The sequence below is a fragment of the Magnetospira thiophila genome (assembly GCF_054657015.1).
Genome location: NZ_BAAHXF010000001.1, coordinates 1583394 through 1640228 on the forward strand (window position 1 = coordinate 1583394; position 56835 = coordinate 1640228).

Annotated in this window: 52 protein-coding genes (2 of these 52 running past the window's edge); 30 read left to right on the plus strand and 22 right to left on the minus strand. The window is 62.6% G+C overall.

Features of this window, described 5'->3' with window-relative positions; all coding sequences use genetic code 11:
* From ACYQ1P_RS07665 to ACYQ1P_RS07675, 3 genes are all read left to right on the plus strand, one after another.
* On the plus strand, positions 1–1005 hold the final stretch of the coding sequence (locus ACYQ1P_RS07665; protein ID WP_460019752.1) for a DNA translocase FtsK. It extends 1491 nt beyond the left edge of the window; 1005 of the gene's 2496 nt are visible here — the last part of the coding sequence; the start codon falls outside the window, past its left edge; it ends in the stop codon at positions 1003–1005.
* Positions 1006–1065: 60 nt separating this feature from the next.
* Positions 1066–1695 (plus strand): LolA family protein, encoded by a 630-nt coding sequence (locus ACYQ1P_RS07670; RefSeq protein ID WP_460019753.1) that lies wholly within the window; start codon positions 1066–1068, stop codon positions 1693–1695.
* A 245-nt stretch (positions 1696–1940) separates the two neighbouring features.
* Positions 1941–2756 (plus strand): exodeoxyribonuclease III, encoded by an 816-nt coding sequence (locus ACYQ1P_RS07675; RefSeq protein ID WP_460019754.1) that lies wholly within the window; start codon positions 1941–1943, stop codon positions 2754–2756.
* On the opposite strand, the gene ACYQ1P_RS07680 is transcribed toward ACYQ1P_RS07675, so the two are convergent.
* On the minus strand, positions 2751–3584 hold the full coding sequence (locus ACYQ1P_RS07680; protein WP_460019755.1) for a sterol desaturase family protein: 834 nt from the start codon (positions 3582–3584) through the stop codon (positions 2751–2753). The genes ACYQ1P_RS07675 and ACYQ1P_RS07680 overlap by 6 nt on opposite strands.
* Before the next feature lie 142 nt (positions 3585–3726).
* On the opposite strand from ACYQ1P_RS07680, the gene zapE reads away from it, so the two are divergent.
* From zapE to lpdA, 7 genes are all read left to right on the plus strand, one after another.
* Complete coding sequence (gene zapE, locus ACYQ1P_RS07685; RefSeq protein WP_460019756.1) at positions 3727–4824, plus strand: cell division protein ZapE; 1098 nt, start codon at positions 3727–3729, stop codon at positions 4822–4824.
* 217 nt (positions 4825–5041) lie between these two features.
* Entirely contained in the window at positions 5042–5992 is a 951-nt protein-coding gene (gene mdh / locus ACYQ1P_RS07690; protein WP_460019757.1) for a malate dehydrogenase, read from the plus strand.
* A 13-nt stretch (positions 5993–6005) separates the two neighbouring features.
* A complete protein-coding gene (sucC, locus tag ACYQ1P_RS07695) occupies positions 6006–7202 on the plus strand; it encodes an ADP-forming succinate--CoA ligase subunit beta (protein WP_460019758.1) in 1197 nt (398 codons plus the stop codon).
* 1 nt (position 7203) lies between these two features.
* Positions 7204–8079: a succinate--CoA ligase subunit alpha gene (gene sucD / locus ACYQ1P_RS07700; protein ID WP_460019759.1), complete on the plus strand. Its 876-nt coding sequence runs from the start codon at positions 7204–7206 to the stop codon at positions 8077–8079.
* A 75-nt stretch (positions 8080–8154) separates the two neighbouring features.
* The gene (locus tag ACYQ1P_RS07705) at positions 8155–11070 is read left to right on the plus strand and encodes a 2-oxoglutarate dehydrogenase E1 component (protein ID WP_460019760.1); all 2916 of its coding nucleotides are present in this window, start codon (positions 8155–8157) and stop codon (positions 11068–11070) included.
* A gap of 41 nt (positions 11071–11111) precedes the next feature.
* Complete coding sequence (gene odhB, locus ACYQ1P_RS07710; RefSeq protein WP_460019761.1) at positions 11112–12392, plus strand: 2-oxoglutarate dehydrogenase complex dihydrolipoyllysine-residue succinyltransferase; 1281 nt, start codon at positions 11112–11114, stop codon at positions 12390–12392.
* A gap of 12 nt (positions 12393–12404) precedes the next feature.
* The gene (gene lpdA, locus ACYQ1P_RS07715) at positions 12405–13805 is read left to right on the plus strand and encodes a dihydrolipoyl dehydrogenase (RefSeq protein WP_460019762.1); all 1401 of its coding nucleotides are present in this window, start codon (positions 12405–12407) and stop codon (positions 13803–13805) included.
* Here the strand turns inward: lpdA and ACYQ1P_RS07720 are convergent.
* Complete coding sequence (locus ACYQ1P_RS07720) at positions 13796–14383, minus strand: Crp/Fnr family transcriptional regulator (protein ID WP_460019763.1); 588 nt, start codon at positions 14381–14383, stop codon at positions 13796–13798. The genes lpdA and ACYQ1P_RS07720 overlap by 10 nt on opposite strands.
* A 98-nt stretch (positions 14384–14481) precedes the next feature.
* Here ACYQ1P_RS07720 and ACYQ1P_RS07725 point away from each other — a divergent pair, with 98 nt between their 5' ends.
* The 3 genes from ACYQ1P_RS07725 to ACYQ1P_RS07735 are packed head-to-tail and all read left to right on the plus strand — an operon-like array spanning position 14482 to position 15992.
* Entirely contained in the window at positions 14482–14931 is a 450-nt protein-coding gene (locus ACYQ1P_RS07725; protein WP_460019764.1) for a hypothetical protein, read from the plus strand.
* Between the two features lie 60 nt (positions 14932–14991).
* Positions 14992–15789, plus strand: a complete 798-nt coding sequence (locus ACYQ1P_RS07730; RefSeq protein WP_460019765.1) for an undecaprenyl-diphosphate phosphatase — start codon at positions 14992–14994, stop codon at positions 15787–15789.
* A 29-nt stretch (positions 15790–15818) separates the two neighbouring features.
* Entirely contained in the window at positions 15819–15992 is a 174-nt protein-coding gene (locus tag ACYQ1P_RS07735) for a hypothetical protein (protein ID WP_460019766.1), read from the plus strand.
* Here the strand turns inward: ACYQ1P_RS07735 and ACYQ1P_RS07740 are convergent.
* From ACYQ1P_RS07740 to ACYQ1P_RS07750, 3 genes are all read right to left on the minus strand, one after another.
* The gene (locus ACYQ1P_RS07740; protein WP_460019767.1) at positions 15983–16924 is read right to left on the minus strand and encodes a YbgA family protein; all 942 of its coding nucleotides are present in this window, start codon (positions 16922–16924) and stop codon (positions 15983–15985) included. The genes ACYQ1P_RS07735 and ACYQ1P_RS07740 overlap by 10 nt on opposite strands.
* Complete coding sequence (locus tag ACYQ1P_RS07745; RefSeq protein WP_460019768.1) at positions 16917–18395, minus strand: tRNA sulfurtransferase; 1479 nt, start codon at positions 18393–18395, stop codon at positions 16917–16919. The genes ACYQ1P_RS07740 and ACYQ1P_RS07745 overlap by 8 nt, the downstream gene beginning before the upstream one ends.
* Before the next feature lie 61 nt (positions 18396–18456).
* The gene (locus tag ACYQ1P_RS07750; protein ID WP_460019769.1) at positions 18457–18978 is read right to left on the minus strand and encodes a hypothetical protein; all 522 of its coding nucleotides are present in this window, start codon (positions 18976–18978) and stop codon (positions 18457–18459) included.
* Between the two features lie 186 nt (positions 18979–19164).
* Here ACYQ1P_RS07750 and ACYQ1P_RS07755 point away from each other — a divergent pair, with 186 nt between their 5' ends.
* From ACYQ1P_RS07755 to ACYQ1P_RS07770, 4 genes are all read left to right on the plus strand, one after another.
* On the plus strand, positions 19165–19884 hold the full coding sequence (locus ACYQ1P_RS07755) for a DUF1223 domain-containing protein (protein ID WP_460019770.1): 720 nt from the start codon (positions 19165–19167) through the stop codon (positions 19882–19884).
* A gap of 77 nt (positions 19885–19961) precedes the next feature.
* Positions 19962–20561 carry a BON domain-containing protein gene (locus ACYQ1P_RS07760; protein WP_460019771.1) on the plus strand — a complete coding sequence of 200 codons (600 nt, stop codon included), beginning with the start codon at positions 19962–19964 and terminating at the stop codon, positions 20559–20561.
* 10 nt (positions 20562–20571) lie between these two features.
* On the plus strand, positions 20572–21495 hold the full coding sequence (gene fmt / locus ACYQ1P_RS07765) for a methionyl-tRNA formyltransferase (protein WP_460019772.1): 924 nt from the start codon (positions 20572–20574) through the stop codon (positions 21493–21495).
* Positions 21496–21503: 8 nt separating this feature from the next.
* The gene (locus tag ACYQ1P_RS07770; protein ID WP_460019773.1) at positions 21504–21884 is read left to right on the plus strand and encodes a c-type cytochrome; all 381 of its coding nucleotides are present in this window, start codon (positions 21504–21506) and stop codon (positions 21882–21884) included.
* Here ACYQ1P_RS07770 and ACYQ1P_RS07775 read toward each other — a convergent pair.
* Positions 21881–23005: a hypothetical protein gene (locus ACYQ1P_RS07775; RefSeq protein ID WP_460019774.1), complete on the minus strand. Its 1125-nt coding sequence runs from the start codon at positions 23003–23005 to the stop codon at positions 21881–21883. The genes ACYQ1P_RS07770 and ACYQ1P_RS07775 overlap by 4 nt on opposite strands.
* Before the next feature lie 149 nt (positions 23006–23154).
* Between ACYQ1P_RS07775 and truA the strand changes: the two genes are divergently transcribed.
* Positions 23155–23892, plus strand: coding sequence for a tRNA pseudouridine(38-40) synthase TruA (gene truA, locus ACYQ1P_RS07780; protein WP_460019775.1), 738 nt, complete (start codon positions 23155–23157; stop codon positions 23890–23892).
* Here the strand turns inward: truA and ACYQ1P_RS07785 are convergent.
* The 6 genes from ACYQ1P_RS07785 to ACYQ1P_RS07810 form a co-directional block, all read right to left on the minus strand.
* Complete coding sequence (locus ACYQ1P_RS07785) at positions 23886–24479, minus strand: hypothetical protein (RefSeq protein WP_460019776.1); 594 nt, start codon at positions 24477–24479, stop codon at positions 23886–23888. The two genes, truA and ACYQ1P_RS07785, sit on opposite strands and share 7 nt — an antisense overlap.
* The gene (dapE, locus tag ACYQ1P_RS07790; RefSeq protein WP_460019777.1) at positions 24476–25630 is read right to left on the minus strand and encodes a succinyl-diaminopimelate desuccinylase; all 1155 of its coding nucleotides are present in this window, start codon (positions 25628–25630) and stop codon (positions 24476–24478) included. The genes ACYQ1P_RS07785 and dapE overlap by 4 nt, the downstream gene beginning before the upstream one ends.
* Before the next feature lie 5 nt (positions 25631–25635).
* Positions 25636–26481, minus strand: a complete 846-nt coding sequence (gene dapD, locus ACYQ1P_RS07795) for a 2,3,4,5-tetrahydropyridine-2,6-dicarboxylate N-succinyltransferase (RefSeq protein WP_460019778.1) — start codon at positions 26479–26481, stop codon at positions 25636–25638.
* 99 nt (positions 26482–26580) lie between these two features.
* A complete protein-coding gene (locus tag ACYQ1P_RS07800; RefSeq protein ID WP_460019779.1) occupies positions 26581–26886 on the minus strand; it encodes a hypothetical protein in 306 nt (101 codons plus the stop codon).
* Positions 26886–28262, minus strand: coding sequence for a cysteine--tRNA ligase (gene cysS / locus ACYQ1P_RS07805; RefSeq protein WP_460019780.1), 1377 nt, complete (start codon positions 28260–28262; stop codon positions 26886–26888). The genes ACYQ1P_RS07800 and cysS overlap by 1 nt, the downstream gene beginning before the upstream one ends.
* Positions 28263–28267: 5 nt before the next feature.
* Positions 28268–29938: an NAD+ synthase gene (locus tag ACYQ1P_RS07810; RefSeq protein WP_460019781.1), complete on the minus strand. Its 1671-nt coding sequence runs from the start codon at positions 29936–29938 to the stop codon at positions 28268–28270.
* 109 nt (positions 29939–30047) lie between these two features.
* On the opposite strand from ACYQ1P_RS07810, the gene ACYQ1P_RS07815 reads away from it, so the two are divergent.
* Complete coding sequence (locus ACYQ1P_RS07815; RefSeq protein WP_460019782.1) at positions 30048–31109, plus strand: hypothetical protein; 1062 nt, start codon at positions 30048–30050, stop codon at positions 31107–31109.
* On the opposite strand, the gene ACYQ1P_RS07820 is transcribed toward ACYQ1P_RS07815, so the two are convergent.
* From ACYQ1P_RS07820 to atzF, 8 genes are all read right to left on the minus strand, one after another.
* Positions 31102–32496, minus strand: a complete 1395-nt coding sequence (locus ACYQ1P_RS07820) for a class II 3-deoxy-7-phosphoheptulonate synthase (protein WP_460019783.1) — start codon at positions 32494–32496, stop codon at positions 31102–31104. The two genes, ACYQ1P_RS07815 and ACYQ1P_RS07820, sit on opposite strands and share 8 nt — an antisense overlap.
* A gap of 56 nt (positions 32497–32552) precedes the next feature.
* Complete coding sequence (locus ACYQ1P_RS07825; protein WP_460019784.1) at positions 32553–33224, minus strand: TVP38/TMEM64 family protein; 672 nt, start codon at positions 33222–33224, stop codon at positions 32553–32555.
* A gap of 20 nt (positions 33225–33244) precedes the next feature.
* Positions 33245–34006, minus strand: a complete 762-nt coding sequence (locus ACYQ1P_RS07830) for a glycosyltransferase family 2 protein (RefSeq protein WP_460019785.1) — start codon at positions 34004–34006, stop codon at positions 33245–33247.
* A 75-nt stretch (positions 34007–34081) separates the two neighbouring features.
* Positions 34082–35815: a dipeptide ABC transporter ATP-binding protein gene (locus tag ACYQ1P_RS07835; protein WP_460019786.1), complete on the minus strand. Its 1734-nt coding sequence runs from the start codon at positions 35813–35815 to the stop codon at positions 34082–34084.
* 10 nt (positions 35816–35825) lie between these two features.
* Positions 35826–36671 carry an ABC transporter permease gene (locus ACYQ1P_RS07840; RefSeq protein WP_460019787.1) on the minus strand — a complete coding sequence of 282 codons (846 nt, stop codon included), beginning with the start codon at positions 36669–36671 and terminating at the stop codon, positions 35826–35828.
* 1 nt (position 36672) lies between these two features.
* Positions 36673–37695, minus strand: a complete 1023-nt coding sequence (locus ACYQ1P_RS07845) for an ABC transporter permease (RefSeq protein WP_460019788.1) — start codon at positions 37693–37695, stop codon at positions 36673–36675.
* 11 nt (positions 37696–37706) lie between these two features.
* Entirely contained in the window at positions 37707–39323 is a 1617-nt protein-coding gene (locus ACYQ1P_RS07850) for an ABC transporter substrate-binding protein (protein WP_460019789.1), read from the minus strand.
* Between the two features lie 35 nt (positions 39324–39358).
* Entirely contained in the window at positions 39359–41158 is a 1800-nt protein-coding gene (atzF, locus tag ACYQ1P_RS07855) for an allophanate hydrolase (protein ID WP_460019790.1), read from the minus strand.
* A 138-nt stretch (positions 41159–41296) separates the two neighbouring features.
* On the opposite strand from atzF, the gene ACYQ1P_RS07860 reads away from it, so the two are divergent.
* A complete protein-coding gene (locus ACYQ1P_RS07860; protein ID WP_460019791.1) occupies positions 41297–42205 on the plus strand; it encodes a LysR family transcriptional regulator in 909 nt (302 codons plus the stop codon).
* 11 nt (positions 42206–42216) lie between these two features.
* Here ACYQ1P_RS07860 and ACYQ1P_RS07865 read toward each other — a convergent pair whose 3' ends face one another.
* Positions 42217–42462: a DUF2312 domain-containing protein gene (locus ACYQ1P_RS07865; protein ID WP_460019792.1), complete on the minus strand. Its 246-nt coding sequence runs from the start codon at positions 42460–42462 to the stop codon at positions 42217–42219.
* 171 nt (positions 42463–42633) lie between these two features.
* On the opposite strand from ACYQ1P_RS07865, the gene ACYQ1P_RS07870 reads away from it, so the two are divergent.
* A complete protein-coding gene (locus ACYQ1P_RS07870) occupies positions 42634–43698 on the plus strand; it encodes a response regulator (RefSeq protein WP_460019793.1) in 1065 nt (354 codons plus the stop codon).
* 30 nt (positions 43699–43728) lie between these two features.
* Here the strand turns inward: ACYQ1P_RS07870 and ACYQ1P_RS07875 are convergent, their stop codons facing one another.
* Positions 43729–45741, minus strand: a complete 2013-nt coding sequence (locus ACYQ1P_RS07875; RefSeq protein WP_460019794.1) for a methylmalonyl-CoA mutase family protein — start codon at positions 45739–45741, stop codon at positions 43729–43731.
* 202 nt (positions 45742–45943) lie between these two features.
* Between ACYQ1P_RS07875 and ccrA the strand changes: the two genes are divergently transcribed.
* From ccrA to ACYQ1P_RS07920, 9 genes are all read left to right on the plus strand, one after another.
* Positions 45944–47227 carry a crotonyl-CoA carboxylase/reductase gene (gene ccrA, locus ACYQ1P_RS07880; RefSeq protein ID WP_460019795.1) on the plus strand — a complete coding sequence of 428 codons (1284 nt, stop codon included), beginning with the start codon at positions 45944–45946 and terminating at the stop codon, positions 47225–47227.
* Between the two features lie 32 nt (positions 47228–47259).
* Positions 47260–48921, plus strand: a complete 1662-nt coding sequence (locus tag ACYQ1P_RS07885; RefSeq protein ID WP_460019796.1) for an acyl-CoA dehydrogenase family protein — start codon at positions 47260–47262, stop codon at positions 48919–48921.
* A gap of 18 nt (positions 48922–48939) precedes the next feature.
* The gene (locus ACYQ1P_RS07890; protein ID WP_460019797.1) at positions 48940–49506 is read left to right on the plus strand and encodes a cob(I)yrinic acid a,c-diamide adenosyltransferase; all 567 of its coding nucleotides are present in this window, start codon (positions 48940–48942) and stop codon (positions 49504–49506) included.
* Positions 49507–49559: 53 nt separating this feature from the next.
* Positions 49560–50516 (plus strand): bifunctional riboflavin kinase/FAD synthetase, encoded by a 957-nt coding sequence (locus ACYQ1P_RS07895; protein WP_460019798.1) that lies wholly within the window; start codon positions 49560–49562, stop codon positions 50514–50516.
* An 11-nt stretch (positions 50517–50527) separates the two neighbouring features.
* The gene (gene ileS, locus ACYQ1P_RS07900; protein WP_460019799.1) at positions 50528–53350 is read left to right on the plus strand and encodes an isoleucine--tRNA ligase; all 2823 of its coding nucleotides are present in this window, start codon (positions 50528–50530) and stop codon (positions 53348–53350) included.
* A gap of 2 nt (positions 53351–53352) precedes the next feature.
* Positions 53353–53862: a signal peptidase II gene (lspA, locus tag ACYQ1P_RS07905; RefSeq protein ID WP_460019800.1), complete on the plus strand. Its 510-nt coding sequence runs from the start codon at positions 53353–53355 to the stop codon at positions 53860–53862.
* A gap of 6 nt (positions 53863–53868) precedes the next feature.
* Entirely contained in the window at positions 53869–54432 is a 564-nt protein-coding gene (locus ACYQ1P_RS07910) for a DUF3035 domain-containing protein (protein WP_460019801.1), read from the plus strand.
* A 65-nt stretch (positions 54433–54497) separates the two neighbouring features.
* Positions 54498–55841, plus strand: a complete 1344-nt coding sequence (locus tag ACYQ1P_RS07915; RefSeq protein WP_460019802.1) for a M16 family metallopeptidase — start codon at positions 54498–54500, stop codon at positions 55839–55841.
* Positions 55828–56835 carry the 5' portion of a M16 family metallopeptidase gene (locus tag ACYQ1P_RS07920; RefSeq protein WP_460019803.1) on the plus strand. The gene runs 309 nt beyond the window's last position, so the window shows 1008 of its 1317 coding nt (coding positions 1–1008); its start codon is at positions 55828–55830; the stop codon falls past the right edge of the window. Before ACYQ1P_RS07915 ends, ACYQ1P_RS07920 begins: the two co-directional genes overlap by 14 nt.

Consider the following 56835-nt stretch of genomic DNA (forward strand, 5'->3'; position numbering starts at 1 on the left):
CTGCTTTATCAATATCCGCCCGAACGCTGCCGCTTCATCATGATCGACCCCAAGATGCTCGAACTGTCGGTCTATGACGACATTCCGCATCTGCTGGCCCCGGTGGTCACCGAACCGGGCAAGGCGGTGGTGGCGCTCAAATGGACGGTGCGCGAGATGGAAGACCGCTACCGGGCGATGGCCAATCTGGGCGTGCGCAACATCGGCGGCTATAACCAGCGTATCATTGAGGCGCGCAAGAAGGGCGAGACCCTGACCCGCCGGGTGCAGACCGGGTTCGACGTGGACAGCGGCAAGCCGGTGTTTGAGGATGTGGAACTGGACATGACGCCGCTGCCGTTCATCGTTGTGGTGGTGGACGAAATGGCCGACCTGATGCTGGTCGCGGGCAAGGATATCGAAGGGGCCATTCAGCGCCTGGCCCAGATGGCCCGCGCCGCCGGCATTCATCTGATCATGGCGACCCAGCGCCCATCGGTGGATGTCATCACCGGCACCATCAAAGCCAACTTCCCGACCCGGGTCAGCTTCCAGGTGACTTCGAAAATCGACAGCCGCACCATTCTCGGTGAAATGGGCGCAGAGCAACTGCTCGGCATGGGCGACATGCTCTATATGGCCGGGGGCGGACGCATCACCCGGGTGCATGGTCCCTTCGTCACCGACGAGGAAGTGGAAGACGTGGTGGCGCACCTGAAAAAGCAGGGTGAGCCGACCTATGTGGAAGCGGTCACCGAGGAAACCGACGACGACGGCGGGGCAGACATGGGCGCTGCCGGGGCCGGGCGCGAGAAATCCGACGATCCGCTGTACGACGAAGCCCTCGCCCTGGTGGCCCGCGAACGCAAGGCCTCGACCAGTTTCGTGCAGCGTCATCTGCAAATCGGCTACAACCGTGCCGCCCGCCTGATCGAGCGCATGGAAGTGGAGGGGGTGGTCAGCAAGGCCAACCGCACCGGCAAGCGCGAGGTTCTGGTGGGCGACCATAGCGGCCTCGACTCCTAGTCGGCCGCCCGCTACAAAGAGCTTCCCAATTTTGCCATGATTGTCCTGGATGGTTAACCCATGCGCGTCCTGTTGATTCTGCTCCTGGTCTGTTTCGCCGTCCCCGTCGGGGCGGTGGAGGCGCGGGTTTTCACCGCCGAAGAGCAGGTCATGCTGAAAAAGGTCGAGGGCTACCTCAATTCCGTCAAGACCCTGCAATCGCGCTTCATTCAGGCCACCTCCCAGGGGGGCTACACGGAAGGCACCCTGTACCTGTCGCGCCCCGGCAAGTTGCGTTTTGAGTACGATCCTCCGGCTCCGTTCTTGTTGGTCGCCAACGGCACTTGGCTCATCTACGAAGACAAGGAACTGGATCAGATCAGTTATCTGCCCCTGGGCTCAACCCCGGCCGCGTTGCTGGTCAGCGAGAATCTGGTGATTAACGGCGATGAGGTGCAGGCGATTGATCTGGTCCGCGACAAGGGCCTGGTCGCGGTCACCCTGGTGCAGACCGACAATCCGGAAAACGGTCAGTTGACGCTGATCTTCAATGAAAAGCCGATGGTTCTGCGGCAATGGGAGATCATCGACGCCCAGGGCACACAGACCGTGCTCACCCTCAATAAGACCCGCACCGGACTTACCCTGGACAAGGAATTGTTCGTTTACCATGACCCCCGCCACCAGGGCACGGGGATCAAGCTGGACTGAACGAGCCATGCAACTGCCGCATGACTGATATTTTATCGTCCCCTTGAACTTTTTACATCGCAATGCCACATAGGATTCATAACGGGACCGCATTGCAATGATGTGACCCGGGGAATGATGGTATCCCCTGCCGTCTTCCCGGCTCCCCCCAAAGGAGCATGGAGGCGTCCGATTACCCCCCTGATCGGACGCCTCTTCCTTTGTCCCCTTGCCAAGGCCGTGCCGTCCGGGCAGGCTGGCACCCCATGGAACTGAAAATCACCACCTGGAATGTTAACTCCATCCGCAAGCGGCTTGATCATTTGGGCTGGCTGGTAGACGCGGAAAACCCTGACGTTCTCTGCCTCCAGGAAACCAAGGTCGTTGACCGGGATTTTCCCGAGCTGGTTTTGCGCGCCCTGGGTTATGAGCATGTGCTGTGCCATGGTCAGAAGTCCTATAACGGGGTGGCCATCGCCAGCCGTTTTCCGCTGCACGATCCCGAGACTTATTTCTGGGGCGGACGGGAAGAGGCCCGGCACCTTTCGGCGGTGCTGCATTGCGCAACGAATATGACGCCCATCGAGATCCATAATCTGTATATTCCGGCTGGCGGCGACAAGCCCGATCCGCTGCTCAATTCGAAATTCGCGTATAAATTGGACTATCTCAGCGCCCTGGCCCACTGGTGGCTGGCCCGCACCGCTGCCGACCAATCTCCCATGGTGCTGGTTGGCGATCTCAATGTGGCGCCGCTGGAGTCCGATGTGTGGGACCATCAGCGCCTGCGTCGGGTGGTCACCCATACGGAGATTGAGATTGCCCATCTGGAGCAATTGCGCCGGGCCGGTCGATGGGTCGACGCGGTACGCCATTTCCATCCCGATGATGAAAAGATTTTTTCCTGGTGGAGCTATCGCGCTGCCGGCTGGGACGAGGCTGACAAGGGCCGCAGGCTCGATCACATCTGGGTCACTCCGCCGCTGGTCCCGGCGCTGACCGGGGCCAGCCTGCTGCGCGAGGCTCGCGACTGGCGAGAACCATCGGACCATGTGCCGGTTTCGGTGACCTTGAGCTTATGACTCTCGGTTGATCGCGTCGTCGCCCTCTCCGGCCCGGAACGGCTGGAGCAGCATTTGGTCCAACCTTTGATCCACCGGCTCCCGGAACTGGTCGAGGCCGATGGTCATCGCCGTGTGCCCCGCCTGAGGCTGGGCCTGATAGGTACCGAAAATGCGATCCCACCAGGGCAGATTGAAGCCGAAATTGCTGTTGGTCTCGACGGGCAGCACCGAATGATGGACCCGGTGCATGTCCGGGGTCACGATGAGCAGGCGCAACAGTCGATCCAGCCCCAGAGGCAGGCGCATGTTGCCATGATTGAACATGGCCGTGGCATTGAGCGCCACCTCGAAAATCAGCACCGCCGCCACGGGCGCGCCGAGCAGGGCGATCATCGCCAGCTTGATGCCCAGCGACAGCAGGATCTCGATGGGATGAAAGCGCGCCCCGGTGGTCACGTCGTAATCGGTGTCCGCATGGTGCATGCGGTGCAGCCGCCACAGCAGCGGCACCGCATGGAACATCACATGCTGAAAATAGATCGCCATGTCGAGCAGGACGACACAAAGCACTATGGCTAGGCCCTCGGGCACGCCCAGTTGCGGCATCAACCCCCAGCCCTTATCCGCTGCCAGGGCGGCAAAGCCAAGCGGTGCCAAGGGCAGGATCAGACGCCCCAGAACGCTGTCCAAAACAACAATCCCGAGGTTCGAGGGCCAGCGTGCCCAACGGCTCAAGAGTCGCGCCCGGCGGGGGAACAAGGCCTCGGCTGTGGCGACAAACACGAACACGCCGAAGAAGGCGCCCAGGCGAATGGCAATCTCGTAGTCGGTCAAGAAAGTGTTCATCCGGGGAGTATACGCCCCCTTTCATATTAGAAAAGGCCGATAGGTAACGTCTTTACAGAAGGAATTGCGGCTCGTTATGCTGCATTGCGAGATCATAAGAAAGACCTCAGGAATGGCGGAAAAGCCGAGAGAAACCCCTTTGATGGTGTACCGTAATCTGGTGCATCAGGGGGACCTGCACGCCGATCCGGGCCAGGCTTTGGCGGTGGAAAAGTTTCAGTCCTTGTATCACGCCCTTCTGCGCTACCGCCCGGATACCGGCCAGCAGGGCTGGAAGGCGCGGTTCGGTCTCGGTCGACGGCGCGACGCGGTGCCGCAGGGACTCTATCTCTATGGCGGTGTCGGTCGCGGCAAATCCATGCTGATGGACATATTTCATTGCCTCGCCCCGACCGAGGCCAAGCGGCGGGTGCATTTTCACGCCTTCATGCAGGAGGTCCAGGGGCGTCTGAACAGGCTGCGCCAGAAAGGCAGCCACCGGGGCGATCCCATTTCAGCGGTGGCGGCGGAAATCTCGTTCGGCGCCTGGCTGCTCTGTTTCGACGAGTTTCAGGTCACCGACATTGCCGATGCAATGATCCTCGGACGGCTGTTCGAGGCGCTGTTCGAGGGCGGTGTCGTTGTGGTGGCAACTTCCAACCGTGCCCCCCGGGACCTCTACAAGGACGGCCTGCAACGGGATCGCTTTCTGCCCTTCATCGAGTTGATAGAACAACGCATGGACGTGCTGCAACTGCAAGGCCCGACCGATTTCAGATTGCTGGATATGACCCGCGTGCGCGCCTACCTGACCCCGATCACCGACCAGACGGAGCAGGAACTGGAACAAATATTCCAGAAACTCACCGATGGGGAGGCGGTGCGCCCGGACAGCATTTTGGTGCATGGCCGACTGGTCGATATCGGCGTCGCTACCCCCGGCGTGGCCCGCTGCACCTTCGAAGAACTCTGCTGTCGCCCCCTGGGACCGGGGGATTATCTGGCCCTGGCGACCAAGTACCACACCTTGGTGCTATCGGACATTCCGCGCCTCGGCCCGGACCGGCATAACGAGGCCAAGCGGTTCGTCGCCCTGATCGATTCCCTGTACGAGCACCGAACCAACCTGTTCTGCACCGCCGAGACCCCGCCCGAGTTGATTTATACGGAGGGTCTGGGCAGTTTCGAATTCGCCCGCACCGCCTCGCGACTGGCCGAGATGCAGGCGGCCCATTACCTGGCCACGCCGCACTTGACCTAGGGGCAGGTTGCACTGCACAATGACAGTGTCGGAGCGGACCAACACATTAGAAACACCTAATTTTGTTGTTATATTTCAGGGTTCCGGGCGGTTATTCTCCTTGCCCGTCGCTGTGAATCGCGCTACTACCTTTCTGGGTGGTTTTGTGCGCCGCGACAGGGTGGGTGCGGACAAAATTCAGTACTATCTGGCTTTGCTACTAGGGAAAGGGATGTCCATGGCACGCAACAAAATCGCATTGATCGGCGCCGGAAATATCGGCGGAACGTTGGCTCATTTGATCGGGCTGAAGGAGCTCGGGGATGTGATGATCTTCGACATTGCCGAGGGCCTGCCCCAGGGTAAGGGCCTGGACATCGCCCAATCGACCGCCATTGAGGGCCTGAACTGCGCCTATGCGGGCACCAACAGTTATGCGGACCTCGCGGGTTCCGATGTGGTCATCGTCACCGCCGGGGTGCCGCGCAAGCCGGGGATGAGCCGCGACGATCTGATCGGTACCAATGCCAAGGTCATGAAGTCGGTCGGCGAGGGCATCAAGGCCCATTGCCCGGGTGCCTTTGTGGTCTGCATCACCAATCCGCTGGATGCCATGGTCTGGGCCCTGCGCGAGGTCTCCGGGCTGCCCCACAACATGGTGGTCGGTATGGCCGGGGTGTTGGATTCGGCGCGGTTCAGCTATTTCCTGTCGCAAGAATTCGGGGTCTCGGTGGAAGACGTCAATGCCTTCGTGCTCGGCGGTCATGGGGATACCATGGTGCCGCTGCTGCGCTACTCCGCAGTGGCCGGAATTCCGGTGCCCGACCTGATCAAGATGGGCTGGTCGACGCAGGAAAAAATGGACCAGATCGTGCAGCGGACCCGTGACGGCGGGGCCGAGATCGTCGGCCTGTTGAAGTCCGGTTCGGCCTTTTACGCCCCGGCGGCGGCCGGCATTCAGATGGCCGAGGCCTATCTGCGGGACCAGAAGCGCGTGCTGCCCTGCGCCGCCTATGTGAACGGCCAATATGGTGTCGATGGTGTCTATGTGGGCGTGCCGGTGGTCATTGGTGCCGGGGGCGTCGAACGGGTGGTCGAAATCGACCTGAACGCCGAGGAAAAAGCCGGTTTCATGAAATCCGTGGATGCGGTCAAGGGGCTCATCGAAATCACCAAGACCATGATGTAATCAGGGGGATAGCATGAATATCCACGAATATCAGGCCAAGCAGCTACTCAAGCGCTATGGCGTGCCGGTGGCCGAAGGCGGGGTGGCCTATACCCCCGCCGAAGCGGAAACCGTGGCCAAGTCCCTGGGCGGTCCGGTCTGGGTGGTCAAATCCCAGATCCATGCCGGGGGACGCGGCAAGGGGACCTTCAAGGAGGACCCCGCAGGCCGTGGCGGCGTGCGCGTCGTCAAGGCGCTCGACGAGGTGGCCGACAACGTCAAGGCGATGCTCGGCAAGACCCTGGTCACCCATCAGACCGGCCCGGCGGGCAAGCAGGTCAAGCGCATCTACATCGAGGCCGGTTGCGACATCAAGCGCGAGCTGTATCTCTCCTTGCTGATTGATCGCGGCACGTCGCGGGTGACCATCATGGCCTCCACCGAAGGCGGCATGAACATTGAGGAAGTGGCGGCCGAAACGCCGGAAAAGATCATCACCGAGACCATCGACCCGGCCCTCGGGCTGCAATCCTATCAGGGGCGCAAGGTTGGTTTTGCGCTCAAGCTGGACGGCAAGCAGGTCAATGCCTTCACCAAAATGCTCTCGGCCCTCTACAAGGCTTTCACCGAGCTCGACTGCTCGATGCTGGAAATCAACCCGCTGGTGGTCGCCGGTGACGGGGCCGTGATGCCGCTCGATTGCAAGATGAACTTTGATTCCAATGCCCTGTTCCGCCACAAGGATGTGGAGGAAATGCGCGACGAGGACGAAGAGGACCCGGCGGAGCTGGAAGCGGCCCGCCACGGCCTCAACTATATCAAGCTCGACGGCACCATCGGCTGCATGGTCAACGGGGCCGGTCTGGCCATGGCGACCATGGACATCATCAAGCTCTACGGCGGCTCCCCGGCCAACTTCCTGGACGTGGGCGGCGGGGCAACCAAGGAACGGGTGACCGAGGCGTTCAAGATCATCCTCCGCGATCCCAAGGTCGAGGGGATTTTGGTCAACATCTTTGGCGGCATCATGCGCTGCGACGTCATCGCCGAGGGGGTCGTCGCGGCGGCCCGTGAGGTCAGCCTGAATGTGCCCCTGGTGGTGCGTCTTGAAGGCACCAACGTCGAACTGGGCAAGAAAATTCTCGCCGAGTCCGGTCTGCCCATCGTGTCCGCCGCCAATCTGGCGGATGCCGCCGAAAAGGTCGTCAAGGCCGTGAAGGAGGCCTCGTAACATGGCTGTTTTGGTTGACAAGAATACCAAGGTCATCTGCCAGGGATTCACCGGCAGTCAGGGGACCTTCCACTCCGAACAGGCCATCGCCTATGGCACCCAGATGGTGGGCGGCGTCACCCCGGGCAAGGGGGGCACCACCCACCTGGACCTGCCGGTTTTCGACACGGTGGCCGACGCGGTACACAAGACCGGGGCCAACGCCTCGGTGATTTACGTGCCGCCGCCGTTCGCTGCCGATGCCATTTTGGAAGCGGTGGACGCGGGCGTCGCTCTGGCGGTCTGCATCACCGAGGGTATTCCGGTGCTCGACATGGTGCGCGTCAAACGCGGCATGGAAGGCAAGAAGACCCGTCTCATCGGCCCCAACTGTCCGGGCATCATCACCCCCGACGAATGCAAGATCGGCATCATGCCGGGCCATATCCATCAGCGCGGCAAGATCGGCATCGTGTCGCGCTCGGGGACCCTGACCTACGAGGCGGTGGCGCAAACCACGGCTGCCGGTCTCGGCCAAAGCACCTGCATCGGTATCGGTGGCGATCCGGTCAACGGCACCAACTTCATCGACTGTCTGGATCTGTTCCTGGCCGACCCGGAAACCCTGGGCATCGTCATGATCGGCGAAATCGGCGGTTCGGCAGAGGAAGACGCCGCCGACTTCATCAAACAGTCGAAAACCAAAAAACCGGTGGTCGGCTTCATCGCCGGGGTCACCGCCCCGCCGGGCAAACGCATGGGTCATGCGGGGGCCATTATCTCCGGCGGCAAGGGGACTGCTACCGCCAAGATCGAGGCCATGCGCTCGGCCGGCATTCAGGTTGCCGATTCACCGGCCGCCCTGGGAAGCACCATGTTGAAGGCCATGGGGAAGTAATACCCGGTATAAATAGCTTGGGAGGCGGCGGCCCGTGGGACATAAAAAAAGCCCCAGAGCCGCCGTTCAGAAAAAATGACACCGACCCTCGATACGCTGCTCAGCGGATCAAACGCGATCTACATTGCCGAACTCTACGGCAAGTATCTCTCCAATCCCGGCAGCGTCGATGCCACATGGGCCGGTTTTTTCGCCGAGTTGCAGGAGGATGGCCGGGCGGTTCTCGATGAATTGCGCGGCGCCACCTGGGCCCCCTCGGACGCCTATGTGATCGGCGGAGCCCAGCCCTGCCCCGAGCGGGGTATCGGGGTCGCGACTGGTCCTTCCGCCGCCGATCTCAAGCGGGCGACCCAGGATTCCATCCGTGCCCTGATGATGATCCGCACCTACCGGGTGCGCGGTCACCTGATCGCCAACTTCGATCCGCTGGGGCTGGAAGGCAAAAGCTATCATCCGGAGCTCGACTACAAATCCTATGGATTTGACGAGGAGGATCTGGACCGGCCGCTGTTCATTGATTTCCAGTTGGGCCGCGAGACCGCCACCCTCAAGGAAATCCTGGCGGTTCTCAAGGCGACCTATTGCGATACCATCGGCGTCGAGTTCATGCATATTCAGGACCCGGACGAAAAGGCCTGGATTCGCCAACGCATCGAGGACCTTCCGGCGCGCCACAATTTCACCCACCTAGGCAAGCGCACCATCTTTCAGCGGCTGGTCGAGGCGGAAGGCTTCGAACGCTTTCTCGACAAGAAATGGAAGGGCACCAAGCGGTTCGGTCTGGACGGCGGCGAATCCCTGATCGCCGGTCTGGAACAGATCCTCAAACGGGGGTCGCAACTGGGCATTCGGGAAGTGGTGTTCGGCATGCCCCACCGGGGTCGGCTGAACGTGCTGGCCTCCATCATGTGCAAACCCTATCGGGCGATTTTCGCCGAATTTCAGGGGGCCTCGTCGAGCCCCAGCGATGTGCAAGGCTCCGGCGACGTGAAATATCACCTGGGCGTCTCTGCCGACCGGGTGTTCGACGGCACCCGCATCCATATGTCGCTGACCGCCAATCCCTCGCATCTGGAGGCGGTGAATCCGGTGGTGGTCGGCAAGGTGCGCTCGAAACAAAACCGCCGTAACGATAAGAAGCGCGATCAGGTGATGGGCATCCTGATGCATGGCGATGCCGCCTTCGCCGGTCAGGGACTGGTGGCCGAGACCCTGGAGATGAGCCAGTTGGAAGGCTACACCACCGGCGGCACCATCCATTTCATCGTCAACAATCAGATCGGTTTCACCACCGTGCCGTCCAAGAGCCGCTCCTCGCCCTATTGCTCGGACGTGGCCAAGATGATCCAGGCGCCGATCTTCCATGTGAACGGCGACGACCCGGAGGCGGTGGTCCATGTGTCCCGGCTGGCCATGGAATTCCGTCAGGAATTCAAGCGCGACGTGGTCATTGACATGTTCTGCTACCGTCGGCACGGGCACAACGAGGGCGACGAGCCCATGTTCACCCAGCCGATCATGTACCGCACCATCGCCAAGCATCCGCGCACCCTCGAAATCTATCGCGATCAATTGATCCGCGAGGGGGTGATGACCCTGCAAGACGCCGAAACCATGCAGAACGAATTCGAGGCGCGGCTGGAATCCGACTTCGAGACCGCCACCGCCTACCGCCCCAACAAGGCCGACTGGCTGGAAGGGGTTTGGGAAGGCTTGATCCGTCTCAGCGAGGACGAGGAACTGCGCGAGGACGATACCTCGGTGCCGATGGAACTGTTGAAGACCGTCGGCCATGCCATATCCCGTAAGCCCGACAATTTCAATCTGCATCCGAAAATCGCCCGCCAGTTGGACGCCAAGGCCGAAGCCATCGACAGCGGCAGCGGCATCGACTGGGCGACCGCCGAGGCGCTGGCCTTCGGCACCCTGATGACCGAGGGGACCTCGGTGCGGCTGTCCGGCCAGGATTGCGGGCGCGGCACCTTCTCGCATCGCCATTCGGTGCTCATTGATCAGGTCAGCGAGGAAAAATACCGCCCGTTGAGCAACATCTGCGACGGCCAGGGGGTGTTCGAGGTGCTCGACAGCCCGCTGTCGGAAGTCGGGGTTCTGGGCTACGAATACGGCTATTCCCTTGACGATCCTTATACCCTGGTGCTGTGGGAGGCGCAGTTCGGCGATTTCGCCAACGGGGCGCAGATGATCATTGATCAGTTCATTTCGTCCGGCGAATCCAAATGGCTGCGCTTCTGCGGTCTGGTCCTGTTGCTGCCCCATGGTCTCGAAGGCCAGGGGCCGGAGCATTCCTCGGCCCGCCTGGAGCGCTATTTGCAGCTCTGTGCCGAAGACAACATGCAGGTCTGCAACATCACCACGCCGTCCAACTATTTCCATGCCTTGCGCCGCCAGGTGCGCCGCAACTACCGCAAGCCTTTGGTCATCATGTCGCCCAAGTCGCTGCTGCGCCACAAGCTGGTGGTCTCCGATCTCAAGGACATGGCCAGCGGCACCAAGTTCCGCCGGGTGCTGCCCGAGGTCGACAAGCTGGTCAAGAACGACATGATCCGACGGGTCGTGCTGTGCAGCGGCAAGGTCTATTACGACCTGCTGCAAACCCGGCGCGAGGAGGGCCTCGACGACGTGGCGATCATCCGCGTCGAACAGCTCTATCCCTGGCCTCGCAAGGGCATCATGACGCAACTGGCGCGCTATCCGAAGGCCGAGATCGTCTGGTGTCAGGAAGAACCGGCCAACATGGGGCCTTGGACCTTTGTCCTGCCCCGCCTCACCAACCTGATCGAGGGCCTGGGAGTCCAGCAGAAGCTCCCGGTCTATGCGGGACGCAAGTCGGCCGCTTCCCCGGCCACCGGATTTGCCAAGGTGCATGCGGCGGAGCAGGCCGAAGTGGTCCGGCTGGCCCTGAGCGAGCCGCTGGACAGCATCCCCCGGCCTTTCATCCCGGCGGCCCACTCCCTGGCCGCCAAATACTGACCGCTTCCGCCCGGAACGAATAAAGAGAGATCGAGGACAAGATGGCGACGGAAATCAAGGTTCCCACATTGGGCGAATCCATCACCGAAGCGACGGTGGGTAAATGGTTCAAGAAGGTCGGCGACGCAGTGGCCGCCGACGAGCCGCTGGTCGAACTGGAAACCGACAAGGTGACGGTGGAAGTCAACGCGCCGGTGGCCGGAACCCTCAGTGAGATTGCCGCGACGGAAGGTTCGGAAGTCGCCCTGGGCGCTGTTCTCGGACGGTTGACTTCGGGAGGCGAGCCCGCGCCCGCGCCATCGCCATCGCCCGTCGAGGCCCCGTCGCCCGCGCCGACGATTCCCGCAGCCAGCGCTCCAGCACCGAAAAGCGAGGTTCCCCTGTCCCCGGCGGTGCGTCGGTTGGTCGAGGAGAATGACCTAGACCCGACCAAAATCACCGGCACCGGCAAGAACGGGCGGATCACCAAGGAGGACGCCCTGGCCGCCGCCGCCTCGGGCACCGCCCATCGCGACGACATGATCGCCCTGGCCCCGACGCCAACGCCGACCGTCACACCGCCGCCGCCGCCGCTTCAGGAAAGCGATCCGCTTCCGGCCGCCGCCGCGCAGTTGGACGACCCGCGGGAACATCGGGTGCGCATGACCCGCTTGCGCAAGATGGTCGCCTCGCGGCTCAAGGCGGCGCAGAACACCGCCGCCATGCTGACCACCTGGAACGAAATCGACATGACCGAGGCGATTGCCCTGCGCAACCGCTACAAGGACATTTTCGAGAAAAAGCACGATATCAAGCTGGGCTTCATGTCGGTCTTCGTGAAGGCGGTCTGCGTGGCGCTCAAGGAATGGCCCGCCGTCAATGGCGAAATTCGCGGCGATGATATCGTCTACAAGAACTATTACGATATCGCCGTTGCCGTCGGCTCGCCGCAAGGGCTGGTGGTGCCGGTGATCCGCGATGCAGACAGCCTGGGCTTCGACGCCATTGAAAAGGCAATCAAGGATTTCGGCCTGCGGGCCCGGGCCGGGACCTTGAAGATGGAGGAAATGCAAGGCGGCAGCTTCACCATTTCCAATGGCGGCATCTTCGGTTCCCTGCTCTCGGCACCGATTCTCAATCCGCCGCAGTCGGGCATCTTGGGTATGCACAAGATCCAGATGCGGCCCATGGTGATGGCCGATGGCAGCATCGAGGCCCGTCCGATGATGTATATTGCCCTGTCCTATGACCATAGGATTATCGACGGCCGCGAGGCGGTGTCGTTCCTGGTCCGGGTCAAGGAATGCGTCGAAGACCCCAACCGTATCATGCTGATCGCCTAGGGAGACCAGATTATGAGCGAGACATCCTACGACCTGGTGGTGATCGGCGGCGGTCCCGGCGGCTATGTGGCGGCCATTCGCGCGGCGCAACTGGGGCTCAAGGTGGCCTGTGTGGAAAAGCGCGGCGCCCTCGGCGGCACCTGCCTCAACGTGGGCTGCATTCCGTCCAAGGCCATGCTGCAATCGTCGCATCATTTCGAGATGGCGCAGGAGCATCTGGCCGCCCATGGGGTGCAGGTGTCTCCCAAGCTCGATCTGGACACCATGATGGCGCGCAAAGACAAGGTGGTTCTTGATCTCACCAAGGGCATCGAGTTTTTGTTCAAGAAAAACAAGGTGGATTATTTCATCGGCTCCGGCATGGTGGCCAGCAACGATACGGTGGACATCACCGGCGATACCGAAGCGACCCTGAAGACCGAGAATATCCTGATCGCCACCGGCTCCGAAGTATCGCCGCTACCGGGCATCGAGATCGACGAAAACCGCATCGTCTCCTCCACCGGCGCTTTGGCCCTGACCAAGGTGCCCAAGTCTCTGGCCGTCATCGGCGGCGGGGTGATCGGGCTGGAACTGGGATCGGTCTGGCGGCGTCTCGGGGCGCAGGTCACGGTGATCGAATTCCTCGACGACATCCTGCCCGGCATGGATGGGGAGATCCGCAAGACCATGCGCCGCATCCTCAAGAAACAGGGGATCGACTTCAAATTATCGACCAAGGTGACCGGTGCCAAGGCCAGCAAGACCCAGGTCAGCCTGACCATGGAACCCTGCGCGGGCGGCGATTCCGAGACCCTGAAAGCCGAAGTGGTGCTGGTGGCGGTGGGGCGACGGCCCTACACCGAAGGCCTGGGGCTGCAAAGCGTCGGCGTGGAACGGGATGGGCGCGGCTTCATCAAGGTCGACCATGATCTGCAAACCAATGTGGCGGGGGTGTTCGCCATCGGCGATGTGATCGGCGGGGCGATGCTGGCTCACAAGGCCGAGGAGGAGGGCGTCAAGGTCGCCGAATTGATCGCCGGTCGAGCCGGGCACGTGGACTACGACACCATTCCCGGCGTCGTCTATACCCACCCGGAAGTGGCCTCGGTGGGCCGGACCGAGGAACAGCTCAAGGACGCGGGCACCGACTACAAGGTCGGCAAGTTTCCGTTTACCGCCAATTCCCGGGCGCGCTGCAATGCCGACTCGGAGGGCTTCGTCAAAATCCTCGCCGATGCCAAGACCGACCGGGTGCTGGGCTGTCATATCGTCGGCCCGCAGGCTGGCGACCTGATTCAGGAAGCGGTGCTGTGCATGGCCTTCGGCGGTGCCTCGGAGGATCTGGCGCGCACCTGTCACGCCCATCCGGGGCTTTACGAAGCGGTCAAGGAAGCCGCTTTGGCGCTCGGTGACGGAGCCATTCACGCCTGAAGAAGGCGGACCCGGCGACCGTCACGCGCGATACGTCCCTGCTTTTGCAGCTTGGCCAGGACCCGATAGAGCGCCTCGTGCGACAGGCCGATATCGCCCGCCCACAGTTTCCAGGTCCCAGGGATCTGGATTGAGTCACCGGACTCCTCAAGCAGCCGCAGCGCCATCAACACCCGCTCCTCAGCCGAACGGATACCGCGAATTTCGCAGCGAGTCCGAGCCTGCTGGAGTTGTCGTGCCAACCTTTGCGCAAAGGCGATGGCGAAGTCCGGGTCCTGGTGCAGGCGGGCCATGAAGCGGTCCCGCGAGACCATCCGGACGACACTCGGGGCGGTGGCCCGGCAGTCGCAATGATAGGCATCGGAAAACAACGAGGCTTCGGCGAATGTTTCCCCCGGTCTCAGGGTCTGCAACACCCTGGTGGAACCATCCTGACCGCCCCGCAACAACTGCATTTCCCCGCTGTCCAGAAAAAACAGCCCCCAGGGCGCGTCCCCGCGGTGGAACAGCGATTCCCCGGCCGCCAGCCGACGGCACGTGCCCCGGTTCCACATCTCATGTAGCATGTCTTTTGTCATTTCATCTCCCTTACCACCATATGATTCAAATCATACACGGTGCAGAGGGTTCTTGCTAGGATGGCGGCGAAATGGATCACCCTCTGGGAGCGCCTTCGATGAAACACCCCTTGTTTGCCGCCCTCGCCCTGGGCGGGTTGTTGTTGGCCTCGCCGACCCTGGCCGGTGAAGACACGCGGGAACTGGTCAAGCTGCCGGAGATGATGCAACAACACATGCTGGGCAATATGCGGGACCATTTGTTGGCCTTCGACGAGGTGTTGGGTCTGCTTGCTGCGGGCCGGGTCGGTGAGGCCGGGGAGGTCGCCGAGCAACGTATCGGCATGTCGTCCCTGGAGATGCACGGGGCCGCGCACATGGCCCCCTACATGCCCGAAGGCATGCGCGCTGCCGGAACGGAAATGCATCACCGGGCCAGCCAGTTCGCCCTGGCGGCTCAGGAAGCCGACGTGGAACATACCTACGAGGCGCAGCAGAAGGTGTTCTCCGCCTTGCAGGGGATCACCAACAACTGCAACGCCTGTCACGGGGCCTATCGGTTGCGTTGAAGGGTGTGGCGGAGCCCGGTCGACGGTGGTATACCAGCCTGCGACTTGGGAGTTCCTGCCGTGACCCTTCTGCAATTGATCGTCATTGCCCTGGTGCAGGGCATCACCGAATTCCTGCCCATTTCGTCGTCCGGGCACCTGATTCTGGTGCCGGTAGTGACCGGCTGGCCGGACCAGGGATTGATGATGGACGTGTCGGTGCATATGGGCACCCTGCTCGCCGTGATGCTCTATTTCTGGCGTGATGTCTGGGCCATGATCGTCGGCCTGGGGGGGCTGCTGGTCGGGCGCATGGATGCCGGAGCGCGACTGGCGCTGTTGGTTGTCGTGGCAACCATCCCCGTTATCGTGGCCGGCTTTTTGGCCAAGGATTTCGTGGAAACCCAACTGCGATCCATCGAAGTGATCGGCTGGGCGACCCTGGGTTTCGGTATCGTGATCTATATCGCCGATAAGATGGGCATGACCATGCGCAAATTGGAACATCTGGGCTGGAGCGATTCGGTCATTATCGGATTGTCCCAATGTCTGGCGCTGATTCCCGGCACCAGCCGCTCGGGCATCACCATGGCCGCCGCCCGGGCCTTGGGCATGGAGCGCCCCGACGCCGCACGCTTCTCCATGCTGATCAGCCTGCCGACCATTCTCGGGGCCGGGGTGCTGGAGGGCAAGGATCTGATTGAGAGCGGCAACGCCCAACTGAGCCTGGATGTCCTGCTCGCCGTTGGCTTCACCTTCGGCTCCGCCCTGCTCGCCATCTGGGGACTGATGGCCTGGCTGCAACGCGCCACCTTCACCCCGTTCGTGATCTACCGCATCCTGCTCGGGGTCGTGCTGCTGGCGGTGGCTTACGGGTAATTCAATCAACCGGCTGCGGGAGATCTCCCATGGATATCGGCAGGCTTCTGGAGCGGATCGCAGCACTGGAAGAGGAGATCGAGCGCGGCATTGATGCCCGCCGAACCCGGGACCCGCACCGGCGCTATTATAAATTTTCCGATTTCGGCGATGCGGAAGCGTTTTCTGAAATCAGGAAAAAGCGGGACCGGGATCAGACGTGATTGCGCAGCATCAGTTCCTTGGGGTGGGGCTCCAGGTAGGTCTGACCGGCCAGATAGGCGATGCGGAAGCGGCGCACGAAATGGCGGATCAGGGTGATCGGCACAATCAGCGGCACCAGACCCTGGCGGTAGTCCTCGATCATGGCGGCGAGTTCCGCCCGGTCATCGGCGGTGATCTGTTTTTTCACATAGCCCGCCATGTGACGCAGGGCGTTGGCATGGCGGCCCAGGGTGGCGCGCTTGGCCATTCCGGCCATGAATTGGCTTTTGTAAGTCTGGGCCAGGGTCTCCCGGTGCTCTCCCTTGGCCGCCGCGACCAGCGGTCCAAGAGACTTGTAGGTTGCCGGGTCATGGGCCATGAGCAGCAGTTTTTCGCGGCTGTGAAAGGCGACCAGATCACCGATGCTCCAGGGTTGGGCAAAAAAGCGCCGCAGCCGGTGATGGGCGAACAGGGCTTCGATGAACGTCTCGCGCAGGTGCGGGTCGTTGAGCCGCCCCTCCTCTTCCACCGGTAAATCGGGCAGAGCCTCGGTGAGGGCGGCGGCGAACAGGCCACGGGTGGTGTCTGAGGCCCCATGCCGCTTGACCCGAAACAAACCGCAGGACGGCGACTTGCTCTTGAAGATGTAGCCATCGAGGGGGCGGGCGGCCAGTTCGGCGGCGGTCCTTTGCCCGTAGGCGAGCATGGCGTCCGTATGGTCGGCCCCACTGCGCGGGGCGATCAGCCGGGTGTCCGCGTCCACCGCCACCAAGCGGATGGACTCCCGAGGCACGCCCAGGCCGATGGCCATCTCCGGGCACAGGGGGAGGTAGCGGACGTAGGGTCCCAACTGGTCGAGGATGAAGGGGTTTTTCTTGTGGCCGCCGTCGTAGCGCACCGATTCCCCGAGCAGACAGGACGAAACCCCGATCCAGATCGCCCGCTCATCCATTGGCGGAATCCAATAATTTGCGCAAGGCCCGGGTGCCGCCGCGCAGGGAATAGGCGGCATAGCCCGCTTGCTGGAGATGCTCGGCCAGCACCGCCGACTGGGTGCCCTGGCCGCAATAGAGCACCAGCGGCTCGGTGCGTTCGAAACGTTCCATTTCTCCCAGCAACATCCCGGCATTGTACCAGCGCACCCCCTCCGGGTGCCAAGTTTCGTATTCGTCTTCGGTCTGCATGTCGATCAGCCGTGCACCCTCGGGAAGCGCGTCGATCAGAACGTAATGTTGGGCCAACGCTTCCGATGACAGGTTATTGAGATCAATAAATTTTACCGATTGCAGGGCCTGTTCGAACAGTGCCGGGTTCATTTTTGCCTCTTCCCGGTCGAGCTGTCCGATGCGGCTCTTGACCGCCGGGCGACGGCGGTTGAGGGCGCAGTATTCGGGCACCTTTTCCGACAGATGGGCGGTGCCGATCATCCGGGTCAGGGTGACGATGTCGCGTTTCTCAAAGCCGATCAGCGGGCGCAGCACCGGAAGGTCGGCGGCCACGTCGATGGAATTGAGATTGCTCAGGGTCTGCGAGGAGACCTGCCCCAGGGCCTCGCCGGTGACAATGGCCTCGCAGTGCAGGCGGTGGGCCATCTGGCAGCCCATGCGATACATCTGGCGCTTCAGCACCACCTGCCAGAATTCAGGGTCGCAGCTGGCCCGCAAATCGGCGACGATGGCGCGTAGATCCACCACATGCAACCGCGCCTCCATGCCCGCCCCCCAGCGGTCGGTGAGAGTCTTGACGATTTCCACCACGCTGCGTTCGTAGGCTCCACCGGCCAGATTGCAAAAGACGAACTCCATCGCGGCGCCGCGCCGCATCAGCATCCAGGCGGCGGCCACGGAATCAAAGCCGCCGGAGACCAGCGCCGCCACACGGCCCTGAATGCCGAGCGGAAAGCCGCATTGTCCCTCCCGGCGCTGGGCATGGAACATCGCCTTGTGGCCCCGAATGTCAAGCCGCACAGTGACATCCGGGTGGCTCAGGTCGACCTTGCCGAAAGGATTGAGCGCCGCGCCGATTTGGCGTTCCAGATCCTGCGAGGAAAACAGCCGACGGCCGATGCATTTGACCCGCACCGCATAGCTGCGCCCGCCGATCAGGTCGGCATAGAGTTCCACCGCCGTGGCGCAAAAAGACTCCAGGTCGCCTTCCATGACTCGGTCGACGGGCGATACCGAAGCCACGCCGAAAACACGTGCAGTGGCGTCAAGCGTTTCATCCCGACGGTCCGCTGAGAGCAGGATACGGCCCTCGTCCATATCCAGGGCATGGGCGATCCCGGAGGCCTGGAGCATGGCCTTCAGATTGGCGCGCAGGGTTTGCTCGAAACGACGCCGGGTGCCGGAGGCCTTGAGCAGGATCTCCGGGGCCGGACGGACGATGAACAGATGGGGCAGATCGCGGGGCGGTGTTTCCATGGACCGGCTTTATCAAAGCCGGGGCGGCGGATCAATGACAGAAGTGGGGCGCCCGGCAGGATCAGGCGGCGACTCGCCCCCGGCGGGCCGAGGTGGCGTGCCATGTGGCGTTGGAACAGGACTGGATCATCTCCAGGGCGTGATTGTGAACAAAGTCGAACACCTGATCCATGGTCATGAAAAACTCGGCGTCTTCCTGGTGCTTGAAATTGGACAGAATGACGTCGATCATCTGCGCCCCGCCCGGGTCGAAACCCTGGCGCCAGGAACGGGGGTAAATACTCTCGTAGGAGAACAGGCTGACCACATGTCCCATACGGTGGGCCGAGGTCAGCATCCGCATGGTATAGCCCTTGAAGGTGATTTCCAGGACGTGGCAGAGATTGGCCGTCTTGCCGTGCAGGCGTCCGCCGGAAATCACCTCTTCCACGCGGGTCGAAAGGTTGGGAATGGCGAGTCCCTTGGCGAAATTGTCGATTTCATCCAGCACCGGGCGGACCGGTCCCGGAGCCAGATCGGCCCCACAGATCACCACGGATTTGTTGATGTCGTAGAATTCTTCGGGATTGAAAATGATCGTCATGCCGACCGCTCCATGGGCTTCATGCAATGTTATTATGTTCTGCTATGAGGATGGCCCGTTCGTTTCAATAGTGCAACATAAGTTGGCGGGACGGTGGATTGCGTCATACGCAAGGCTGCGCGCCGTATGCCCCGTTCACCGCCATGTGAATAGCGGTGAACGACGGGTTGAGCTAGGCTTTTGAAGATGAGACACGTAATCTTCATATGCGCCGTCTGGCTTGCCGTTACCGGCGCGTCGTCTGCCGAAGCGAGCGAACCGACGCCGGTTGTCGTTGAGCTGTTCACCTCCCAGGGCTGCTCCTCCTGCCCGCCCGCCGATGCCTTCATCGGCGAATTGGCGGATGAAAAGGCGGTACTGCCGCTGTCGTTCCATGTGGATTATTGGGACTACATTGGCTGGAAGGACCCGTTTGCCGACCCCGACCATGGTCGCCGTCAAAAGGCCTATGCCCAGCAGTTCAATCAACGCTCCGTCTATACGCCGCAAGTGGTGGTGCAGGGGCTCTACGAGGCGGTGGGATCGAACCGCCGGTCGGTGCGCCAACTGATTCAGCGGGCCAGCGAAGAGACTTCTCCCATTGCCATCCTCATGCAGCCGCAAGACGATGGACTGCATATCCGGCTTCCGGAGACCCATCCCGGTTTGCAAGCCGATCTGTTGCTGGTGCTGTTTGACCGGCAGCATGTGACCCAGGTGCGGCGCGGCGAAAATCGCGGCGAAACCCTGACCAATCGCAATGTGGTGCGGGCCACCCTGGCACTCGGCACCTGGGACGGCATGGCCACGGAATTCCTGGTGGCGGCGTCCCGTCTGCCGGGAACCGCCGACGCCGGGGCCTTGTTGTTGCAGAAACCCAACGGCGGCGCGATCCTGTCCGCGGCCTGGACGCTGTTGGCAAGGTAGGGCGGCACGGCTCCCCCCTCGACGCCCCCCTGTCCGGGCGGTATGATCAGCGAGCCATTTGTCGTTGGAGTGCTCCTATGAAACTGTTCGTCCTTTGCGCCGCCCTTGTCGTTCTCGCCGTTCCTGCGCGGGCCTTCGACCTCAATCCGTTATCGGCCATCAAGGGCGCGGTGGAGGCGGCGGTGGAGGATCGCAGCACTTCGGATATCGCCAAGGACACCTCGATCAAGGCGGAAATCGTCACCAAGGTGCTCGATCAGATGGGCAGCGATGTCATTTCCATCACCGCCGACGTCTACGAACAGACGGTGATGCTGACCGGAATCGTCGAGAAAAAAGAGCAGAAAGCCCAGGCCGAGGCCCTGACCCGGACCGTCGGCGGGGTGCGCAAAATTTACAACGAGATTCTTATCAAGTCGGATTTGGAACGCGAGAAAGGCACCGTCGAGGGTTTTGTCGATGACACGGTGATCGAGACCAAGATCAACGCCCAGTTTCTCGATGCCGCCGCTGTCAATACCACCAATTTCCGTTGGCACTCCCTGGAAGGACATGTGTTCCTGTTCGGGCGAGCTTTGTCCCAAGGGGAATTGGACAAAGCTGTCAGCATCGTGCGCGGCATCAAGGGGGTGCGCCGGGTGACCAGCCGGGTCGCTGTGCGCCCGAAAGCCAACTGAGGCCGCTTTCATGAGTCTGCGGGTCGTCTTCATGGGCAGTCCAGATTTCGCCGTGCCCGCGCTGGCCGCCATTGGCGCGGCAGGGCACGAGGTCATTGCGGTCTATGCCCAGCCGCCCCGTCCGGCCGGGCGCGGGCACCGGGAGCGACCCTGCCCGGTCCATGCCTATGCCCTTGATCACAATATTCCGGTCTTTACGCCGGTGCGCCTGCGCGACCCGGCGGATCAACAAACCTTTGCCGATCTGGGGGCTGATATCGGCGTCGTGGCGGCCTATGGGTTGATCCTGCCGCAAGTGATTTTGGACGCGCCAAGACTCGGCTGCATCAATATCCACGCCTCCTTGTTGCCGCGCTGGCGGGGGGCCGCCCCGATCCATCGGGCCTTGCTGGCCGGGGACCGGGAAACCGGCGTCACCATCATGCGGGTGGTCAAGGCGCTGGATGCCGGGCCGATGTTGCTGGAGGCCCGTACCCCCATTGGCGCAAGGGACACGGCGCAGGACCTGCACGACCGATTGGCGGCGCTTGGGGCCGATTTGATCGTCGAGGCGCTGGCCGGATTGCAGGCCGGTCTGTTGCCGGATGTGCCGCAACCGGAGCGCGGCGTTACCTATGCTCACAAGCTGGAAAAGGACGAAGGGCGCCTCGACTGGTCGCTGTCTGCCGACGAACTGGAACGCCGGGTGCGCGGCTACACCCCCTGGCCCGGGGCTTGGCTGCTGCATGAGGGCCAGCGGATCAAGGTGTTGGCCGCCGAGGTGCGAGAGGGGGCCGGGCCGCCGGGGACCCTGCTCGATGACCGGCTGACCGTGGCTTGCGGCAGCGGGGCCTTGCGCCTGCTCACGGTGCAACGGGCCGGCAAGGGACCGATGGCGGCGGAAGCCTTTTTGCGCGGCTATCCCCTGGCGGCGGGTCTGCGTCTAACGGAATGAGTCGGCTGTTGGCGATTCTGGGCCTGCTGGGCGGCATCCTGCTGGTTGCCTGGATTCTGAGCGCTGGACAACAAGCCGCCCGTGTGCTGGTCCGCCTGCCCGATCTCACGCCCGAGGCGCGCCAGGGGCAGATGCTGTTCTCCCAACATTGCGCGCCCTGCCATGGCCCCAGGGCCGACGGCACCGACAAGGGGCCGCCCCTGGTGCATCCGGTCTATCACCCCGGCCATCACGCGGACGGGGCGTTCGCGCTGGCGGTGACCAATGGGGTGACGGCCCATCATTGGCCGTTCGGCGACATGCCGCCGGTGCAAGGGATAACGCTGCAACAGATCGAATCATTGGTCCGCTTCGTGCGCGAACTGCAACGGGCGAACGGGATTTATTAACCCAGTTCGATGGTGTCCTCGTCATCGCCTTCCGGTGGTTCAGGCGCCTTTTGGGGTTGTTTTTTCTTGGCGGAGAAGTCGATCGGCGTCATCTTGGGGGCGGAGTCCTCGATTTTCTGGATGTTCTCAATGCCCTGGCGGATTTCGCTCATGATGAATTCCGAGCGCCGGATGGGGCCGCCCACGTCCGGGTTGGGGAACAGAAACTTCCAGATGCTCATTTTCACGCTGAGGCCGCACAGGATGCCGCCAATGGTCGTGTGGTAGGTCTCGACCAGCTGCTTGACCTCCTCGAACCGCTCGGCGGACATGTCGTCCCACATATGCTGGCTGGACTTCTCGAAGGTTTTGAACCGCTGCTTGACCGCCCGAGTCACCTTTTTGATGGTGTTTTCAATGATCTTTGAGGCCTGATTGAAGGTCAAGTCGTGTTTGAGTTGGAAATTCGACCGCAGGCCGATCATGGAATCGAGAAAGTCCTCGATGATCGGATCAATGCGGTCGAGGCATTGGCGGTAGTAGGACAGCGACAGGAAAATGTCGCCATAGTCCTCCAGGAAGGTCGGCACTTCCATGATCCCGATGCCCAGGGTATCGGCCATCATTTGCAGGTTCTTGCGCGCCTTTTGAACATCCGGGTCGCGGAACAGGGAAATCAGCCCCTCCATGGAATCAATGTTCTTGGCCTCGTCGCCATAGATCTCCTTGATCAACGGCCGGGTGAACTTGGTCATGTATTCGGTCAATTCGCGGTTTTTTTCCGGCGTCAGGCTCAAGTGCTTGTTGTTGGTCACCGAAATGCCCTGTTCGCGCAGCAGGACGCGCAGACTGTAAACGTCATAGGACGGCATCAAGGCAAGGCGGCGCAGCATGGCCAGATCGGCGGTCTCGCCTTCCCAACCGAACTCGGAGGACAGATCCTCCACGTCCATTTGGCCGCTGCCGGTCTGTCGGTCGTGAAAGATTTCAATGACGCTTTGCAGGCGAACGTTCTTGATCAGCCGCGCCTGCTTCAATCCCGGTGTCTGCATGGGCAGAATGTTCAGCGGCAGGACGAACAGGGAGTCCTGATCGCTTTCGCCGAATAGGTCGGATACCGTGAGAGCGGATTGGTCAGCCATAGCGGGGGGACGGGTCTCCCTTTCATCGGGGAAAGATATTATAGAGGGCCGTTGGAGTGAAAATCGAACTTCCGTTGGCGACCAGTTGCCGCCATTTTAGTTCTGGATTCGCTTGTCCGCTATCGGTTTTGACAAAAAAGTTATGATAGATGCCCAGATACCGTGTGTTGTTGGAATATGACGGGTCGGCCTTTGTCGGCTGGCAGCGTCAAATCAATGGCTTGAGCGCCCAGCAGGTGCTGGAAGAGGCGGCGGAACCGCTCCAGGGGGGGGCTGTGCGGGTCCATGCCGCCGGGAGGACCGATACCGGCGTCCATGCCACCGGGCAGGTGGCGCATCTGGACCTGGACCGGGACATCAGCCCCGAGAAATTGCGCGATGCCTTAAATTTTCATATGAAATCCCGTCCGTTGGTGGTGCTTGAGGTGACTCGCGTGGGGGAGGATTTCCATGCCCGGTTTTCGGCCACCGGACGGGCCTATCTGTACCGGATTCTCAACCGTCCGACCCGCGCGGTATTGGAGGCCCGCCGGGTCTGGTGGGTGCCCCGTCCGCTTGATGCACAGGCCATGGACCGGGCGGCCAAGGTGCTGCTCGGGCGGCATGATTTCACCAGCTTCCGGGCCACCCAATGTCAGGCCCTGTCCCCGGTCAAGACCCTGGATACCCTGGATGTGCGGCGTCATGGGGCGGAAATCCACATCATCGCCGAGGCCCGGTCGTTCCTGCATCATCAGGTGCGCAACATGGTCGGCAGTCTGAAATGGGTCGGCGAGGGCAAATGGACGGCGCAGGATCTACAGGCGGCGCTGGCGGCGGCGGACCGTCGCGCGGCAGGCCCCACGGCCCCGCCCGACGGGCTTTATCTCACCCGGGTGGATTATTGAACGCCGCCGGTGGTCATGCCCGGATTATGCGCCACCACCTCGAACAGCGTGTTGACCACCATCGACAACACCAGATCGAGGATGACGATCCCGGCGGCGGTGGTCAGCGGCACCTCCAGGGTGACGAACGCCACATAGCCGGAATAAAACAGCACCACGCCAAGGGCGATCAGACTGAGCAGCGCCGCCAGATCGCCGGGCAAGATCTCCAGCCCGGCCAGGATGACGATGGGCAGATACAGCGCATTCTGCAACACCTGAGCCCAATTATAGGCGATGATGTGGCGCAGATAATGGTGGCGGCACTGCAATAATCCGGTGACATGATACATAACAAGCGGAAACAGCACCCAGGCGATCACATAGGATTCCGTTTCGAGAAGCAGAAACTCGAACAGCGGTCGATCACTTTCACTGGCCAGGATGAACATCAGCACCAGATAGAGCGGGGCCACCAGAAGGGCCGCCCTGAAAGAATGCCAATAGCCATGCAGGGAAACGTCGAACCAGCGCAACCCGTCGCTGTCGCCGTGGGCCAGTCGCCAGGCGCCGTACAAACTGAAAGAGGCGTTGGCCGGGGCGCTCACTGGGGAAAATATCCGTCGAGAATGGTTTCGTAAATGGTGCTGAGTTGGGTGATGCTCGTCACCGGGACCCGCTCGTCCACCTTGTGCATGGTCTGGCCGATCAAGCCGAATTCGGCCACCGGGCAGTAGTTCTTGATGAAGCGGGCATCCGAAGTGCCGCCGCTGGTGGAGAGTTCCGGCGTCCGTCCGGTGACCTTTTTCACCGCGTCGGACATCAAATCGCTCAGTTCGCCGGGCGGGGTGAGAAAGGCATCGCCACTGCGTTGCACGACCAGCTCGAAGCGGTCCGCCGCTTCTTCCCGCAAGATGGTGCGCGCCCAGGCCTCGATGGAGTCCAGGCTGTGCAGGTCGTTGAAGCGTATGTTGAAGGTGGCGCGGGCGGTGGCCGGTATGACGTTGGTGGCCGGATTGCCCACGTCGACGCTGGTCACCTGCAAACTGCTCGGTTGGAAATGCTCGGTGCCGTCATCCAGCGGTTCGACCAGCCGGGATAGGACTTTCAACAGCCGGTGCACCGGATTATCGGCCAGATGGGGATAGGCCGCGTGCCCTTGAATGCCGTGAAGGGTGATAAAGCCGGACAGGGAGCCGCGACGGCCAATCTTTATCATGTCCCCCAAATCATGGGGGTTGGTCGGCTCGCCCACCAGACAGGCATCCAGGCGCTCGCCTTGGGCTTCGAGCCACTGCAACATCTTCACCGTGCCATTCACCGAAGGGCCTTCCTCGTCGCCGGTGATGAGAAACGACAGGGAACCCTCCACATCGGCGCCCCGGCGCTGCAGAAAGCGCGACACGGCAGCGGCAAAGGCGGCAATGGCCCCTTTCATGTCGGCGGCCCCGCGTCCGTGCAATTGGCCGTCGGCGATGGTCCCGGAGAACGGATTGTGGCTCCAGGCGGCACTGTCGCCTTCGGGCACCACATCCGTATGACCGGCAAAGCAGAAATTGCGTCCGCTTGTGCCCCATCGGGCGTAGAGATTGTCCACATCCGGCGTGCCGTCCTCGTGGAACGGCAGCCGGGTGCAGACGAAGCCCATCGCTTCCAGAGTTCGCTGCAACAGATCCAGCGCCCCGCCCTCGGCCGGGGTGACGCTGGGGCAGCGGATCAGCCCCTGGGCCAGCGCGATGGGATCGAGGGGGGCGGACATGGGGTCTAGTCGCGCAACAAGTCGTTGATGGAGGTCTTTGACCGGGTGCGTTCGTCGACCCTTTTCACGATCACCGCGCAATAGAGATTGGGGCCGGGCTGGCCGTCGGGGAACGGCTTGCCGGGCATGGTGCCCGACACCACCACCGAATAGGCGGGGACGCGACCGTAGAAGACCTCGCCGGTGGCCCGGTCGACGATCTTGGTGGAGGCCCCGATATAGACGCCCATGGAGAGCACCGAGCCCTCCTCGACGATGACCCCCTCGGCCACCTCGGCCCGAGCGCCGATGAAGCAGTTGTCCTCGATGATCACCGGACCGGCCTGCAAAGGTTCGAGCACCCCGCCGATCCCGGCCCCGCCGGAGATATGCACGTTCTTGCCAATCTGGGCGCAGGACCCGACGGTGGCCCAGGTGTCGATCATCGACCCGGAGTCCACATAGGCCCCGAGGTTGAGAAAACAGGGCAGCAGCACGGCGGTCGGCGCGATATAGGCCGACTTGCGGACCACGCAGCCGGGCACGGCGCGGAATCCGGCAGAGCGGAAACGGGCAGCGTTCCAGCCGACAAACTTGGACGGCACCTTGTCCCACCACACGGCGCCGCCGGGAGCCCCGTCGATGATTTCCATGTCATTGAGGCGGAACGACAGCAGCACGGCCTTCTTGAGCCACTGATTGACCGTCCAGTGACCCACATCCTGGCGCTCGGCAACCCGCACCTCACCGCTATCCAGCAGTTCAAGCGCCTTGTTCACCGCATCACGCACAGCGCCCGTGGTGTCGAAGGATATGGCGTCCCGATCTTCCCAGGCCGCGTCGATGATTTTCTGTAATTCCAAGGTGTTCATAGATTCCGTCCCATGTTTTTCGAACCTGCTCGAATTTGGCGCGCACATTGGGGCAGAGGGGGGCGGAAGTCAAGAATGGGGGCGCCGGGCCGCCCGGTCCTAGGTCAACAGGTCCACCTTGCCCGGACGCAGGTCGACGAATTCGATCACCGTGGAGAAATGGCCAGAGGGGAGTTGCTGGCCCCGGGCCCCGATGACGCCGCTCGGGGAATCGCCGAGAATGGCGTTGAGCAGGCCCATCAGTCCAACCCGATGCTTGCCATCGAGAACCACGGTCTGAATGGTCGGATGGTCGGCCAGCGCCTTGGTGCAGTCGGCGCGCAGGTTGACCAATTGGGTGATGGCCACCGGATCGCGGCGCAGGGCGTCGTTCAGTACCGCGACGGCCTTGGTCACCGCGTCCATCAGCCCCGCTTCCAGGTGGTGCCCCCGGCGCCGTCCTCCAGGATGATGCCCTGTGCCTTCAGATCGTCCCGGATACGGTCGGCGGTGGCGAAATCCCTGGCCTTGCGGGCCTCCAGGCGCTGCATGATGAGGGCGTCGATATGGGCGTCGGAGAAGCCCGCCTCGGCGGCCTCAGGCTGCCAGCGGAACCAGTCCTCCGGGTCTCGTTCGAGCAGCCCGAGCAGTTTCGCCCCGGCCAGTAACCGCCCCTTGAGCGCCGCCTGTTCCGTCGCCTCGGCCTTGTTCAGCGCCCCGGCCAGTTCATGCAGATGGGCAAGGGCTCCGGCGGTATTCAAATCGTCCTTGAGGGCCTCGACAATCTCGGTCGGCGGGTCGCTCGGCAGGGCCTCGACCGGCGCATTCTTCAGCGCCCCATAGAGCCGATCCAGGCTCTTGCGGGAGGCCGCAATCCCATCCTTGGTGAAATCCAACGGGGCGCGGTAATGGGTCTGCAACAGCACCAGCCGAATGGCCTCGCCGGGAAATTCTTTCAGCAGATCGTGGACGGTGTAGAAGTTGCCCAGGGACTTGGACATCTTCTCGCCCTCGACCATCAGATAGCCGTTGTGCATCCAGTACCGGGCGAAGCCGCTGCCCGGATGGGCGCAAGTGCTCTGGGCGATTTCGTTTTCATGGTGCGGGAAAATCAGATCCTGACCGCCGCCATGGATATCAAACGTGTCCCCCAAATACTTGGCCGACATGGCCGAACATTCGATGTGCCAGCCCGGCCGTCCGGCCCCCCAGGGGCTGTCCCAGGCCGGTTCGCCTTCAGACGAGGGTTTCCACAGAACAAAATCCGAGGCGTCTCGCTTGTAGTCGGCCACCTCGACCCGCGCCCCGGCCAGCATTTCCTCCTGGCTGCGATGGGACAGACAGCCATAGTTGGGGTCGGAGGGCACATCGAACAGCACATGGCCTTGGGATTCATAGGCGTGACCGGCCTTGATCAACCGCGAGATGGTGTCCTGCATCTCGGCGATATGGTCGGTGGCTCGCGGTTCAAGGGTCGGCGGCAGGGCGTTCAGGGCCGCCATGTCGTCGTGGAAGGCCTGGGCGGTGCGCTCGGTAATAGTGCGGATGGACTCGCCGGACTGGGCCGCACGGGCGTTGATCTTGTCGTCAACGTCGGTGATGTTGCGCACATAGGTCACATGGTCATAGAGGTGACTCAACAACCGAAACAGCACATCGAACACCACCACCGGGCGGGCATTGCCGATATGGGCATAGTCATAGACCGTCGGCCCGCAGACATAGACGCCGACCTTGCCCGGCTGGACGGGCTCGAAGGGCACCTTTTGGCGGGTCAGGGTGTCGTGAAGATGCAACGTCACGGGAATCAACCTTTCGAGGCCAGTTTAGTGAAGCCGTTGGTGATCGGATAGCGGCGGTCGCGACCGAAGGCGCGGGACGAAATCTTGACCCCCGGCGGCGATTGGCGGCGCTTGTATTCGGCCAGATCGAGCATCCGCCAGACCCTTCGCACCAGGGCCGCGTCATGGCCGTCGGCGACCAGATCCTCGGTCGCGCGCTCTTCCTCCACCAGCCCGAACAGAATGGCATCCAACTGGTCATAGGGCGGCAGGCTGTCCTGATCGGTCTGATTGGGTTTCAACTCGGCCGATGGTGGCTTGTCGATGACCCGTTGCGGCATCACCGGACCAGCGGGGCCGAGCAGGCCGTCGGGACGATGGGCGTTGCGCCAGCGGCTGAGGGCAAAGACGGTGGTCTTGTAGACATCCTTGAGCACCGAATAGCCGCCGCACATGTCGCCGTAGAGGGTCGCATAGCCGACCGACATCTCCGACTTGTTGCCGGTGGTCAGCAACATATGGCCGAACTTGTTGGACAAGGCCATGAGCAGCAGACCGCGCGCGCGGGACTGGATGTTTTCCTCGGTGGTATCGGCCTTGGTCCCGGCGAACAGCGGCCCCAACAGGGTCTCGAAGGCGTCCATGGCCGGGGCGATGGACAGGGATTCCAGCCGGGTGCCCAGCAACCGCGCCACCTCGGCGGCGTCGTCCAGGCTCTCCTGGGAGGTATAGGGCGACGGCATCATCACCGAAAACACCCGCTCCGCGCCTAGGGCATCCACTGCCACGGCGGCACTGAGCGCCGAATCAATGCCCCCGGACAGCCCCAGCACCACGCCGGGAAAACCGTTCTTCGACACATAATCGCGCAGACCGACGACCATGGCCTGATAGATGGAGTCGAGATTGTCGGGTTTGTCGATCACCGCGCCGGGGGTGCACTGCCAGCGATTGTCGGTGACAGCCCAATGGGTGGCGATCACCGATTCCTGCCAGGGCGAATCGCGGCGCACCATGGTGCCGTCCCGGTCGCAGACGAAGGAGGCCCCGTCGAACACCAGTTCATCCTGACCGCCGACCAGATTGACATAGACCAGAGGCAAGCCGGTTTCCCTGGCCCGCGAGGCGGCCAACCGGGAACGGCGACCGACCTTGCCGACTTCGAACGGCGAGCCGTTGGGGACGACCAGGATTTCCGCCCCGCGCAATGCCAGGTGTCGGGAGACGTCCGGGAACCACATGTCCTCGCAGATCATCACGCCGAGGCGGCGACCCCGGAAATCCATCGGCTCGGGCAACGGTCCGGCGTCGAAATTGCGCACTTCGTCGAACACCCCGTAATTGGGCAGGTGATGCTTGGCGCGGGTTTCAGTAATCCGGCCATTTTCCAGCATCAGTGCCGCATTCCACAATTTATCCCCGTTGCGCCAGGGGGCCCCGATCAGCATCGCCGGTCCGCCGTCGGCGGTGTCGCGGGCCAAGGCCGCCACCTCGGTTTCGATGCGGGCCAGAAAAGCCGGTTTGCGCACCAGATCCTCGGGCGGATAACCGGTCAGCACCAATTCGCCGAACACCACCAGATCGGCCCCCAGCGCCGCCGCCGCTGCCCGGTCGCGGCGCAGCAGGGCGGCGTTGCCGTCGAGGTCGCCGACGGTCGGATTGCTTTGGGCCAGGGCGATGGTCAGGGTCGGGGGCATGGGTCCGTAACGGTCTGAATCGGTTTGCCCGGTATGCCCGATGCGGAAACCGAGAGCAAGTCTTGCGTTGTTTGTGGAAAATGATCGCGGCTCCGGCTATCTTCCCTTCATGAGCGATAAAAAGACACCTTCCGGCACCCCGAAGACCCCGACGCGGGCGCAGATGCTTATTCCGGCCCAGGCGGGCCAGAAGGTGCATTTCACCGGCGCAAAGCAGGGCGGCGTGAACGTGGAGGGGGAAAAAGGCCCGACCAAGCCCCCGCCCCGGACGACCGCCCCGGCCGCCGCGCCGCCGCGATCCAAACCGCCCACGATGATCGAGAAAGCCGCCCGTGCCCAGCCGCCCGCGCAACCGGCCAAGGCACCAAACCCGGTCGCCGATGCGGCAACGGAGGCGGCGCAGCAGCAAAGCAAGGTGCTGGTGGAAGCGGTGACCGATTCGTTCATGAATCGTCTGGTGGCCGAAGCCAACCGCCACGGCGGCGCCCTCAAGGCCGAACACATCAAGAGTCTGAGCCAGGAATTCAACAAAAAAGCGGAAGCGCTAGAGCATGTGTTCCAAAACGCGTTCGCTGATTTCGGCCAACTCCTGGAACGGCAACAGATCAACAAGGCGCGCAATGATCACTTTGACCGGCTGATGGTGCGCCAGATCTCCAGTCTGTTTCCGCCGCGCGAGGCCACCTCGCTGCCCGAAAAATGCCTGTCACGGCGTATCGTGCCTGGCTTCCTGCGCTGCATGGAACAGATGGTCGGACTCGATGCCTCGGTCGGCTATCAGGATCAGGCGCGCCATGTGGTCGAGCAAATCCAGGCCAAACAGGGCACCCGCTTCGACTGGGAGGATGTGTACGAGAACCCCGAGGCCCGGCGCATGGTGCGCGATGTGCTGATGCATATTCTGCCCTTTTTCGCCGCCCTGAAACGGCGGCAGGAATGGTTCTTGAACATCGTCAACAACCATTTGCGGCCGTTCGACATCGCGCGCGGCGACATGCCCGATGAGGAGGACTGGAAATTGACTCCGGCGGGCTTCCGTCTGCTCGCCCGGACCCTGTTTTCGCTGCTCGAAGAGTCCCTGCATGATCCCAAGGACAAGGCCGAACTGAGCGCCGCCTTCGGAGAGGGCGCGGTGACTCAGGCCAAGACCATTCTCGGCGCGCTCAAGTAGAAGCTGCGGCGGCGGCGGCTTCCTGCTTCTGCCGCTCCAACCGCTGCTCCTTCAGAACCTCGGCGATCAGAAACGCCAGTTCCAATGCCTGTTCGGCGTTCAGACGGGGGTCGCAATGGGTGTGATAGCGGGCGCTCAGATTGGCGTCGGTCACCGGATGCGCGCCGCCGACGCATTCGGTCACATTTTGTCCGGTCATTTCAAAGTGCACGCCGCCGGCATGGGTGCCTTCGGCCTGATGGGCGATGAAGAATCCTTTGACCTCGCGCAGGATGGCCTGCACCGGGCGGGTCTTGTAGCCGCTGTCCGAGGTGATGGTGTTGGCGTGCATGGGGTCGCAGGACCAGACCACGCGGCGGCCTTCCCGCTTTACCGCCCGCAGCAGCGGCGGCAACAGATTTTCCACATGATCGGCCCCCAGTCGCACGATGACGGTCAGCCGTCCGGCCTCGTTCTTGGGGTTGAGGGCGTCGATCAGCCGCAACAGGTCGTCGGGGCTGGTGGTCGGCCCGGCCTTGACGCCGAGCGGATTGCCGACCCCGCGCAGGAATTCCACATGGGCTCCGTCCAACTGCCGGGTCCGGTCGCCGATCCACAGCATATGGGCCGAGGTGTCGTACCACTGGCCGGTGGTCGAATCGATGCGGGTCATGGCCTGTTCATAGGGCAGCAGCAACGCCTCGTGGGAGGTGAAGAATTCGGTCTCGCGGATTTGCGGCGTGGTCTGGGCGGTCAGGCCACAGGCGGCCATGAAATCCAGGCTCTCGTTGAGGCGACAGGCCAGATCCTTGTAGCGGTCACCCTGCGGCGAATCGCCGACGAAATCCAGGGTCCATTGATGCACCTTATGCAGATCCGCATAGCCGCCCTGGGCAAAGGCGCGCAGCAAATTCTGGGTGGCGGCGGCCTGATTGTAGGCCTGGATCATGCGTTCCGGGTCGGGTATCCGGGCGGCGCTGGTGAAGGCCATGTCGTTGACCATGTCGCCGCGATAGCTGGGCAGGGTGATGCCTTCGCGCACTTCGTCATCGGCCGAGCGCGGTTTGGCGAACTGTCCGGCCATGCGGCCCACCTTGACCACCGGACAGGCGGCCCCGAAGGTCAGAACCACGGCCATTTGCAGCATCACCCGGAAGGTATCGCGGATGTTGTCCGGATGGAATTCGGCAAAGCTCTCGGCGCAATCGCCCCCTTGCAGCAGAAAGGCCTCGCCGTTGACGGCGGCGGCCAGGGCGGTCTTCAACTGCCGCGCCTCACCGGCGAACACCAGCGGCGGAAAGCGGCGCAGACGGGCCTCCACGTCTTGCAGGCGTTCCGCGTCCGGGTAGGTGGGGGCCTGTATCACCGGCTTGCTGCGCCAACTGTCCGGTTGCCAATTCTGAACCATGTGAAAAGTGCCTTTGCCTGGGCCTCGTTCATCGGAAGAGGCGGTTATAGCAACCCTCAGTCGTCGCCGTCCAGGGCATGATCCGGGGTCTCGTCGATGGAGCGCCCCTGGCGGAAGCGTCGATACAGATACAACCCCAGCAAACCGGAAACCACGAACAGGGCGATGCTCAAGGAAATGCGCAGTTCCGGGTCTACATCGACCCCGCTTCCGGCCAGTGCGAAAACCAGGGTCTGCGGGATATAGCCCAGGGCTGAACCGGCGATGAACGGCAATGCCCCGACCGAGGTCACCCCGGCCACCAGATTGGTCACCAGATTGCTTCCGGCGGGCAACAGGCGGATCAGCAGGGTCATGGAGAAGGGATTGTCAGCCAGAAAGGAATCCACCCGGGCGATGCGCAGGCCGAAGCGGCGGGCGATGAAGGAACGTCCGACCAGCCGCGCATAGGCAAAGGCAAAGGCGCAACCGAGCACCACCGCCAGCAGGGCGAGCAGCGTGCCACCGACCAGCCCGAAGGCATAGCCGCCGAGAAAGGCGACCATCTGGCGCGGCAGACCGACGGCGGCGGCGAGGGCGCAGACGGCGACGAACAGCGCCTCTCCGGCCAGGCCCTGGCCCCGGATCTCATGATCTATCCAGTCGGAATCAAATCCCCCGCCCAGGGTTTTCAGGGCGAAACCGATGGCCACCATGCTGAGCAGGACCAGCAGACCCTTAAGGAACATTCTTGGCGACATGGCGGTGCTCAGGAGTCCCGTTCCTCGACCTGCGGCACCGAACCGCGCTTTTGCAGCCAGATCACGCCCAGCAGATCGGAAATGCCGACCAGCGCCCGGTCGAGGGTGCCGTATTTGGAAACGCCCCGTTCGCGCGGTCGGTGATTGACCCGCACCGAAACCACTTCGCCACCGCGCCGGATCATCAAGGCGGGCAGAAAGCGGTGCATGTGATCGAACCTCGGCATATCGAGAAAGGCGGCGCGGGTGAAGACCTTCAGGCCGCAGCCGGTATCCGGGGTATCGTCTTTCAGCAGCCGCGCCCGCAGGCCATTGGCGAAGCGGCTGGAAAAGCGTTTGACGGCGCTGTCCCGCCGCTTGGCCCGCCATCCGGCGACCAGCAGCAGGTCCGGGTCGGCGGCGGCTTCCAGGGTCGCCAGCAGAGCCGGGATATCCGCCGGGTCGTTCTGTCCATCGCCGTCCAGGGTGGCGATGAACGGAGCGCGCGCCGCCTTGATGCCGCTGGCAACGGCGGCGCTTTGGCCGCAGCAGGTCACATGGCGCAACACCCGCAGTTGCGGCACCGTCTTTTGCAGCTCGTGCAGCCGGGCCAGGGTATCGTCCTTGGAGCCGTCATCCACATAGAGGATTTCGAAACTCGGAAGCGCGGCCAGGGCGGCACAAATTTCGGCGATCAGCGGGGCGACGTTCTCCGCCTCGTTATGCACCGGCACCACCACCGCCAGACGGGGCAGTTCATGGGAAGAGACAGCGGGCTGAGACTGAGACATGAAAACCGACTTTGACCGGGAAAACGAAGCGCTGCCGCCTTTTACACGGGCCGTCGGCGCATGGCAAATGGGTTGTCAGGCAGGGGCCTCGGTCATCCGGTCCGGTTCGAAATGCGGAATGGCGTCGATCAGGGTTCTTGTGTAGGGATCGACCGGGTTTCGGAGCACGTCATCGGCGGTTCCGCTTTCCACGATGCGGCCCCGGTTCATGACAATGACCCGCTCGCACAACAGCCGCACCACGTTGAGGTCATGGGAGACGAAAATGTAGCTCATGCCCAGATCGCGTTTCAGCCGGTCCAGCAATTGCAGCACCACCGCCTGCACCGACACGTCAAGGGCCGAGGTCGGTTCGTCGAGAATCAGCATCAAGGGATCGACGGCGATGGCCCGGGCAATGCCGACCCGGGCTTTCTGGCCGCCCGACAACTGGTGCGGAAAGCGCCCCAGCAGGGAGCGGGGCAGACCGACCAGATCGGCCAGTTCGTCGACCTTGGCGGAAATCGCCTTGCCGTCGTGCAGGCCCTTCAGGCGGCGCAGGGGATCGGCAATGGAATCGCGGGCGCTGAAGCGCGGATTGAGACTGTCGGTAGGGTCCTGGAACACCATCTGCACTTTGGTGCGCTGGGGCAGGCGGGCGAATTGGGCGGCCGAATAGGTGGTGAGGTTTTCGCCGTCGAAAAAGACATCGCCGGAGGTCGGGTCCATCAGCCGGGCGATGATGGTCGAGGTGGTGGATTTGCCGCAACCGGATTCGCCAACCAGACCCAGACTTTCCCCCCGAAGCAGGGAAAAGGAGATGCCGTCGACGGCGCGAAAGACTTTGTCCTCGGCGCGGCGTTTGGCGAACGGCCACAGGCTGCCCGAAACGTCGCGGCGCGGAAATTCCTTCACCAGATTGTAGACCTCTAACAAGGTGTCGTTGACCGACGGGGCGGGCACCTGGGACGGTCGGGCCACGGCCTCCGGCGCGGTCTCCATCTCGTCGGGCACTGCGGTCAGGTCGCTCAACGCCGAGTGCGGTCCGGGCGAGGCGGCAATGAGCTTTTTCGTATAGGGATGGGTCGGACGGGTGAACAGCTCCCGCACCGGAGCCGATTCTACCACCTGCCCCTTCTGCATGACCATGATGCGGTCGCAATAGGCGGCGGCCATGCCCAGGTCATGGGTGATCAGCACCACCGACATGTGGCGTTCGCGGGTCAGATCATGGATCAGGTCCATGGTCGCCTTCTGGGTGGTCACATCAAGCCCTGTGGTCGGTTCGTCGGCGATCAGCAGGCGCGGGTCGCAGGCCAGGGCAATGGCGATCATCACCCGCTGGCACATGCCCCCCGAAAGCTCGAACGGATAGGACCAATAGCGCTGTTCCGGATCAACGATCTTGACCTTGGCCAGCATCTCGATCGCTTTGGCCTTGGCGTCCTGGCGGGTCGCCTGGGCATGGCGACGCAGCACGTCTTCGATCTGCTTGCCCACCGGACGGATCGGATTCAGCGCCGCGCGGGGATTTTGAAAGATCATCGAGATTTCCCGACCGCGCAGACTGCGCAGGCTGGATTCCCTGGCCCCGGTCAGCGGGATGCCATCGAACGAGGCGGTGCCGCCGACCGCACGCCCGGCCCGATCGAGCAGGCCGATGACCGTATAGGCGGTGACCGACTTGCCGGAACCGCTTTCGCCGACGATGCCCAGGACCTCGCCTTTTTTCACTGTTAGCGACACCTCTTCCAGGGCGCGGACCACGCCGCCCCGGGTGCGGAATTCCACTGACAGGGCCTCGACGGAAAGGATGGGCTGGGCGGTCATCGGCGGTTCCTCAGGTACGGCGCAGCGGATCGACCAGATCGCGCAGGCCGTCGCCCATCAGGTTGAAACAGAATACGGCGAGCATCAGCGCCGCGCCGGGGAACAGGGCCAGCCACCATTCACCGGAAACAATGTAGGTGGCCCCTTCGGCGACCATGATGCCCCACTCGGCGTCGGGCGGGCGCACCCCCAATCCGATGAACGACAGCCCCGCCGCATTGAGCACCGCCCAGCCCATGTTGAGGGAAATCTGCACCATCATCGGCGGCAGGATATTGGGGAACACCTGGGTCACCAGAATGCGGGCCTCCGAATTGCCGGACAACCGGGCGGCGGCGACAAACCCGGCATTGCGCCGGATATAGGTTTCGGCCCGCGACACCCGCGCATAGAACGGCAGGTTGATGATAATCGTCGCGTAAACGATGTTCTCGATGGAATTGCCCAGGGCCGAGACGATGCCCATGGCCAGCACGAACAGGGGAAAGGCCATGATAGTATCGGAAATCCGCCCGACAATGCGGTCGGTCCAGCCGCCGTAAAAACCGGCGGCACAGCCCAAAGTGCTGCCAATGGCAAAAGACAGGGCGACGGCGGTCACGGCAATGCCCAGATCGAGCCGCGCCGAGACGATGACCCGACTGAGCACATCGCGGCCCAGATGATCGGTGCCGAAGGGATGCGCCCAGTTGGGCGGCTGCAAGGCGATGCTCATGTTGCTGGCCAGCGGATCGTAGGGGGCCAGCCAGGGACCGAACAGGGCCAGGGCGACGATCAACCCGAACATGGCGAAGGCGACCACGGTCACCAAATTTTCGCTCATGGTGTAGCGGGCGTGACGGAGGAAGGCACTCATTTCAGTCCTCCATGCCGACGCGCGGGTCGATGAGGGTATGCAAAACGTCGATGGTCAGATTGACCACCACGAACAGCAAGGCCATGGCCAGCACGAAGCCCTGTACCGCCGCGTAGTCCGAGGCAACCAGCGCCTCGATGGCGAACGAGCCGATGCCCGGCCAGGAGAAGACTTTTTCCACCAGCACGTTGGAGCCGAGCAGAAAGGAAAACACCATGCCCAGAGTGGTCAGCACTGGCAGCACCGCATTGCGCAGGGCATAGGTGATCAGCACCGTATGCCGTGACAACCCATTGGCATGGGCGGTGCGCACATAGTCACTGCCCAGGGCGTTGAGCATCGAGGCGCGGGTCATGCGGGCAATGGGGGCCAGGGCGAACAGGGCCAGGGTGGTGGTCGGCAGAATCAGTTGCAGCAGACTGGCGCGGAAGGTTTCCAGATCCCCGGCCAACAGGCTGTCGAGGGTGAAAAACCCGGTCACATGGGGCGGCGGGATAAAGATGAAATCGAGACGCCCGATAGGCGAGGGAGACCAGCCGAGCAGGTAATAAAACACATAGATCAGGAACAAGCCGGTAAAGAAGGTCGGCAGCGACACCCCGGCGGTGACCAGCACGCGGCACAGATGGTCGATCCAACTGCCGGGCCGGGTGGCGGCCAGAATGCCCAGCGGCACCGCCACTGCCAGGGCGAACGTCAACCCGATAAGAGTCAGTTCCAGGGAGGCCGGAAGCCGGGTCATCAATTCCTCAAGCACCGGACGCCCGGTGCTCAGGGACATGCCCATGTTACCCTGCGCCAGATTCACCACATAAATGCCGAACTGCTCGATCCAGCTACGGTCGAGGCCGAGGGCGTGGCGGACCTGGGCGATGGACTCCTCGTCGGCCATCATGCCGGCGAAATACACCGCCGGATCGCCGGGAAGGGACCGGGTCAAGACAAAGGAGATCACGATGATCCCGAACACGGACGGCACCGCCTGAAGCAGGCGCCGTCCGATGCGGATGAGTTTCGGACCCATGGGGGCTCCCGTCAGGTCTTCTTGATGGTGGTCACATCGAGCTGACGATGGAACCAGGTGACGTAGCCGGACACATTTTGTTGCATCGCCGAGTCCAGATAGGGCTGATAGAGCGGAATGCGCGGCACTTCATCCATGGCGATCGCCAACATGCGCTTGACGTTGGGCGCATACATCGGATCGTCCACTTCCAGGTGCAAGGTGCCATCGACCAGTTGTTCGATCTCCTCGTTGCGGTAGTTCATGGAGTTGAACAAATGGCCTTCCTGATAATTCCAGAAGAAATAATAGTCCGGATAGTTCAGCCAGCCGCCGAAGTTTTCCAGATGCATGGAGAGTTTCTTCTCGACCAGCGCCGCCGTCCGCCAGCTTGCCCCGGGGATCTTTTCCAGGGTGACCTTGATGCCAATCTTGCCCAGGCTTTCCTGGATCAGCAAGGCCGCCGGTTCCTGCCAGTCGGCCAGCCCGAGGTTCAGGGTCAGGGTGGCTTCGAAACCGTCCTTGAGACCGGCTTCGGCCAGCAGGGCACGGGCCTTGTCCAGGTTGGTGTCATAGGGGAACGGCTGCGGCCAGGTGATGGTCGAGGGCTCGGTTTCGGTGCCGCCGAACATCGGAATGCCGCGCCCATAGGCCGCGCCGTCCAGAATGTCCTGATAGGGCATGGCATAGGCGATGGCCTTGCGCACCCGAATGTCGTCGAACGGCTTGATCTTGACGTTGAGGCTGAGCGTATGCAGGCAGTTCTCCAGCGGCGCGCCGGACACCTTGAGCTTTCCGGAGGCCTGGAATTCCTTGGCATCCTTCGGTGAGACATCGACGTAAAAATCAGCGTCGCCGCGCTCGGTCAGCGCCCGACGGGTGGAGGCCGAGGGCACCTCGCGGACGATCACCCGCTTGATCTGCGGCAACGGTCCGCCGGTCCAATCATCATTGCGGACATAGACGAACTGCTGACCCGCGTCCCAACGCTCGATCTTGTAGGGGCCGGAACCGGCGGGCGTGGTGTGCAGATATTCGGTGGCCCAGGGGTCTTCTTTGGTGGCATGGGCCAGGGCGACTTTCGAATTGATGATGAACGGAATGGGCACCGCCAGATCGGGCAGGGTCAGCTTGCTCGGATGGGGCAGATCGACCCGAATGGTCATATCATCGACCACCACGAACTGCGACGGATCGGACATGGACCCGGCCTTCATCTGCACCGACGGAAAGCCGCCCAGGCTCACCGCGCGGTCGAACGACCATTTGACGTCCTGCGCCGTGATCGGCGTGCCATCCCAGAATTTGGCTTTGGGATTGATCTTGAAGGTCAAGGACTTGCCGTCCTCGGAGAGGGTCCAGGATTCGGCGACCTCGGGCTCGATCTTGGTCGAATCATAGCTCATGGAGCCATCGGCCAGGGTCTTCACACCGAAGCGCACCAGCCGATCATACACATTGACGGTGATCTGATAGCTGGGTCGGTTGGTGCCGCTGCGATGCAGGTCGAGACTGTTGATGCCGCTGCCGGTCACCACCACCAGGGTATCGCTTCCTCCGGCTGCGGAGGCGGGCAGATGGCGCAGAAAGGGCAGCATCGCGGCACCACCAACGGCCCCCGCAGTCTTCAGAAAATCACGTCTTTTCATGGTCGAACTCCTTGGCTGAATATCGTCGTGAGTCGTTAAGAGAGGGATTGGAGATAGGCCCGCCAGCCGCCGAAAGCGGTGACGTCCGTGGCCCCATCAATACCGATGGGTTCGCAAATGAAGCCCTTGACCGTCGACCCGTCCTCCAAAGTGACGGTGCCGATGCCGAGGGGCTGGGGAATGCCACGGATGAAGTCCCCGAAGCGCTGAAGCGGCACAGCCCAGACTTCCAGGGCAATGGCACTGCCGGAACGGTCGCGGATCAGTCCCGGACGATGGGGCGGGCCGCCGGGCAGGCTGTAAAGTCTGTATTCCGGGGCGGTCTTTCCGGCGAACAGGAAACGCCCCCCCAGGCGGGTCAATTCCTTGTTCAGGGGCAGGCCGGACATATGGGCGCCAACGGCGGCCAGGGCGATTTCATCGGGCGCCGCTTCGGCGGGCTGAGACTGGACTTCCGGCAGCGTCCAACCCGTCGCCCCGAGCGAAACGCCAGACTTTTGGTGCAGGGCGCTGGCCAGAGAGGCGGTCTGGGCATCGCGCCCGGCGGCGGCCAGCAAGGTCACACTGCCCGGCCGACCATCCCGGCGCGCCGCCATGGGCACGGCAATGCCGCAAAGATCCAGCAGATTGACAAAATTGGTGTAGGTCCCCAGCCGGGCATTGGGGCCGATGGGGTCCGCTTCCAGGTCCGCCACAGCGTAGAAGGTGGGCATGGTGGGTACACACAACATATCCACCGCGTCGATCAGCGGTGCCGTCTGGCGCTTCAATTCCTGCAATCGGTAGAAGCCGCGAAAGGCATCGGCGGCGGAATATTTTTCGGCACCTTCGATAATCTGCCGGGTGATCGGATGCAGGCTGTCGGGAGCGCGGCGCAGCAGGTCCTCGACCACCGTATGACGCTCGCCGACCCAGGCTCCTTCGTAGAGCATGTTGGCCACCTGATAGAAGGGCGAGAAGTCCATCTCGACAATCTCGCCGCCCAAATCGGCAAGGGCGTCGAGCGCGTCCGCGAAAGAGGTGGCCTGTAGGTCGTCGCCGAAAAACATCCGCGAGGCCGCATCAGGCACCCCGACCTTGAAAGCGGGCGGCAGGGCGGCGAAGCGGGGCGGCGTCGGTAGCGGGCGGGCATAGGCATCCTGGGGATCGAAGGCCGCCGCCAGTCGAAACACCTCATAGGCATCGGCCACCGTCAGGGCGAACACCGAAATGGTATCGAGGGTCCGGCAGGCCGGCACCACCCCGTTGTTGGACAGCAGGCCGAGACTTGGCTTCAGACCGACAATGCCATTCAGCGCTGCGGGCACCCGACCGGACCCCGCCGTGTCGGTACCGAGGGCGAAACTGACAATGCCCCGGGCCACCGCCACCGCCGAACCGGAACTGGACCCCCCCGGAACGATGTCGGGATCAAGGGCATTCTTTGGTGCCGGATGGGGGGTGCGCAGGCCGACCAGTCCGGTGGCGAACTGGTCCAGATTGGTCTTGCCGATCAGCAGCGCCCCGGCGCGGCGCAGGGCCGCCACCACGAAGGCGTCTTCGGCGGCCGTGTAGGCATAGGCCGGACAGGCCGCCGTGGTCGGGCGGTGGGCGGCATCAATATTGTCCTTGATGGCGAAGGGAATGCCCCACAGGGGTTTTTGTCGCGGATCGAAGGGGCCAAGGGCCTCAATGTCGGCGCGTACTGTCAGCGGATCAATCACATCGAGAAAAATGCCGGGATCCCCCGCCGCTGCCAGCCGTCGAAAGCATTCGTCGATGACTTGGCCCGCCGTCATGCCCCCGGCATAGGCGGCATGAATCCGGGATATATCGAAAGGAAGATCTCGCAGCATTCACCGACCCTTGTTGCTTTGGTGCGCGGCTCCCCGAGAAGGGATTGGGGAAAGTAGAGCCGTTGTGACTGTTGCAAGATACTGCTATTATTTCACCGTACCGCTGCAATAATTGCATCATGAAGGGGGTCAGGGCCGATGCGTCATTTGCTGCCGCTGCGTTTCATTGATGCTGTCGCGCGCGCCGGGTCCATCCGCAAAGCGGCGGAAACCCTGGCGATTACCTCCACTGCGCTGAACCGGCGCATCCTCGCCATGGAGGAGGATCTGGGGGTGCCGATCTTCGAACGCTTGCCGCGCGGGGTGCGGCTCTCGGCGGCGGGCGAGATCCTGCTGCACCATTTTCGCGCCCAGTTGAGCGACATGGAACAGGTCAAGAGCCAGATCGCCGACCTGTCGGGGGAGCGACGCGGCCATGTCTCCATCGCCTGTAGTCAGGCCCTGTTGCCCTATTTCCTGCCGGCCCAGATTTCGTCCTATCGCAGCGCCCATCCGGCGGTCACCTTCAGCGTCTATCTGCGCGACCGCGCCGCCGCCGAACAGGCCCTGGTGGATTTCAGCGCCGATCTGGCGTTGGTGTTCGAGCCGGTCCGGTTGATGGACGTTCAGGTCCTGCAGACCGTCCGCCAGCCGGTCTATGCGGTGATGACCTCGACTCACCCGTTGGCCGGTCAGGGGACCCTGCGATTGCGCGATTGCCTGCGCTATCCCATTGCCCTGCCGACCACGCCCTATGGGGTGCGGCACCTGTTGGAAGCGGCGGTGCGCCGGACGTCGCTCAGTTTGCACCCGGTTGTCGAGTCGGACAGCTTCGAATTCCTGCGCTATCACGCCCAGGCCGAGGACATCATCACTTTTCAGATCGCCATCGGGCTGCCTGCGGCCAGCGAATCCCAGACCCTGGTCAGCCTGCCCCTGGATGAGCGGGATGTGCCACACGGGGCCTTGTATATCGGGCAGTTGCGCGGGCGCGCCCTGTCGGTGGCCGCCGCCCGTTTCGCCAATCAGATGCTGGGCACCTTTGCCGAACGGTTCGATTGCGTGTGACGGGATATGGGCTATTCCATGTCCAGCGCGGCTTTGTACAGGTCGAGCAGTTCCTCGGCCTCGCGACGGTCGGCCTGATCCATTTTGCGCAAGCGGATGATCTGACGGATGATCTTGACGTCGAAGCCGCTGCCCTTGGCTTCCGAATAGATTTCCTTGATATCGCCCGCGATGGCGGTTTTCTCGTCTTCCAGGCGCTCGATCCGCTCGATGAAGCTGCGCAGGCGGTCGGCGGCAATGCCTCCGGTTTCGGTCATCCTTCTCTCACTCCCTCATGCTGCGGATCGGAGGCGGACCATAACCGTCCCATCAGGGCGACGCAAGAGCGACGCGCGACCAGGGACCAGTTGTCAAACAGGTGATATTTGCGCTAAAAAGAAGTAACTGTAAAAAAACAAAGTGCTTTTGATTTCCTGGGAGTGTCGCACGTGGCCCTGTACGATCTGGAAATGCTCACCGTCTTTCTGGTCGAGGACAATCAGTACATGCGCTTCACCATGGAGGATCTGCTGCGCCAATTGGGGGTCGGGCGGGTCGTCTCGGCGCAGAATGGCCAGGAAGCCATCGAGTATTTCAAGACCTTGCGGGTCGGACGCCAGAGTTACGGCGTCTTCAACGTGGATATGGTGATCACCGATCTGGTGATGGCACCGATCAACGGCATGCTGCTGCTGCGCTGGCTGCGTTCGGCCAAGGAGTCCCCCAACCGCTTCATGCCGACGATCATGGTGTCCGGGGCGGCCGACCGGCAATACGTGCAATCTTGCCGCGACCTGGGCGTGACCGAATTTCTCGCCAAGCCGTTTTCGGTTGAATCGGTGTACAAGAAAATCCTCGAAGTCATCGACCGACCGCGTCCCTTCGTCATGACTCAGGCCTATTTCGGCCCCGATCGTCGGCGGCAGCGTTTCGGGACGCCGCCCTCCGGCGATGAACGGCGCGGCACCAAGGACGAAGACATCACCATGGTCTATGGACCCAAGGACATGAAGCAACCCAAAAAGGGCGATTCCGGGGTCTGGCAGTTCCGACTGCCCAACGGGCTCAAGGACAAGGTGGGCGGCATGGGGGATTCCGGCCCCGGCGAATTCCCGGCCGAGCTGCTGGCAAAGGCGGAGGAAAAGCTGGAACGGGCGCAACTGGATTTCTCAACCTGGGCTTTGGAATATCTGACCCAGTTGTCCGATCTCTGCACCGAGGCCCTGAGCCAGCCCAGCGGGCGGGCCGAGCATTTCGAAAAGATCAACCTGTTGGCCCTGGAACTGCGCGGCCAGGGCGGCACCTTCGGCTATCCCCTGGTGACCATCGTCGCCAAGGGCCTGTACAACACGACCTACGCGGGCTGTCCGGATGACGACAAGGCTTTGGAGATCGTCAAGGCCCATATCGACACCATGCGCGCCGTGATCCGCGAAAAGATTGCCGGTGACGGCGGCGACGTGGGGCGGCAGTTGCTCAAGGGTCTGAAAGCCGCCATCGCCAAACACAGTTGACCCCCGGGCCTGCTTCAGGCTGTGACTTCCTTATTGAGGTGCCGCGATCTCCGCCAGGTCGCCCATGATCGCCGACAGGTCGAAATCCTTCGGGGTATAGACCCGGGACACTCCGGCGGCGCGCAGGGCGTCGGCGTCGGCGGGCGGGATAATGCCGCCGACCACTACCGGCACATGGCCCATGTCCAGCGCCCGGAGCTGTTCGAGGGTCTCGGTGACCAGCGGCAGGTGGGAGCCCGAGAGCACCGACAGGCCAACCAGATGCACCTGTTCCTCCAGGGCGGTTTCGGCGATCCGGGCCGGGGTCAGGCGGATGCCCTCGTAAACCACTTCCATGCCCGCATCCCGGGCCCGCACGGCGATCTGTTCGGCGCCGTTTGAATGGCCGTCCAGACCGGGTTTGCCGACCAGGATCTTCAGCGGTCGTCCGAGCCGCTGGCTGGCCTCGGCCACCTTGGTCCGGGCAGCCGTCAGGGCATCATCCGCCTGTGCCCTGGGGGCCGCCGCCCGGGCCAAACCGGTAGGCGCACGATATTCGCCGAACACCTGACGCAGGGCATCACTCCATTCGCCGGTGGTCACCCCGGCATGGGCACAGGTAATGGAGGGCTCGACCACATTGCGGCCGTCCTGGGCAGCGGCCTTGAGTTCGGCCAAGGCGGCGGCGACCGCCCCATCGTCGCGGGCCGCCCGCCAAGCCTGCAACCGTTCGATCTGCGCCCGCTCGGCCCCCGGATCGGCGCTCATGTACCCCCCATCGGAGCCGACCAACGGACTGGCCTCGCCTTCGATAAAGCAGTTCACGCCGACCACTTTCTGCACCCCGGATTCGATATCGGCCAATCGTTTGGCGTTGGATTGCACCAGGGCCCGCTTGAGATAGCCGCTCTCCACGGCGGCAATGACGCCGCCCATCTCGGCGATGGTCGCCATTTCGGCCCGCCCGGCAATTTTCAGTTTCTCCACCTGGGCGGCGATTTCTCGCGATCCATCGAAAATATCGCCATATTCCAGCAGGTCCGTTTCATGGGCGAAAATCTGTTGCAGGCGCAGGCTCCATTGCTGATCCCACGGGCGCGGCAGGCCCAGCGCCTCGTTCCAGGCCGGGAGCTGCACGGCGCGGGCACGGGCGTTTTTCGACAGCACCACCGACAGCATTTCCAACAAAATTCGGTAGACGTTGTTCTCCGGCTGCTGTTCGGTCAGGCCGAGGGAATTGACCTGCACGCCGTAACGGAAGCGGCGCAGTTTTTCGTCCTTGATCCCGTAGCGTTCGCTGGCGATTTCCGCCCACAGCTCGCTGAACGCCCGCATCTTGCACAATTCGGTGACGAAGCGGATTCCGGCATTGACGAAAAAGCTGATGCGGCCGAGGGCTTGCGGAAAGTCCGCTTCGGGGACCTGACCGGACTGGCGCAGCGCATCGAGAATCGCCACCGCCGTGGCCAGGGCATAGGCCATCTCCTGCACCGGCGTCGCCCCGGCCTCCTGCAGGTGATAGGAACAGACGTTGGTCGGGTTCCACTTGGGTACCTCGCGATAGGTGAAGGCGATGACGTCGGTCATCAGCTTCAGGGAGGGCGCGGGGGGGAATATATAGGTGCCCCGGGATAGGAATTCCTTGACCAGATCGTTCTGCACCGTGCCGGACAGGTCGGCCCGGTCGGCTCCCTGACGCTCGGCGGCGGCGATGTACAGGGCCAACAGCCAGGGGGCCGGGGCATTGATGGTCATGGAGGTGTTCATCTTGGCCAGCGGAATGCCGTCGAACAGGGTTTCCATGTCGCCCAGATGGCAAATGGGCACCCCCACCTTGCCCACTTCGCCGCGCGCCAGGGGATGATCGGAATCGTAGCCGGTCTGGGTCGGCAGGTCGAAGGCCACCGAAAGCCCGGTCTGTCCACGTTGCAGATTCTTGCGATACAGGGCATTGGACGCGGCTGCGGAGGAATGGCCGGAATAGGTGCGGATCAGCCAGGGGCGATCCTTTTCCCGCCGTCCGGGGTCCCTAACTTCTGTTGCATCTGCGAAATTATTTCCCATAACCCACGGCTCCGATTACCTGTTTTTTCCATTAGAAATTCATAAAACATAATAAAATTACATAAATAGGCAAAAATTATCATTAATCTATCATCTTGTGCATTGCGAAGAAAGTGCGAAACGGGTAAAACTTTTGTGCAGCGCAAACAAGTCCTGCCGTGCGGGCGGGCTTGATCTATGACCGTGACAAGGGAGCAGCCCCATGAGTGAGGCAGTGGACATTCAGAACGCGACGGCCAATCAGCCCAAGAAAGACCTGTACGAGATTGGTGAGATTCCACCCCTGGGGCATATCCCGAAACAGATGTACGGCTGGGTGATCCGCCGCGACCGCCATGGCGAGCCCGACACGGCGATGCAGATCGAGGTGGTCGACGTGCCGGAGATCGACAGCCACGACGTGCTGATCCTGGTGATGGCGGCGGGCGTCAACTACAACGGTGTCTGGGCCGCCTTGGGCGTGCCCGTTTCGGTGTTCGACGTGCACAAGTCCGACTACCATATCGCCGGGTCCGACGCCGCCGGAATCGTCTGGGCCGTCGGCTCCAAGGTCACCCGCTGGAAGGTCGGTGACGAAGTGGTGGTGCATTGCAATCAGTCGGACGGAGACGACGAGGAATGCAACGGCGGCGATCCCATGTATTCGCCGAGCCAGCGCATCTGGGGCTATGAGACCCCGGACGGTTCCTTTGCCCAGTTCACCCGGGTCCAGGCACAGCAATGCATGCAGCGTCCGAAGCATCTGACCTGGGAAGAAAGCGCCTGTTATACGCTGACCCTGGCCACCGCCTATCGGATGCTGTTCGGTCATCGGCCACATACCCTGAAACCCGGCCAGAACGTGCTGGTGTGGGGCGCCTCGGGCGGTCTGGGCTCAATGGCCATTCAGCTCATTTCCACCGCCGGCGCCAACGCCATCGGCGTCATCTCCGAAGAGGACAAGCGGGAATTCGTCATGGGTCTGGGGGCCAAGGGTGTCATCAACCGCAAGAATTTCGATTGCTGGGGACGGCTGCCCGATGTGGGTGGCGAAGAGTTCGGCCCCTACATGAAAAAGGTCCGCGAGTTCGGCAAGGCGATCTGGCAATACACCGGAAAATTCGTCGATGTGGACATGGTGTTCGAGCATCCGGGCGAGGCGACCTTCCCGGTCTCGGCCTTCATCGTCAAGCGCGGCGGCATGGTGGTGTTCTGCGCCGGGACCACCGGCTACAACATCACCTTCGATGCGCGCTTCGTCTGGATGCGCCAGAAACGCATTCAGGGCAGCCACTTCGCCAACCTTCTCCAGGCCAGCCAGGCCAACAAGCTGGTGGTGGAACGGCGTATTGATCCCTGCATGTCCGAAGTCTATGCCTGGGAGGACATCCCCGACGCCCATGTGAAAATGCGCAAGAACCTGCACAAGCCCGGCAACATGGCGGTGCTGATCCAGGCCAAGAAACCCGGTCGCCGCACCCTGGAAGACGTCATCGCCGACGAATAGGCGCAGGGGCAAAATTAAGAGGAGAGCGGATCATGCCGACCGAAAACCATATCCTGCGGCATCTGTTGCCGACCTGCGAAAAGGCGTTGCGCACGGCGCGCGACGTGGAGCAATCCGTGAGTGCCCATGTGACCACCCTGGTCACCGGCGACACTGGAAAGCTGGACCCGGCGTTGATCGAGCGGGAGCAATATGCCTGCCATGGCTATGCCTGGCTGGCGACCACCGTGACGGCACTGGAACAGATGCTCCATTGGGCCCAACGGCTGGACGACGAGGGAGCGTTCGGTGATCTGGAAAAACTGATGCTGCAAGCCGCCTTTGCGGAATATCTGCATCAGCTTTACGGCGGCATCCCGATGAGTCAGGGCGAGGTGGTGCGTCCGGCGGATTTCGGCATCGAAGCCAGCGAACGCTTCCGGCTGCAATGTCCCCATACCCACCTGCTGCGCGACCACGGCTTCACGGCGGCGGTCCGCCAGCGCATCGCCGACTTGATCCAGGACGGCCATTTCGGCAATCCGGGGTTGGGCGACGAGACCCTCAACATGGTGCGTGACCAGTTCCACCGCTTCGCCGAGGAACAGGTGGTGCCCCATGCCCACGATTGGCACCTGAAGGATGAACTCATCCCCCTGAGCATCGTCGAACAGATGGCCGAACTCGGTGTCTTCGGGCTGACCATTCCGGAAGAATTCGGCGGCCTGGAAATGGGCAAGCTGGCCATGTGTGTGGTCACCGAGGAACTGTCGCGCGGTTACATCGGCGTCGGCTCCCTGGGCACCCGCTCGGAAATCGCCGCCGAACTGATCCGCCTCGGCGGCACCGAAGCGCAGAAACAGAAATACCTGCCGCTGCTGGCTTCGGGCGACTTGCTGCCGACCGCCGTATTCACCGAACCCAACACCGGCTCCGATTTGGCCTCCCTGCGCACCCGCGCGGTGAAAGACGGCGACGACTATGTGGTCACCGGCAACAAGACCTGGATCACCCATGCGGCGCGCAGCGACATGATGACCTTGTTGGTGCGCACCAACCCGGACGAGAAGGGATATCGGGGGTTGTCCATGCTGCTGGCCGAAAAGCCACGCGGCACCGAGGGCGACCCGTTTCCCGCCGCGAACATGGAGGGCACCGAAATCGAGGTGCTCGGCTATCGCGGCATGAAGGAATATGAACTGGCCTTCGACGGCTTCCGTGTCCCCGCCGACGGGCTGCTCGGCGGTCAGGAGGGCCAGGGCTTCAAGCAGCTCATGGAAACCTTCGAATCGGCCCGCATCCAGACGGCGGCCCGGGCTGTCGGTGTCGCCCAATGCGCCATGGAATTGGGCCTGCGCTATGCCCAGGAACGCATCCAGTTCGGCAAGCCGCTCTATGCCTTCCCCCGGGTGCATGGCAAGTTGGCCTGGATGGCGGTGGAAACCATGATCGCCCGCCAGTTGAGCTATTTCTCGGCCCGCGAAAAGGATTCCGACGTGCGCTGCGACATCGAAGCCGGGATGGCCAAGCTGCTGGCGGCGCGGGTGGCCTGGTCCAATGCCGACAACGCCCTGCAAATCCACGGCGGCAACGGCTATGCGCTGGAATATCCCATCTCGCGGGTGCTCTGCGACGCCCGCATCCTCAATGTCTTCGAGGGCGCGGCGGAAATTCAGGCCCAGGTCATCGCAAGAGGGCTGTTATCGGGTCGCTGAATAGGATAAGATAACGACATGGTCTGGCTGTCGAAAATATACACGCGCACCGGCGATGCGGGAACCACGGCCCTGGGCAACGGGGAACGGGTCGATAAGCACGATCTGCGGGTGGAGACCTATGGCACCATTGACGAGGCCAATGCCATCATTGGCCTGGCCCGCCTCTATACCGGCGGCGATGTGGATCACCTGCTGGCCCGCATCCAGAACGAGCTGTTCGATCTGGGGGCCGACCTGTGCACCCCGGTGCCCAAGTCGGGCGAGGACAAGCACCTGCGCATCACGGCGGATCAGGTGGAGGCTCTGGAACGGGATATCGACGTGTTCAACAGCCTGCTGGAGCCGCTCAACAGTTTCGTGCTGCCCGGCGGCGCGGCTTCGGCGGCCCGTCTGCACTATGCCCGCACAGTGGTCCGCAAGGCCGAACGGCGCTTGACCGCGCTGGCCGTGACCGAGACCATCAATCCGGAAGCCCTGAAGTATGTCAACCGGCTGTCCGACTTGTTGTTCGTGCTGTCCCGCCATCTCAACGATAATGGCAAGAACGACGTGCTGTGGAAGCCCGGCGCCTCGATGGCTTGACATTCTGCTTTTCCCCTTGACCCGACGCCGGTCGCCGGGCACCTTCCCGCCCCATGCGCATCTATCGACATTATAAGGACCTGCCTGCCGAATTCCGGGGAGGCGCCGTGGCGGTCGGGAACTTCGATGGCGTCCATGTGGGGCACCGGGAGGTAATCGGCGAGGCGGGCCTGATCGCGCGCGCCAGCACGCCGAAGCTGCCCTGGGGGGTGCTGACCTTCGAGCCCCATCCGCGACTGTTGTTTCAGCCCGACCAACCGCCGTTCCGGCTGTCGCCGTTCCGCATCAAGGCGCGCCATATCGAGGAAATGGGAGTGGATTTCATGGTCGTGTTGCAGTTCGACCGGGAATTCGCCAGACAGCCAGCGGAAAAATTCATTGATGACGTGCTGGTCGGCGGGCTGCGGGCGCGCCATGTGGTGGCGGGCTATGACTTCCTGTTCGGCAATGGCCGACGGGGCAATTGCAGTATGCTGCTTGGCATGGGGCAGGCCCATGGTTACGGCTTCACCTGCGTTCCGGCGGTGACTGACAACGACGGCGAGCCCTATTCCTCGACCCGGGTGCGCGACTTCCTGCAAAGCGGCGACCCGGTCAGCGCGGCGGCGGTTCTCGGGCGACCGTTCGAGATCGAGGGCCGGGTGGAGCATGGCGACAGACGCGGCCGCACCATCGGCTTTCCCACCGCCAACCTGCATTTGGATGAATATATCCATCCCACCTTCGGGGTTTATGCGGTGCGCGCCGGGATCGACCGGGGCGGCCAGACCCATTGGATTGACGGGGTGGCCAATATGGGCCTCCGCCCGACCTATGAAACCAGCGGCGTGACCCTGGAAGTCCACCTGTTCGATTTCGATGAGGACCTGTATGGCAAACATTTGCGGGTGGCCCTCATCGAGCATCTGCGCCCGGAACGCAAGTTCGCCGGGCTGACCGAATTGCAAACCCAGATCGCCAAGGATGTCACCCGGGCCCGGGAAATCCTGTCGGCGATCCCTCCAATGTGAAGAGCGAACCCATGAGCGTCGATTACAAGGACACCCTGTTCCTCCCCAATACCGATTTCCCCATGCGCGCCGGTCTGGCCAAGAAGGAGCCGGAGATTCTGGCGCGCTGGCAGGAAATCGGGTTGTTCCAGAAGTTGCGGGCCGAGGCCAAGGGGCGTGAGAAATTCGTGCTGCACGACGGCCCGCCCTACGCCAACGGCCATCTGCATATTGGTCACGCCCTGAACAAGATCCTCAAGGACGTGATCAACCGCTCTCAGCAGATGATGGGCAAGGATGCCTGCTATATCCCCGGCTGGGACTGTCACGGCCTGCCCATCGAATGGAAGATCGAAGAAAAATACCGCGACGCCGGGAAGGACAAGGACAATATCCCGGTGCCGGAGTTCCGGCAGGAATGCCGCGACTTTGCCGGGTCGTGGATTGGCATCCAGGCCGAGGAATTCCGGCGGCTCGGCGTCGAGGGGGATTTCGAGCATCCCTATACCACCATGTCCTTCGAGGCCGAGGCACGTATCGTCGGCGAACTGGGCAAGTTCGTGATGAACGGCGGTCTTTATAAAGGGGCCAAGCCGGTCATGTGGTCCTGCGTCGAAAAGACCGCCCTGGCCGAGGCCGAGGTGGAATACTACGACCATACCTCGAGCACCATTTTCGTGCGCTTTCCCGTCGCCACGCCCTCGGTGCCGGAAATCGACGGTGCAGCGGTGGTCATCTGGACCACCACCCCCTGGACCATCCCCGGCAACCGGGCGGTGGCCTATGGCGCGGACATTGATTATGTGGTGCTGGAAGTCGGCGCGACCAATGACAAGGCCGTCGTGGTGCTAGGCGACCGGATCATCGTCGCTGAAGCGCTGGTCGGCGAGGTCTGTGCCGCCGCCGGGATCGAGGGTCATGAAATCCGCCATCGCCTCAAGGGGGCCGATCTGGCCGGGACCGTCTGTCATCATCCGCTGCACGGGGCGGGCTATGACTTCGATGTGCCGCTGCTGTCGGCCGGGTTTGTCGAGGTGGATACGGGTACTGGCTTCGTCCATATCGCGCCGGGTCATGGTCAGGATGACTGGGAACTGGGCATCGCCAATGGCGTCGCCGTCCCCGACACGGTGGGGCCGGACGGGGCCTTTTTCGAGCATGTGCCGCTGTTCGCCGGGATCCGTGTTCTGGAGGTCAAGGGGCCGCGCAAGTTCGACTTTCCCGGCAACTGGGCGGTGATGCGTGAATTGACAGCGCGCGGCAACCTGCTGGCCAAGGGCAAGCTGGTCCATAGCTATCCCCATTCCTGGCGCTCCAAGGCACCGCTGATTTTCCGCAACACGCCGCAATGGTTCATCTCCATGGAGACCAACGACCTGCGGAAAAAGGCGCTGAAGGCCATCGACGAGACCCGCTTCGTGCCCGGTGGCGGACAGACCCGGCTGCGCTCGATGATCGAGAGCCGTCCCGATTGGTGCGTCTCCCGGCAGCGTGCCTGGGGGGTGCCCATCGCTGTCTTTGTGGACAAGAAGACCGGCCAACCGTTGCGTGATCAGGCGGTGATCGACCGCATCGTCGCGGCGTTCCGCGAGGGGGGGGCCGATGCCTGGTTCAGTCGTCCGGCGCAGGACTTCCTCGGCAACGATTACCAGGCTGAGGATTATGATCAGGTCACCGACATTCTCGATGTCTGGTTCGATTCCGGCTGTACCCATAGTTTCGTGCTGGAGCCCAACGAGAATCTGAAGTGGCCCGCTTCGTTGTATCTGGAAGGCTCCGACCAGCATCGCGGCTGGTTCCATTCGTCGTTGCTGGAATCCTGTGGCACCCGGGGCCGCGCCCCCTATGAGGCGGTGCTGACCCATGGCTTCGTCATGGCCGAAGACGGGCAGAAAATGTCCAAGTCCCTGGGCAATATCGTCAGCCCGCAGGATGTGACCAATAACCAGGGGGCGGATATTCTGCGCCTCTGGGTGCTTGGTTCCGACTATTCGGAAGACCTGCGTATCGGCCCGGAAATCCTCAAGCAGCATTCGGATGTCTATCGCCGCCTGCGCAATACCTTCCGGTTCCTGCTCGGCAACCTGAAGGGCTGGGTCGAGGCGGAGCGGCTGCCGGTGGACCAGATGCCGGAGCTGGAGCGCTGGGTGCTGCACCGGTTGTGGCAGTTGGATCGCGAAGTGCGCCAGGGCTGCAACGACTTCCTGTTCCATCCGCTGTTCGACAAGCTGCATAACTTCTGTGCCGTCGAACTGTCGGCCTTCTATCTGGATATCCGCAAGGACAGCCTGTACTGCGATACCGACACGTCGATCCGACGGCGTGCCGCGCGCACGGTGTGCGACATCCTGTTCGATACCCTGACCGCCTGGCTGGCCCCTTATATCTGCTTCACGGCGGAAGAGGCTTGGCTGGCCCGCCATCCGTCTGCAGACGGGTCGGTGCATCTGCGGCAGTTCCCGACCATTCCCGAGGATTGGCGCAATGATGCCCTGGCCGAGAAATGGGCCACCGTGCGCGAGGTGCGCCGTGTGGTCACCGGGGCATTGGAAAAGAAGCGGGCTGATAAGACCATCGGGGCCAGCTTGCAGGCCCATCCCCGGGTCAGCGTCACCGGCAATCAGTTTGCCGCCCTGGACGGGGTGGATCTGGCGGAAATCAGCATCACCTCGGATATTACCCTGGTGGCGGAGGATGTGCCCGCCGGGGCCTTCACCGATCCGATGGTTGCCGGGGTCGGGGTGCAGGTGAACTTGGCCGAGGGCGAAAAGTGTCAACGCTGTTGGCGGGTGCTGCCTGACGTAGGGGACCACGGCCATGAGGGACTCTGCGGTCGCTGCGCCGAGGCGGTCTGAACATGGACAGCCTGCGCGCCCGCCTGACCACTGGTCTGCCCCTGGCCCTGCTGGTGCTGGTCCTTGATCAGTTCAGCAAATGGTGGATCATCGAACGGGTCATGGTGCCGCCCCGGATGATCGAGGTGACCTCGTTCTTCAATCTGGTGATGGTGTGGAATCGCGGCGTCAGTTTCGGCATGTTCGATTCGGGGTCTGCGGCCTCAATCTGGATTCTCAGCGGGGTGGCGGTGAGCATTGCCATTGTGCTGGTGATCTGGATGCTGCGGGCCGAGCGCCGCGCCCTGGTGGTGCTGTTGGCGTTGATCATCGGCGGGGCTGTTGGCAACCTGATCGACCGACTGCGTTTCGGCGCGGTGGCGGATTTTCTGGATGTGCATGTGGGGGGGCTGCATTGGCCGGCCTTCAATGTGGCGGACTCGGCCATAACCGTCGGTGCGCTGCTGCTTGTCGCGGACAGCTTGTTTGGCGGCGCGGAAAGCCGTACAAAGAGAGAAGATGAAACGGAGTGACCTGCCATGAGACGGACGATTCCGATGGTTCTTCTCGCCAGTGCCCTGGCCGGGGGCCTGAGCGGCTGTAGCGATACCAAGGAGGTGCTGGGGATCGGCACCAAGCAGGCGCCGGACGAATTCACCGTCTATTCCCGCGCTCCCCTGAGCATGCCGCCGGATTTCGGCCTGCGCCCCCCGGCTCCGGGCACCGAACGGCCCGAGACCGCCGATCCCGCATTGGAGGCGAAGCGCGCCATGCTGGCCGGACGGACCTTAAGCAACGCGCCGCTGACCGGTCTCACGCCCGGGACCCAGGCGCTGCTGCGACAGGCCGGGGCCGAGAACATCGACCCGGCCATCCGCGAGGAGATCAACCGCGAGACCTCGACCCTGGTGCGCGAGGAAGAGAGCTTCACCGATTCCCTGCTGTTCTGGCAGAAAAAGGAACCCTTCGGCGAAGTGGTCAATCCGACCGAGGAATCCGACCGCATCAAGGCCAATCAGGCCCTCGGCGATCCGGTGACGGCGGGGGATACTCCGGTCATCGAACGCAAGGAAAAAGGCTGGCTGGAAGGTATTTTCAATTAACGCCGCTTGCGCGGACCGAAGAAACCGCCCATCTGTGACCCAAGCGATAACGGTTTGATGGTGCCATGAAACTCTTCTTGTTCCGCGTTGCGCTTTTCCTGCTGCTGGGCGGTTCCATCGCCCAGGCCGGGATCTTCGATCCACAGACGGCGACCCTCGACAACGGTTTGCAGATCGTCGTGGTGTCCAATCATCGGGCGCCAGTGGTCACCCATATGGTCTGGTACCGGGTCGGGCGGGCCGACGAACCGATGGGCAAGGGCGGCCTCTCACATCTGCTCGAACATCTGATGTTCAAGGGCTCCGAACATTACGGACCAAACGAGATGTCGCAGATCGTCGCCCGCAACGGCGGTCAGGAAAACGCTTTCACCTCCTACGACTACACCGCCTATTACCAGACCGTGGCCCGTGATCGGCTGGGGCTGATGATGCAGATGGAAGCCGACCGCATGGGCGGGCTGATCCTCACGGAGCCGGTCATTGAACCGGAACGTCAGGTGGTGCTGGAAGAGCGCCGCATGCGCATCGGCAACAATCCGGCCGCCCAACTGCGGGAAGCGGTGGGCGTGGCGGAATATGTCAACCATCCCTACGGTCAGCCGATTATCGGCTGGGAAGAGGAGATCAAGGGCCTGACCCTGGATGACATCATGAGCCATTACCGGCGCTGGTACTGTCCGGCCAATGCCATTCTGGTGATCGCCGGGGATGTGACCCTGGACGAGGTGCGCCCGCTGGCCGAAAAATATTACGGCCCGAAAAGCTGTGCCGCCCCCCCGCCCGAGAGGGTTCGTCCGCCGTCGCCGCTGCTCGCCGCCGAACGCCGGGTGACTCTGCATGATGCCCATGTGGGACAGCCAGCCTGGGGCCGGGCCTATCCCGCGCCGTCCTTTGCCCAGGGCGACGTCACCCGGACCCATGCGCTGAGCGTGCTTGATGAACTGCTCAGTGGCGGCGCGACCAGTCGGCTGTATCGGGCCTTGGTGGTGGAGGCCAAGCTGGCGACCAGCGTCGGCAGCTCCTATGACGGCGATGCCCTGAATCGCACCAGCTTCGATCTTCATGCCGCCCCGGCGGAGGGCGTCGAAATCGACGTGCTGGAAAAGGCGGTGATGGCGCAGATTGCCAAATTGCTTGATCAGGGCGTGACCGAAGAGGAAGTCGCCCGCGCCAAACAGCGGCTTCTGGACTCGGCGATCTATGCTCGTGAATCTTTGAGCACGGCGGCCCATATGTTCGGTGTTGCCCTGACCACCGGTCAGTCCATCGCCGATGTGGAAAGCTGGCCCGACCGGATTGCCGCCGTCACCCGTCAGGATGTGGAGACGGCGGCCCGGGAGATCTTCACTTCCTCCGGCCATGTCACCTCGGTCTTGTTGCCGGAAGACAAAGATGGAAAGATTTGACGTGACCCGCATCGTGCTTCTGCTCTGTTTCGCGTTGTTCAGCATCCCAGTCGCGGCGGCCCCCCAGGTGCAACAGGTGGTCGGCGGGCAGGGTCTGAAAGCCTGGTTGATCGAAGATCACAGTCAGCCGGTCTTGCATGTTTCCTTCTCCTTTCGCGGCGGTGCGGCGCTTGATCCTATGGGCAAGGAAGGGCTGGCCCATATGGTCTCGACCTTGCTCGACGAAGGGGCAGGGGATCTGAACTCGCAAGCCTTTCAACGGCAATTGGAAGATCTGTCCATTGATCTGTCTTTTGCCGCCGGGCGCGATGGGTTTACCGGCAGCCTGAAAACCCTGACCCGCAATCTGGATCAGGCGGAACATTTGCTCGGGTTGGCTCTGAGTGCGCCGCGCTTCGATACCGATCCGGTGGAACGGATGCGGGCGCAGATCCTGGCCGAGCGTCGCCGGTCGGCGGAGGATGCCGACGACATCGCCTCCCGGCAGCTCCTGGGGCTGTTGTTTCCCAACCATCCCTACGGTCGCGAGAGCCGTGGGACGACGGACAGTATTTCCGGCCTTACTCGGGCGGACTTCCGGGACTTCGTCGAGCGGCGACTGGCGCGGGATAAGCTGGTCGTAGGGTTGTTCGGCGACATCACGCCGGAGCGGGCCAAACAATTTCTTGACCGTGCGTTCGGAAAACTTCCGGCCGCCGCGTTGGATGCCGCAGTCCCCGATGTGATGCCCCAGTTGACCGGTAAGATGACGGTCATTGATCGAAATCTTCAACAGAGCGTCATCTTATTTGCCCAGGCTGGACTGCTCCGGGAGAGCCCGGATTTCTATGTTGCCCAGGTACTCGATTACATTCTGGGGGGCGGCAGCTTTTCTTCGCGCTTGTATGATGAGGTCCGGGAGAAGCGAGGTTTGGCCTATTCGGTCGGCACCTATTTGTGGCCGATGGATCACGCGGCGATCTACATGGGGCAGGCAGGGACGGCCAATGCCAGA

Coding starts and splice junctions, on each gene's coding strand:
- ACYQ1P_RS07840 (WP_460019787.1), bottom strand. CDS start 36,671: ATGAGTGCCTTCCTCCGTCACGCCCGCTACACCATGAGCGAAAATTTG.
- ACYQ1P_RS07750 (WP_460019769.1), bottom strand. CDS start 18,978: ATGACGATCATTTTCAATCCCGAAGAATTCTACGACATCAACAAATCC.
- ACYQ1P_RS07755 (WP_460019770.1), top strand. CDS start 19,165: ATGAGACACGTAATCTTCATATGCGCCGTCTGGCTTGCCGTTACCGGC.
- ACYQ1P_RS07810 (WP_460019781.1), bottom strand. CDS start 29,938: ATGCCCCCGACCCTGACCATCGCCCTGGCCCAAAGCAATCCGACCGTC.
- ACYQ1P_RS07915 (WP_460019802.1), top strand. CDS start 54,498: ATGAAACTCTTCTTGTTCCGCGTTGCGCTTTTCCTGCTGCTGGGCGGT.
- ACYQ1P_RS07720 (WP_460019763.1), bottom strand. CDS start 14,383: ATGACAAAAGACATGCTACATGAGATGTGGAACCGGGGCACGTGCCGT.
- ACYQ1P_RS07800 (WP_460019779.1), bottom strand. CDS start 26,886: ATGGACGCGGTGACCAAGGCCGTCGCGGTACTGAACGACGCCCTGCGC.
- odhB (WP_460019761.1), top strand. CDS start 11,112: ATGGCGACGGAAATCAAGGTTCCCACATTGGGCGAATCCATCACCGAA.
- ileS (WP_460019799.1), top strand. CDS start 50,528: ATGAGCGTCGATTACAAGGACACCCTGTTCCTCCCCAATACCGATTTC.
- ACYQ1P_RS07890 (WP_460019797.1), top strand. CDS start 48,940: ATGGTCTGGCTGTCGAAAATATACACGCGCACCGGCGATGCGGGAACC.
- ACYQ1P_RS07705 (WP_460019760.1), top strand. CDS start 8,155: ATGACACCGACCCTCGATACGCTGCTCAGCGGATCAAACGCGATCTAC.
- sucC (WP_460019758.1), top strand. CDS start 6,006: ATGAATATCCACGAATATCAGGCCAAGCAGCTACTCAAGCGCTATGGC.
- ACYQ1P_RS07760 (WP_460019771.1), top strand. CDS start 19,962: ATGAAACTGTTCGTCCTTTGCGCCGCCCTTGTCGTTCTCGCCGTTCCT.
- ACYQ1P_RS07875 (WP_460019794.1), bottom strand. CDS start 45,741: ATGGGAAATAATTTCGCAGATGCAACAGAAGTTAGGGACCCCGGACGG.
- ccrA (WP_460019795.1), top strand. CDS start 45,944: ATGAGTGAGGCAGTGGACATTCAGAACGCGACGGCCAATCAGCCCAAG.
- ACYQ1P_RS07815 (WP_460019782.1), top strand. CDS start 30,048: ATGAGCGATAAAAAGACACCTTCCGGCACCCCGAAGACCCCGACGCGG.
- zapE (WP_460019756.1), top strand. CDS start 3,727: ATGGTGTACCGTAATCTGGTGCATCAGGGGGACCTGCACGCCGATCCG.
- mdh (WP_460019757.1), top strand. CDS start 5,042: ATGGCACGCAACAAAATCGCATTGATCGGCGCCGGAAATATCGGCGGA.
- ACYQ1P_RS07820 (WP_460019783.1), bottom strand. CDS start 32,496: ATGGTTCAGAATTGGCAACCGGACAGTTGGCGCAGCAAGCCGGTGATA.
- ACYQ1P_RS07865 (WP_460019792.1), bottom strand. CDS start 42,462: ATGACCGAAACCGGAGGCATTGCCGCCGACCGCCTGCGCAGCTTCATC.
- ACYQ1P_RS07670 (WP_460019753.1), top strand. CDS start 1,066: ATGCGCGTCCTGTTGATTCTGCTCCTGGTCTGTTTCGCCGTCCCCGTC.
- ACYQ1P_RS07825 (WP_460019784.1), bottom strand. CDS start 33,224: ATGTTCCTTAAGGGTCTGCTGGTCCTGCTCAGCATGGTGGCCATCGGT.
- ACYQ1P_RS07845 (WP_460019788.1), bottom strand. CDS start 37,695: ATGGGTCCGAAACTCATCCGCATCGGACGGCGCCTGCTTCAGGCGGTG.
- truA (WP_460019775.1), top strand. CDS start 23,155: ATGCCCAGATACCGTGTGTTGTTGGAATATGACGGGTCGGCCTTTGTC.
- ACYQ1P_RS07835 (WP_460019786.1), bottom strand. CDS start 35,815: ATGACCGCCCAGCCCATCCTTTCCGTCGAGGCCCTGTCAGTGGAATTC.
- ACYQ1P_RS07735 (WP_460019766.1), top strand. CDS start 15,819: ATGGATATCGGCAGGCTTCTGGAGCGGATCGCAGCACTGGAAGAGGAG.
- ACYQ1P_RS07680 (WP_460019755.1), bottom strand. CDS start 3,584: ATGAACACTTTCTTGACCGACTACGAGATTGCCATTCGCCTGGGCGCC.
- ACYQ1P_RS07850 (WP_460019789.1), bottom strand. CDS start 39,323: ATGAAAAGACGTGATTTTCTGAAGACTGCGGGGGCCGTTGGTGGTGCC.
- ACYQ1P_RS07775 (WP_460019774.1), bottom strand. CDS start 23,005: ATGGCTGACCAATCCGCTCTCACGGTATCCGACCTATTCGGCGAAAGC.
- ACYQ1P_RS07830 (WP_460019785.1), bottom strand. CDS start 34,006: ATGTCTCAGTCTCAGCCCGCTGTCTCTTCCCATGAACTGCCCCGTCTG.
- sucD (WP_460019759.1), top strand. CDS start 7,204: ATGGCTGTTTTGGTTGACAAGAATACCAAGGTCATCTGCCAGGGATTC.
- ACYQ1P_RS07745 (WP_460019768.1), bottom strand. CDS start 18,395: ATGGAAACACCGCCCCGCGATCTGCCCCATCTGTTCATCGTCCGTCCG.
- ACYQ1P_RS07740 (WP_460019767.1), bottom strand. CDS start 16,924: ATGGATGAGCGGGCGATCTGGATCGGGGTTTCGTCCTGTCTGCTCGGG.
- ACYQ1P_RS07895 (WP_460019798.1), top strand. CDS start 49,560: ATGCGCATCTATCGACATTATAAGGACCTGCCTGCCGAATTCCGGGGA.
- atzF (WP_460019790.1), bottom strand. CDS start 41,158: ATGCTGCGAGATCTTCCTTTCGATATATCCCGGATTCATGCCGCCTAT.
- ACYQ1P_RS07885 (WP_460019796.1), top strand. CDS start 47,260: ATGCCGACCGAAAACCATATCCTGCGGCATCTGTTGCCGACCTGCGAA.
- lpdA (WP_460019762.1), top strand. CDS start 12,405: ATGAGCGAGACATCCTACGACCTGGTGGTGATCGGCGGCGGTCCCGGC.
- ACYQ1P_RS07725 (WP_460019764.1), top strand. CDS start 14,482: ATGAAACACCCCTTGTTTGCCGCCCTCGCCCTGGGCGGGTTGTTGTTG.
- fmt (WP_460019772.1), top strand. CDS start 20,572: ATGAGTCTGCGGGTCGTCTTCATGGGCAGTCCAGATTTCGCCGTGCCC.
- dapE (WP_460019777.1), bottom strand. CDS start 25,630: ATGTCCGCCCCCCTCGATCCCATCGCGCTGGCCCAGGGGCTGATCCGC.
- ACYQ1P_RS07910 (WP_460019801.1), top strand. CDS start 53,869: ATGAGACGGACGATTCCGATGGTTCTTCTCGCCAGTGCCCTGGCCGGG.
- ACYQ1P_RS07860 (WP_460019791.1), top strand. CDS start 41,297: ATGCGTCATTTGCTGCCGCTGCGTTTCATTGATGCTGTCGCGCGCGCC.
- dapD (WP_460019778.1), bottom strand. CDS start 26,481: ATGAACACCTTGGAATTACAGAAAATCATCGACGCGGCCTGGGAAGAT.
- ACYQ1P_RS07675 (WP_460019754.1), top strand. CDS start 1,941: ATGGAACTGAAAATCACCACCTGGAATGTTAACTCCATCCGCAAGCGG.
- lspA (WP_460019800.1), top strand. CDS start 53,353: ATGGACAGCCTGCGCGCCCGCCTGACCACTGGTCTGCCCCTGGCCCTG.